Source organism: Occultella aeris, assembly GCF_902703175.1.
GTDB classification, from domain to species: domain Bacteria; phylum Actinomycetota; class Actinomycetes; order Actinomycetales; family Beutenbergiaceae; genus Occultella; species Occultella aeris.
Window position 1 is genome coordinate 170,993 of sequence record NZ_CACRYJ010000016.1, and the last position, 55,856, is coordinate 226,848.

54 protein-coding genes (2 of these 54 running past the window's edge) are annotated in these 55,856 nt (G+C 70.1%); 28 read left to right on the forward strand and 26 right to left on the reverse strand.

Annotation, left to right across the window (positions count from 1 at the left end; genetic code table 11):
* The 4 genes from HALOF300_RS05345 to HALOF300_RS05360 form a co-directional block, all read left to right on the forward strand.
* Positions 1-747 carry the 3' end of an ABC transporter substrate-binding protein gene (locus HALOF300_RS05345; protein WP_156739901.1) on the forward strand. It extends 915 nt beyond the left edge of the window, so the window shows 747 of its 1,662 coding nt (coding positions 916-1,662); the start codon falls outside the window, past its left edge; its stop codon occupies positions 745-747.
* Between the two features lie 75 nt (positions 748-822).
* Positions 823-1,809 carry an ABC transporter permease gene (locus HALOF300_RS05350; protein ID WP_331716208.1) on the forward strand — a complete coding sequence of 329 codons (987 nt, stop codon included), beginning with the start codon at positions 823-825 and terminating at the stop codon, positions 1,807-1,809.
* Positions 1,810-1,811: 2 nt separating this feature from the next.
* Complete coding sequence (locus HALOF300_RS05355) at positions 1,812-3,695, forward strand: dipeptide/oligopeptide/nickel ABC transporter permease/ATP-binding protein (RefSeq protein ID WP_156739903.1); 1,884 nt, start codon at positions 1,812-1,814, stop codon at positions 3,693-3,695.
* Positions 3,692-4,537, forward strand: a complete 846-nt coding sequence (locus HALOF300_RS05360) for an ABC transporter ATP-binding protein (RefSeq protein WP_156739904.1) — start codon at positions 3,692-3,694, stop codon at positions 4,535-4,537. The genes HALOF300_RS05355 and HALOF300_RS05360 overlap by 4 nt, the downstream gene beginning before the upstream one ends.
* 17 nt (positions 4,538-4,554) lie before the next feature.
* Here HALOF300_RS05360 and HALOF300_RS05365 read toward each other — a convergent pair whose 3' ends face one another.
* Positions 4,555-6,105 carry a glycoside hydrolase family 3 N-terminal domain-containing protein gene (locus HALOF300_RS05365; RefSeq protein ID WP_156739905.1) on the reverse strand — a complete coding sequence of 517 codons (1,551 nt, stop codon included), beginning with the start codon at positions 6,103-6,105 and terminating at the stop codon, positions 4,555-4,557.
* Between the two features lie 112 nt (positions 6,106-6,217).
* Between HALOF300_RS05365 and murQ the strand changes: the two genes are divergently transcribed.
* Positions 6,218-7,147, forward strand: coding sequence for an N-acetylmuramic acid 6-phosphate etherase (gene murQ / locus HALOF300_RS05370; RefSeq protein WP_156739906.1), 930 nt, complete (start codon positions 6,218-6,220; stop codon positions 7,145-7,147).
* On the opposite strand, the gene HALOF300_RS05375 is transcribed toward murQ, so the two are convergent.
* Entirely contained in the window at positions 7,138-8,277 is a 1,140-nt protein-coding gene (locus HALOF300_RS05375) for a serine hydrolase domain-containing protein (protein WP_156739907.1), read from the reverse strand. The genes murQ and HALOF300_RS05375 overlap by 10 nt on opposite strands.
* Positions 8,278-8,280: 3 nt before the next feature.
* Positions 8,281-9,144 (reverse strand): MurR/RpiR family transcriptional regulator, encoded by an 864-nt coding sequence (locus HALOF300_RS05380; protein WP_156739908.1) that lies wholly within the window; start codon positions 9,142-9,144, stop codon positions 8,281-8,283.
* A gap of 257 nt (positions 9,145-9,401) precedes the next feature.
* On the opposite strand from HALOF300_RS05380, the gene HALOF300_RS05385 reads away from it, so the two are divergent.
* Positions 9,402-10,670 carry an alpha-hydroxy acid oxidase gene (locus HALOF300_RS05385; RefSeq protein ID WP_156739909.1) on the forward strand — a complete coding sequence of 423 codons (1,269 nt, stop codon included), beginning with the start codon at positions 9,402-9,404 and terminating at the stop codon, positions 10,668-10,670.
* Positions 10,671-10,766: 96 nt separating this feature from the next.
* Here the strand turns inward: HALOF300_RS05385 and HALOF300_RS05390 are convergent, their stop codons facing one another.
* The 4 genes from HALOF300_RS05390 to HALOF300_RS05405 form a co-directional block, all read right to left on the reverse strand.
* Entirely contained in the window at positions 10,767-12,056 is a 1,290-nt protein-coding gene (locus HALOF300_RS05390) for a polysaccharide pyruvyl transferase family protein (RefSeq protein WP_156739910.1), read from the reverse strand.
* 43 nt (positions 12,057-12,099) lie between these two features.
* Positions 12,100-12,441, reverse strand: coding sequence for a hypothetical protein (locus HALOF300_RS05395; protein WP_156739911.1), 342 nt, complete (start codon positions 12,439-12,441; stop codon positions 12,100-12,102).
* 56 nt (positions 12,442-12,497) lie between these two features.
* Entirely contained in the window at positions 12,498-13,541 is a 1,044-nt protein-coding gene (locus HALOF300_RS05400) for a LacI family DNA-binding transcriptional regulator (RefSeq protein ID WP_156739912.1), read from the reverse strand.
* A 146-nt stretch (positions 13,542-13,687) separates the two neighbouring features.
* Positions 13,688-14,695 (reverse strand): zinc-dependent alcohol dehydrogenase, encoded by a 1,008-nt coding sequence (locus HALOF300_RS05405; RefSeq protein WP_156739913.1) that lies wholly within the window; start codon positions 14,693-14,695, stop codon positions 13,688-13,690.
* A 155-nt stretch (positions 14,696-14,850) separates the two neighbouring features.
* Between HALOF300_RS05405 and HALOF300_RS05410 the strand changes: the two genes are divergently transcribed.
* The 6 genes from HALOF300_RS05410 (at position 14,851) to HALOF300_RS05435 (ending at position 24,949) form a co-directional block, all read left to right on the forward strand.
* Positions 14,851-16,581, forward strand: a complete 1,731-nt coding sequence (locus HALOF300_RS05410; RefSeq protein WP_156739914.1) for an IlvD/Edd family dehydratase — start codon at positions 14,851-14,853, stop codon at positions 16,579-16,581.
* 154 nt (positions 16,582-16,735) lie between these two features.
* The gene (locus HALOF300_RS05415) at positions 16,736-19,318 is read left to right on the forward strand and encodes a hypothetical protein (protein ID WP_156739915.1); all 2,583 of its coding nucleotides are present in this window, start codon (positions 16,736-16,738) and stop codon (positions 19,316-19,318) included.
* A 145-nt stretch (positions 19,319-19,463) separates the two neighbouring features.
* Positions 19,464-20,642 carry an L-rhamnose isomerase gene (gene rhaI / locus HALOF300_RS05420; protein WP_156739916.1) on the forward strand — a complete coding sequence of 393 codons (1,179 nt, stop codon included), beginning with the start codon at positions 19,464-19,466 and terminating at the stop codon, positions 20,640-20,642.
* Positions 20,643-20,725: 83 nt separating this feature from the next.
* On the forward strand, positions 20,726-22,762 hold the full coding sequence (locus HALOF300_RS05425; RefSeq protein ID WP_156739917.1) for a bifunctional aldolase/short-chain dehydrogenase: 2,037 nt from the start codon (positions 20,726-20,728) through the stop codon (positions 22,760-22,762).
* 10 nt (positions 22,763-22,772) lie between these two features.
* Positions 22,773-24,299 carry a rhamnulokinase gene (locus tag HALOF300_RS05430; protein WP_156739918.1) on the forward strand — a complete coding sequence of 509 codons (1,527 nt, stop codon included), beginning with the start codon at positions 22,773-22,775 and terminating at the stop codon, positions 24,297-24,299.
* On the forward strand, positions 24,296-24,949 hold the full coding sequence (locus tag HALOF300_RS05435) for a DUF1961 family protein (RefSeq protein ID WP_197522325.1): 654 nt from the start codon (positions 24,296-24,298) through the stop codon (positions 24,947-24,949). Before HALOF300_RS05430 ends, HALOF300_RS05435 begins: the two co-directional genes overlap by 4 nt.
* 34 nt (positions 24,950-24,983) lie before the next feature.
* Here the strand turns inward: HALOF300_RS05435 and HALOF300_RS05440 are convergent, their stop codons facing one another.
* Positions 24,984-25,694, reverse strand: a complete 711-nt coding sequence (locus HALOF300_RS05440; protein ID WP_197522326.1) for a hemerythrin domain-containing protein — start codon at positions 25,692-25,694, stop codon at positions 24,984-24,986.
* A gap of 132 nt (positions 25,695-25,826) precedes the next feature.
* Between HALOF300_RS05440 and HALOF300_RS05445 the strand changes: the two genes are divergently transcribed.
* Complete coding sequence (locus HALOF300_RS05445; protein WP_197522327.1) at positions 25,827-26,699, forward strand: LysR family transcriptional regulator; 873 nt, start codon at positions 25,827-25,829, stop codon at positions 26,697-26,699.
* Positions 26,700-26,781: 82 nt separating this feature from the next.
* Here the strand turns inward: HALOF300_RS05445 and HALOF300_RS05450 are convergent, their stop codons facing one another.
* The 3 genes from HALOF300_RS05450 to HALOF300_RS05460 are packed head-to-tail and all read right to left on the reverse strand — an operon-like array spanning position 26,782 to position 28,163.
* Positions 26,782-27,210, reverse strand: coding sequence for a DUF4190 domain-containing protein (locus HALOF300_RS05450; protein WP_156739922.1), 429 nt, complete (start codon positions 27,208-27,210; stop codon positions 26,782-26,784).
* 3 nt (positions 27,211-27,213) lie between these two features.
* Entirely contained in the window at positions 27,214-27,819 is a 606-nt protein-coding gene (locus HALOF300_RS05455) for a LytR C-terminal domain-containing protein (protein WP_156739923.1), read from the reverse strand.
* A 50-nt stretch (positions 27,820-27,869) separates the two neighbouring features.
* Entirely contained in the window at positions 27,870-28,163 is a 294-nt protein-coding gene (locus HALOF300_RS05460) for a type II toxin-antitoxin system VapB family antitoxin (RefSeq protein ID WP_154795820.1), read from the reverse strand.
* A gap of 90 nt (positions 28,164-28,253) precedes the next feature.
* Here HALOF300_RS05460 and HALOF300_RS05465 point away from each other — a divergent pair, with 90 nt between their 5' ends.
* Positions 28,254-29,444, forward strand: a complete 1,191-nt coding sequence (locus tag HALOF300_RS05465; protein ID WP_197522328.1) for an alginate lyase family protein — start codon at positions 28,254-28,256, stop codon at positions 29,442-29,444.
* On the opposite strand, the gene HALOF300_RS05470 is transcribed toward HALOF300_RS05465, so the two are convergent.
* Both HALOF300_RS05470 and HALOF300_RS05475 read right to left on the reverse strand, forming a co-directional pair.
* Positions 29,441-30,034, reverse strand: coding sequence for a GNAT family N-acetyltransferase (locus HALOF300_RS05470; protein WP_231955045.1), 594 nt, complete (start codon positions 30,032-30,034; stop codon positions 29,441-29,443). The genes HALOF300_RS05465 and HALOF300_RS05470 overlap by 4 nt on opposite strands.
* A gap of 544 nt (positions 30,035-30,578) precedes the next feature.
* Positions 30,579-31,106 (reverse strand): GNAT family N-acetyltransferase, encoded by a 528-nt coding sequence (locus HALOF300_RS05475; protein WP_156739926.1) that lies wholly within the window; start codon positions 31,104-31,106, stop codon positions 30,579-30,581.
* Positions 31,107-31,782: 676 nt separating this feature from the next.
* Between HALOF300_RS05475 and HALOF300_RS05480 the strand changes: the two genes are divergently transcribed.
* The 5 genes from HALOF300_RS05480 (at position 31,783) to HALOF300_RS05500 (ending at position 34,453) form a co-directional block, all read left to right on the forward strand.
* Positions 31,783-32,556: a TetR/AcrR family transcriptional regulator C-terminal domain-containing protein gene (locus HALOF300_RS05480; protein ID WP_231955047.1), complete on the forward strand. Its 774-nt coding sequence runs from the start codon at positions 31,783-31,785 to the stop codon at positions 32,554-32,556.
* A 98-nt stretch (positions 32,557-32,654) separates the two neighbouring features.
* Positions 32,655-32,909, forward strand: a complete 255-nt coding sequence (locus HALOF300_RS05485) for a YtxH domain-containing protein (RefSeq protein WP_156739927.1) — start codon at positions 32,655-32,657, stop codon at positions 32,907-32,909.
* Positions 32,910-32,988: 79 nt separating this feature from the next.
* Positions 32,989-33,291, forward strand: a complete 303-nt coding sequence (locus HALOF300_RS05490; protein WP_156739928.1) for a DUF4235 domain-containing protein — start codon at positions 32,989-32,991, stop codon at positions 33,289-33,291.
* 66 nt (positions 33,292-33,357) lie between these two features.
* Positions 33,358-33,537, forward strand: coding sequence for a CsbD family protein (locus tag HALOF300_RS05495; RefSeq protein ID WP_156739929.1), 180 nt, complete (start codon positions 33,358-33,360; stop codon positions 33,535-33,537).
* A gap of 133 nt (positions 33,538-33,670) precedes the next feature.
* Complete coding sequence (locus HALOF300_RS05500) at positions 33,671-34,453, forward strand: SDR family oxidoreductase (RefSeq protein ID WP_231955049.1); 783 nt, start codon at positions 33,671-33,673, stop codon at positions 34,451-34,453.
* 65 nt (positions 34,454-34,518) lie between these two features.
* On the opposite strand, the gene HALOF300_RS05505 is transcribed toward HALOF300_RS05500, so the two are convergent.
* Positions 34,519-35,088 carry a dihydrofolate reductase family protein gene (locus HALOF300_RS05505; protein WP_156739930.1) on the reverse strand — a complete coding sequence of 190 codons (570 nt, stop codon included), beginning with the start codon at positions 35,086-35,088 and terminating at the stop codon, positions 34,519-34,521.
* Between the two features lie 234 nt (positions 35,089-35,322).
* Between HALOF300_RS05505 and HALOF300_RS05510 the strand changes: the two genes are divergently transcribed.
* The 4 genes from HALOF300_RS05510 to HALOF300_RS05525 all read left to right on the forward strand — a co-directional run bounded on the left by HALOF300_RS05510 (position 35,323) and on the right by HALOF300_RS05525 (position 39,049).
* Positions 35,323-35,922 (forward strand): PadR family transcriptional regulator, encoded by a 600-nt coding sequence (locus HALOF300_RS05510; protein WP_156739931.1) that lies wholly within the window; start codon positions 35,323-35,325, stop codon positions 35,920-35,922.
* Positions 35,919-36,647 (forward strand): ABC transporter ATP-binding protein, encoded by a 729-nt coding sequence (locus HALOF300_RS05515; RefSeq protein ID WP_156739932.1) that lies wholly within the window; start codon positions 35,919-35,921, stop codon positions 36,645-36,647. Before HALOF300_RS05510 ends, HALOF300_RS05515 begins: the two co-directional genes overlap by 4 nt.
* A gap of 248 nt (positions 36,648-36,895) precedes the next feature.
* Positions 36,896-38,560, forward strand: coding sequence for an FtsX-like permease family protein (locus HALOF300_RS05520; RefSeq protein WP_156739933.1), 1,665 nt, complete (start codon positions 36,896-36,898; stop codon positions 38,558-38,560).
* Positions 38,561-38,623: 63 nt separating this feature from the next.
* Complete coding sequence (locus tag HALOF300_RS05525) at positions 38,624-39,049, forward strand: hypothetical protein (RefSeq protein ID WP_156739934.1); 426 nt, start codon at positions 38,624-38,626, stop codon at positions 39,047-39,049.
* Between the two features lie 431 nt (positions 39,050-39,480).
* Here HALOF300_RS05525 and HALOF300_RS05530 read toward each other — a convergent pair whose 3' ends face one another.
* Positions 39,481-40,077, reverse strand: a complete 597-nt coding sequence (locus HALOF300_RS05530) for a CGNR zinc finger domain-containing protein (RefSeq protein WP_156739935.1) — start codon at positions 40,075-40,077, stop codon at positions 39,481-39,483.
* Positions 40,078-40,343: 266 nt separating this feature from the next.
* Here HALOF300_RS05530 and HALOF300_RS05535 point away from each other — a divergent pair, with 266 nt between their 5' ends.
* Positions 40,344-41,558, forward strand: a complete 1,215-nt coding sequence (locus HALOF300_RS05535) for an MFS transporter (RefSeq protein WP_197522329.1) — start codon at positions 40,344-40,346, stop codon at positions 41,556-41,558.
* On the opposite strand, the gene HALOF300_RS27675 is transcribed toward HALOF300_RS05535, so the two are convergent.
* Positions 41,470-42,255: a DUF1016 N-terminal domain-containing protein gene (locus HALOF300_RS27675; protein WP_156739937.1), complete on the reverse strand. Its 786-nt coding sequence runs from the start codon at positions 42,253-42,255 to the stop codon at positions 41,470-41,472. The genes HALOF300_RS05535 and HALOF300_RS27675 overlap by 89 nt on opposite strands.
* A gap of 333 nt (positions 42,256-42,588) precedes the next feature.
* Here HALOF300_RS27675 and HALOF300_RS05545 point away from each other — a divergent pair, with 333 nt between their 5' ends.
* Both HALOF300_RS05545 and HALOF300_RS05550 read left to right on the forward strand, forming a co-directional pair.
* On the forward strand, positions 42,589-43,119 hold the full coding sequence (locus HALOF300_RS05545) for a VOC family protein (RefSeq protein ID WP_156739938.1): 531 nt from the start codon (positions 42,589-42,591) through the stop codon (positions 43,117-43,119).
* A gap of 5 nt (positions 43,120-43,124) precedes the next feature.
* Entirely contained in the window at positions 43,125-43,928 is an 804-nt protein-coding gene (locus tag HALOF300_RS05550; protein WP_197522330.1) for a MerR family transcriptional regulator, read from the forward strand.
* Between the two features lie 137 nt (positions 43,929-44,065).
* On the opposite strand, the gene HALOF300_RS05555 is transcribed toward HALOF300_RS05550, so the two are convergent.
* The 8 genes from HALOF300_RS05555 to HALOF300_RS05590 all read right to left on the reverse strand — a co-directional run bounded on the left by HALOF300_RS05555 (position 44,066) and on the right by HALOF300_RS05590 (position 51,625).
* Positions 44,066-44,758 carry a hypothetical protein gene (locus HALOF300_RS05555; RefSeq protein ID WP_156739940.1) on the reverse strand — a complete coding sequence of 231 codons (693 nt, stop codon included), beginning with the start codon at positions 44,756-44,758 and terminating at the stop codon, positions 44,066-44,068.
* Positions 44,759-44,811: 53 nt separating this feature from the next.
* Positions 44,812-46,278, reverse strand: a complete 1,467-nt coding sequence (locus HALOF300_RS05560) for a hypothetical protein (RefSeq protein WP_231955053.1) — start codon at positions 46,276-46,278, stop codon at positions 44,812-44,814.
* A 20-nt stretch (positions 46,279-46,298) separates the two neighbouring features.
* Complete coding sequence (locus HALOF300_RS05565) at positions 46,299-46,448, reverse strand: hypothetical protein (RefSeq protein ID WP_156739942.1); 150 nt, start codon at positions 46,446-46,448, stop codon at positions 46,299-46,301.
* Complete coding sequence (locus HALOF300_RS05570; RefSeq protein WP_231955055.1) at positions 46,445-47,947, reverse strand: glycosyltransferase; 1,503 nt, start codon at positions 47,945-47,947, stop codon at positions 46,445-46,447. The genes HALOF300_RS05565 and HALOF300_RS05570 overlap by 4 nt, the downstream gene beginning before the upstream one ends.
* Positions 47,944-48,654: a PHP domain-containing protein gene (locus tag HALOF300_RS05575; protein ID WP_156739943.1), complete on the reverse strand. Its 711-nt coding sequence runs from the start codon at positions 48,652-48,654 to the stop codon at positions 47,944-47,946. Before HALOF300_RS05575 ends, HALOF300_RS05570 begins: the two co-directional genes overlap by 4 nt.
* Positions 48,651-49,664 carry an ATP-grasp domain-containing protein gene (locus tag HALOF300_RS05580; RefSeq protein WP_156739944.1) on the reverse strand — a complete coding sequence of 338 codons (1,014 nt, stop codon included), beginning with the start codon at positions 49,662-49,664 and terminating at the stop codon, positions 48,651-48,653. Before HALOF300_RS05580 ends, HALOF300_RS05575 begins: the two co-directional genes overlap by 4 nt.
* Positions 49,661-50,785: a PIG-L deacetylase family protein gene (locus HALOF300_RS05585; RefSeq protein WP_156739945.1), complete on the reverse strand. Its 1,125-nt coding sequence runs from the start codon at positions 50,783-50,785 to the stop codon at positions 49,661-49,663. The genes HALOF300_RS05580 and HALOF300_RS05585 overlap by 4 nt, the downstream gene beginning before the upstream one ends.
* 234 nt (positions 50,786-51,019) lie before the next feature.
* Positions 51,020-51,625 (reverse strand): TetR/AcrR family transcriptional regulator, encoded by a 606-nt coding sequence (locus HALOF300_RS05590; protein ID WP_156739946.1) that lies wholly within the window; start codon positions 51,623-51,625, stop codon positions 51,020-51,022.
* Positions 51,626-51,739: 114 nt separating this feature from the next.
* Here HALOF300_RS05590 and HALOF300_RS05595 point away from each other — a divergent pair, with 114 nt between their 5' ends.
* Positions 51,740-52,597 carry an SDR family NAD(P)-dependent oxidoreductase gene (locus HALOF300_RS05595; RefSeq protein ID WP_156739947.1) on the forward strand — a complete coding sequence of 286 codons (858 nt, stop codon included), beginning with the start codon at positions 51,740-51,742 and terminating at the stop codon, positions 52,595-52,597.
* 65 nt (positions 52,598-52,662) lie between these two features.
* Complete coding sequence (locus HALOF300_RS05600; protein WP_231955057.1) at positions 52,663-53,481, forward strand: alpha/beta fold hydrolase; 819 nt, start codon at positions 52,663-52,665, stop codon at positions 53,479-53,481.
* A 972-nt stretch (positions 53,482-54,453) separates the two neighbouring features.
* Here the strand turns inward: HALOF300_RS05600 and HALOF300_RS05605 are convergent.
* Together HALOF300_RS05605 and HALOF300_RS05610 are read right to left on the reverse strand one after the other, a co-directional pair.
* Positions 54,454-55,218, reverse strand: coding sequence for a glucose 1-dehydrogenase (locus HALOF300_RS05605; RefSeq protein WP_156739949.1), 765 nt, complete (start codon positions 55,216-55,218; stop codon positions 54,454-54,456).
* Positions 55,215-55,856 carry the 3' portion of a helix-turn-helix transcriptional regulator gene (locus HALOF300_RS05610; protein ID WP_156739950.1) on the reverse strand. The gene runs 273 nt beyond the window's last position, so 642 of the gene's 915 nt are visible here — the last part of the coding sequence; its start codon lies off the right edge, out of view; it ends in the stop codon at positions 55,215-55,217. Before HALOF300_RS05610 ends, HALOF300_RS05605 begins: the two co-directional genes overlap by 4 nt.

Sequence of the window (55,856 nt, forward strand, 5' to 3'; positions counted from 1 at the left end):
CGCGACCAGCTCTCCGAGGTCGCCATGCAGGGGTACACCCCGGCGGCGCACCCCACCGGGCTGCCGTTGCCGGCCTATGAGTCGGTCATGAGCGAGGAGTACGCCGACGCCGAGTTCAGTTACGACGTCGATGAGGCGAACGCCATCCTCGACGAGGCCGGCTATGTGCTGGGTAGCGACGGCGTGCGCACCACCCCGGCCGGCGAGCGGATGTCCTACGCGCTGCAGATCCCGTCGAGCTACGTGGACTGGGTGACGATGAGCGGCCTGCTCCAGGAGCAGCTCGCGAAGATCGGCGTGGTCGTGGAGCCTCAGGGCGTCTCGTTCGAGGCGTGGCTCGAGGCGCGTAACTCGGGTAACTACCAGATGACCATCGCGTCCGTGGCGATGGGTCTCACCCCGTACACGCTGTTCCGTTCGATGATGAGCTCCGAGTACGAGACCGGCCCGGGCGAGACCGTCGTCTCGAACTACAACCGCTACTACGACGACGAGGCCGACGCGCTCCTGGAGTCGTTCGCGGCCACCAGTGACCCCGAGGAGCAGCAGGCCGCGTTCGACGGGCTCGAGCAGATCATGGTCGAGCAGCTCCCGGTGATCGCGATGCTGCAGTCACCGAACTGGTTCCAGTACAACACCGCACGGTGGGAGGGGTTCCCGACCGAGGAGGACCCGTACGCCCTCGGCGCGCCGTTCCAGTTCCCGGACAACCTGCTGGTCGTCACGAACCTGACGCCCGCCGGCTGACCGCGGCCAGGCCGGGCGGGCGGCGTACGCGCCGCCCGCCCGCATCCGCCGCCCGGCCGAATCCGATCCGAGAGGGTGTCCCGCTTGAAGTACCTCCTGCGCAAGGTGATGTTGTACGTGTTCATCGCCTGGGCTGCGCTCACCATGAACTTCCTGATCCCCCGGCTGATGCCGGGCGATCCCGTAGCGCTGCTCGTGGAGCGGCTGTCGGGGCGGATCGACCCGGCGGCCATGGATGCGATCGCGGAGAGCTACGGGCTCACCGACGCGCCGCTGCACGTGCAGTACTGGGACTACCTCACCTCGCTCGCCGCCGGCGACCTCGGCCTCTCGATCGGCTTCTTCCCGGTCCCGGTCTCCGAGATCGTGCTGGGTGCGCTGCCGTGGACGATCGGGTTGGTCGGCATCACCACGGTGATCAGCTTTCTGATCGGCACCGGACTCGGCGTGGTGCTGGCCTGGCGGCGCGGTTCCCGGACCGACCACCTGCTGCCGGCCCTCACCTTCCTCAACGCCGTCCCTTACTTCTGGATGGCGCTGATCCTGGTCCTGATCCTCTCGGTGAACCTGGGCTGGTTCCCGGTCTCGCACGCCTACGAACCGGGGCTGGTACCGGGATGGGACTGGGAGTTCATCTCCTCCGTCCTCTATCACGGCATCCTGCCGGCGATCACGATCATCCTGGCCTCCTTCGCCGGATGGGTGCTCAGCATGCGGAACATGACGGTGACGGTCCTCGGCGAGGACTACGTGACCATGGCCGAGGCGAAGGGTCTGCCGAAGCGGATGGTGCTGGTCAACTACGCAGCCCGGAATGCGATCCTGCCCTCGGTGACCGGCTTCGCGCTCTCCCTCGGGGCCGTCGTGGGTGGGTCGATGCTCACCGAGGTGATCTTCAACTACCCGGGCGTCGGGTACACCCTGTTCGAGGCGGTCCAGAACCAGGACTTCCCGCTGATGCAGGGACTCTTCCTGATCATCTCGCTGGCGGTGATCGCCGCGAACCTCGTGGCCGACGTCGTCTACGTGTTCCTCGACCCCCGCACGCGTCAGGAAGGCTGACCATGAACCTCTCACGACTCGTGCCGGCCTCAGGGAAGGTGCGTGCGGGCCTGATCATCGCGATCTTCTTCGTGCTGCTGGCCGCGTTCGGCCCGTTGCTCACGAGCTACTCGCCGCAGGCCAGCGGCACCGAGCTGCTCCAGCCGCCGTCCGGCACGCACTGGCTCGGCACCACCCAGACCGGTCAGGACGTCTTCGCCCAGTTCGTCTACGGCGCCCGCGTCTCGCTCGGCGTCGGGCTGGTCGCGGGGATCATCTCGCAGATCGTCTCGGTCCTCGTCGGCGTCATCGGGGGCTACTTCCGGGGACTCTCCGATGATCTTCTGTACATCCTCACGGCCGTGTTCCTGGTCGTTCCGGGGATGCCGCTGCTGATCGTGCTGACCGGATATCTACCCTCGAGGGGGATGGTCTCGGTGGCGTTCGTCATCGCGATCACCTCCTGGGCCGGCTCGGCCCGCGTCCTGCGCGCCCAGACCATGTCGCTGCGGCGCCGCGAGTTCGTCGAGGCGGCCCGGGCCACCGGCGAGTCGCGCACGCGGATCGTCTTCTCCGAGATCATGCCGAACGCCCTGCCGCTGATCGCCTCAGGATTCTTGTTCTCCGTGATCGGTGCGGTCCTGGCCGAGGCCGGGCTGTCCTTCCTCGGCCTCGGCTCGCTGACGACCACGAGCTGGGGGTCGATGCTCTACTTCGCGCAGAGCGCGCAGGCGTTCCTGTACGGCGCCTGGTGGTGGTTCGTGCCGCCCGGGCTGGCCATCGCCGTCCTCGGGGCCGGCCTGGCGCTGATCAACTTCGGGATCGACGAGTACTCCAACCCACGGCTACGCACCGGCAAGAGCCGGGGCCGGGCGACGCGCACCAGCGGGCCGCACGCGGCCGCGCTCAGCACGGCGGGCGCCGCGGCGGCGGCCTCGGGCGTCGATGCGCCGGGCACGGCGCCGGTCCTGCACGAGGACGGCGTTGGCGAGGTGGCGGGCACCGAGCCTTCGGAGGGCGCCGCGGCGGCAGCGCAGCTCCGTCCTATCGACGTGGCCGGGGAACCGATCATCGAGGTCCGAAACCTCAAGGTCGACTACCCAGGCATCGACCGGGTGGTGCATGCCGTCGACGACGTCTCGATCACCCTGCACCGCGGTGAGATCCTCGGCCTCGCTGGGGAGTCCGGGAGCGGCAAGTCCACGCTCACCAACGCGATCACCCGGCTGCTCCGCAACCCGGCGCAGGTGACCGGGGGATCCATCACCTACCACCGGACCCGCGCCCGTCCAGGTGGGTCGAGAGGCACCGACCCGGGCTCGGCGGAGTCCATCGATCTGCTCGGGCTCTCCACGGAGGAGCTGCGAGGCTACCGCTGGGACGAGATCGCCATCGTGTTCCAGAGTGCGATGAACGCGCTGAACGCCGTGACCAGCGTCGGGGCACAGTTCGACGACGTGCTCCGCGTGCACCGGCCGACCATGCCGGCCCGGGAGCGGGAGGCGCTGGCACGGACGATGCTGGAGAAGGTCGGCATCGACTCCGACCGCGTGTCCTCCTACCCGCACGAGCTCTCGGGTGGGATGAAGCAGCGCGTCGCCATCGCCATCGCGCTCGTGCTCGAGCCGGACGTGATCATCATGGACGAGCCGACCACGGCGCTGGACCTGCTGATCCAACGTGAGGTGCTCGACCAGGTGATGGCGCTGCGGGACGAGTACGGCTTCGCGATCATCTTCACCACGCACGACCTGTCGTTGCTGCTCGAGGTCTCGGACAGCATCGCCGTGATGCAGCGTGGCCGGCTGGTCGAGTACGGCCCGGCGCTGGAGGTCTACGCCGAGCCTCGCCATCCGTACACGCAGGCCCTGCTGGCCTCGCTCGCTGACATGGGAGCCCTCGTATGAGTACCGACTTCGTGAAAGCGTCCGAGCAGGGCCGCGTCGTCCTCGAGGCACGGAACCTGGTGAGGGACTTCCGCACCAACAAACGGGCGGGGGCGTTCGGCCGGGAGCAATTCCGCGCCGTGGACGACGTCTCACTGGAGCTGCGCGCCGGTCAGGTGACTGCCCTCGTGGGCCAGAGCGGCTCCGGCAAGAGCACCGTGGGCAGGCTCCTCGCGCAGCTGATGCCACTGACCTCCGGCGAGCTCCTCCTGAACGGTGAGCGCGTCTCGGCCACCCGTGGCCGGGCCTTCATCCGCTACACCGGGACCGTGCAGATGACCCTGCAGGATCCCTTCTCCTCGCTGAACCCGCTGCACCGGGTCAGCTACACCCTGGGCCGGGCCCTGCGGATCCACGGCGGTCCGATGAGCGCGGACGAGGTGGAGGAACGGAGCCTCGCGCTGCTCCGGAAGGTGGAGCTGGCCCCGGCGGAGCACTACCTGCACCGGTTCCCGCACGAGCTCTCCGGTGGCGAGCGGCAACGGATCTCGTTCGCTCGCGCGCTCGCGGCCGAACCGAAGGTGCTGCTCGCGGACGAACCCGTCTCGATGCTGGACGTGACGATCCGCAAGGGGATGCTCGATCTCCTGGATCAGCTACGCCGGACCGAGGAGCTCGCGGTCCTGTACATCACCCATGACCTGGGCTCGGCCCGTGCGTACTCCGCTCAGACCCTCGTGATGTACCACGGCAAGGTCGTCGAGCGTGGGTCGAGCGAACAGGTGATCGACTCGCCCGCCCACGAGTACACGCAGCGCCTCCTGGCCGCCGCGCCGAACCCCCGACGGCGTCTGGCCGGGTGAGGCCACCGGTGGCGGGCTCACCCCATCAGGAGGTCGGCCACGGCGGACGCGCTCACGGCGCTCGAGCCGTGCGTGGTGACCAGCCGGGGCAGGTCCACCCCGAGGTCTCCGGGCCAGCCCAGGCGGACCACCACGGTGCCCGGGTGCCAGGCGAGCACGTCGGTGAGCGCGTGCCGCTCCGCGACGGCGATGTGCGGCTGGTCCACCACCAGCACGACCTCGCCCAGCGGGTCCGCGCGCATCAGCTCGGCGGTCCCTTCGGCATCGAACCGATGGTGGCTGATCGTCCGGCGCGCGGCCAGCGCCCGACCCACCAGGTCGGCCTCCCGCCCCGCGGCGCGGTTGCGCAGCACCCTGGCGTCGATCACGGTGACCGGCACGTCCGCGCGGAGCCGGACGTCGCCGCGGACGTCGCAGGCGTGCGCGGCCACCCGCGCCGCGGTGGCGTCCGGGGCGTCCGGCGCGGCGGTCGAGGTGCCGGGTGCCGGGGCGAGCGGTGCCCGCGAACTGTCCGGGCTACCACTCGTGCGGAGTGCGGTGACCCAGGTGCGGAGCGCGGCGATCCGCTCGGCCGCCTCCTCGAGGCGCTCCGCGCGCAGCGATCCCGAGCGGAGTGCGTCGACGACGGCGGTGTGCACCTGCCGGTAGGCGGACTCGTCCGGTTGCGGGTTCTCGGGCGTGCGCGGGTCCGCGCCCTGATTGCCGAGACAGACGAGGTCCACCCCGGCGGCGAGCGCTGCGACCGCACCCGGCCCGAGTCCGAGGGTGCTCGCGATGGCCTCCATCTCGACGGCATCGGAGATGATCAGCCCGTCGAAGCCCATCTCGCGCAGCATCGACAGCGCCCGCGGGTTCACGGTCGCAGGTTCCGGACCGAGGACCGGCACGATGATGTGCGCGGTCAGCACGGACCGGACACCGGCCTCGATCGCGGCTCGGAACGGGGCGAGGTGGATCTGCTCGAGTTCGTCGGCGCTCACCTCCATCCTGCTGACGGCGAGATGGGAGTCCGTGGTGGTGTCGCCGTGGCCGGGGAAGTGCTTCGCGCAGGCCGCGGTTCCCGCGCGCTGCAGTCCGCGCACGTAGGCGGCGGTGTGCCGCGCCACCAACTCGGGATCGGCGCCGAACGAGCGACTGCCGATGACGGGATTCGCGGGGTTGTTGTTCACGTCGGCGACGGGGGCCAGGTCGATGGTGATGCCGTGGCGCGCGAGCTCGGCACCGATCTGCTCGGCGACCGTCTCCGTGTCCGCAGCCACGTCGTGGCGGCCCAGTGCCGCATGGCCGGGGCTGGGCGAGCCGTGCCGGGCGTGCAGCCGCGTCACCAGGCCACCCTCCTCGTCGACGCCGACGAGGCTGCCACCCGTGCCGTCCAGCTCGCCGACGAGGCGGGACACCTGGCCGGCGTCGTCGGGGTCGATGTTGTGCGCGAACAGCAGGGCCCCTGGTGCTCCGGCGTCGCGCGCGCGCAGCAGCCAGTCGGGCGCTCGCGTGCCGGCGAAGCCGGGCCACAACACGGCATGGGCGAGGGATTCGAGCGAGCGGTCGGCGCCGCGGTCATGGACCATGTGCCCATCGTGGGTCAATCATTGGCGTACTTCAAGTAGAAGACGTCAATCATTTTCATCGAGCGATATTGCTGGTGTACTGGAACCGTTTGATTCTGGAAAGAAGAGGTACATGGTGGCTGACTCCCAACCGGTGGCGGGCGAGCGGACCGACCTGCTCGAGACCGAGCGGATCGACGAACGGTACCGGCGGCTTGACGCGATCCCGACGCTGGACGCGCTCCGGGCGATGAACGAGGCCGAGGCCGGGGTGCCGCTCGCGGTGCGGGCCGTGTTGCCGCAGGTAGCTGCCGTCGTGGAGGCCGTAGCGGCCCGGATGGAGTCGGGCGGGCGGCTGATCTACCTCGGGGCCGGCACCTCGGGGCGGTTGGGAGTGGTGGACGCCTCGGAGTGTCCGCCCACGTTCCACACCGATCCAGGGCAGGTCCTGGGCGTGATCGCGGGCGGGCGCGGTGCCATGTTCGAGTCCGTCGAGGGTGCGGAGGACTCTGCCGAGCTCGGCGCCGAGGAGATCGCCGGGCTCCGGGTGACCGCGGCCGACACGGTCGTCGGGATCGCCGCCAGCGGTCGCACCCCCTACGTGCTCGGCGGGGTCCGCGCGGCCCGCGCCGCCGGCGCCCTGACCGTCGGCCTGGCCTGCAACAGCGCCTCCGAGCTCGGGTCCGCCGTGGACCTGCCGATCGAGATCGAGGTGGGCCCGGAGGTACTCGCCGGATCCACCCGGCTGAAGGCGGGCTCCGCCACGAAGCAGGTTCTGAACATGATCTCCACCGGCGTGATGATCAGGCTCGGCAAGACCTACGGGAACCTGATGGTCGATCTGTCCGTGAGCAACGTGAAGCTCCGGGAGCGGGCCGAACGGCTGGTCGCGACCATCACGGGGGCGAACCCACGCGCCGCGGCGCAGGCTCTGACCGACTCCGGTCAACGGGTCCCGGTCGCCGCGATCATGGTGGCGCGTGGCCTGGACCGGGCCGCGGCCGAAGGGCTGCTCGCCGAGGCCGGCGGCCGGCTCGGTGGCGTCCTGGACGCTCAGGCCTGAGCCGCGTGCTCCCGGGCCAGTCCGGTGACGGCGCGCCGCAGCGGACCGGCGTCGAACGCGGTCCGCACCGGGTGCACGCGGTTGGTCAGCAGGACCACCGTCACGTCCGCCTCGGTGTCGATCACCAGCGACGTTCCGGTGAACCCGGTGTGCCCGATCACAGCCGGGTCACCGGTGCCCATGAACGTGGCATCGCCGAGGCGCATGCCGAGCGCCTGCCCGTATCCCACCCGGTCCCGTTCGGCCGTGGGGAGCACGTCCCTGCGCACGAGCGTCCGGGTGTCCTCGCCCAGCAGCCCCGGCCCGTCGGCGCGGAGCGCGGCGGCGAACCGGATCAGATCCGGCCCGGTGCTGAACACCCCGGCGTTCCCGGAGCCGCCCAGGCTCCAGGCGGCCTCGTCATGGACGGTGCCGCACACGAGGCCGCGATCTGGGACGGACTGGTACTCGGTCGGCACCACCCGGTCGCCCGCGCCGGTGGGGTCGTAGCCGGTACTCGTCATCGCCAGCGGCCCGGTGACGGCGTCCGTGAGGAGGGCGGGCAACCCTCGCCCGGTCAGGCGCTCGAGGAGGAGGCCGAGCACCATGAAGCCCACGCACGAGTAGGCGTGGGCCGAGCCCGGTTCGGAGCGCAGCTCGGTGCTCAGGACGTGCCGGGCGCGGTCATCGCGGCTGCCGGGCACCTCCCACAGGCGCAGCACCGGCGGGAGGCCGGACGTGTGGGTGAGCAGGTGCCGGGCACTGACCCGCTCGTGAGCCCGGTCGACGGCGAACTCAGGGAGGTGATCGGCCACCGGTCGGTCGAGGTCGAGGACTCCGGCGTCCACCTGGACCAGGGCGGTGACCGTGGTCAGGATCTTCGTCAGGGACGCGATGTCGAACACCGGGTCCGCGGGCAACGGGCGCCGCTGCGCCGTCGGGAGCAGTGCGCCGTCGGCGGCGAACAGCGTGGCGGACCCGGACCGGGCGTGGGCGATCACCCGCCCGCCGTGGGCGATCAACGCCTCTGCCCCGGCGGTGCCCGGAACGGGGTCGGCTGACCGGACCGGGGCTGAGCCGGCGGCGGCACTGCGGGTGGCCGAGTCCAGCAACTCCTGCAGGTTTCGGCCGATCACGGAGTCGGAGGACATGGCTCAGCTGTCACGGAACTGGGCGACGGCGTCGTGGGTGTCGCGCAGGGCGTCGACCGTCTCGGTCATCCGGCGCTGGGCGACCGCGACGAAGATGCAGTCCACGATCAGCAGCTGCGCGGTCCGGGAGGCCATCGCACCGGAGCGGAACGGTGACTCCCGGACCGCGGTGCGGAGCACGAGGTCGGCCGCTCCGGCAACGGGTGAGCCGGCGGCGTTGGTGATCGCCACCGCAGTCACCCCGCGTTCGCGCGCGGCCTCGAGGAACCGCACCACCTCCGCCGTCGTGCCGCGGTGGGAGAACCCGACCGCCACGTCGCCGGCGCCCATCAGGCCGAGCGAGGTGACGGCGTCGTGCCCGTCGGCGAACGAGTAGGCCACCCGGCCGATGCGGAACAGCTTGCGGTGCAGGTCGGCGGCGCTCCAGCCGCTCGCGCTGACGCCGTAGACCGAGATCCGGGCGGCGGCGTCGATGGCGTCGACCACCCTGCCGAGCTCGGCGATGTCCAGGCTGTTGATGGTCTCCTCGATGCCGAGGTTCTCGGTGAACCCGATGCTCGCCACGACCTCCTCCAGCGTGCTGCCGGCGGAGATGTCCGAACCGTAGGTCGCTGCCGCGGGGGACCGCCGGGCGCCCTCGCGGCCGACCTCGGTCGCCAGGGCGAGCCTCAACTGGACGTACCCGGCGAGGCCCAGCGACCGGCAGAAGCGCACGATCGTGGTCTCCGACGTGGCGCACTTGCGCGCCAGCTCCGAGATCGTTTCCTCCAGGACCAGGCTCGGGTCGGCCAGGATCGCATCCGCGACGCGGCGCATCGACGGGGCGAGGGTGTCGCGCTTCGCCTGGATCTGGGACTGGATGCTCACATGGGCCCTTCGTCGACGTTCCGGTGGACCGTGGCCGGGCGGCGATCCCACAGTGCCCGCTCCGAACGGAAACATTTTACCGAGACCGAACCGATCCGGGTGCTCGTTTGCCACGGGCAGGGCGGCGAGGGGGTGGTCGGGCCGCCTGATCGCGGGGGCAACCGCTCTGAAACGATACAATCGAGTGTCGTGTCCGCTACCATCGCGGGGGTGGCGGACGGCCGCCCCCGCGTGATGAGACTGGAGAGTTCCCCCCGATGGTTCAGCGTCGAATCCCGAAGGTGCGCGACCTCGCGCCGCTGATGCAGTTCAAGGCACCGGAGCTGAACGGTCGCAAACGCCGCCTCGACGCCGCCCTCAACGTCGAGGACCTGCGCACGATCGCCAAGCGGCGTACCCCGAAGGCCGCGTTCGACTACACCGAGGGCGCCGCCGAGAAGGAGCTGTCCCTGGCCCGTGCCCGCCAGGCGTTCGAGGACATCGAGTTCCACCCGGCGATCCTGCGGGACGTGTCCGCCGTGGACACCTCGGCGACCGTGCTCGGCGGCCCGGTGGCGCTGCCGTTCGGGATCGCGCCCACCGGGTTCACCCGGATGATGCAGACCGAGGGCGAGGTCGCCGGTGCCGGTGCGGCCGGCGCCGCCGGGATCCCGTTCTCGCTGTCGACCATGGGTACCGCGTCCATCGAGGACGTCGCCGCCGCGAACCCCGGTGGGCGGAACTGGTTCCAGCTGTACATGTGGAAGGACCGGGACCGGTCGATGGCCCTGGTGGACCGGGCCGCGAAGGCCGGGTTCGACACGCTCCTGGTCACCGTCGACGTGCCCGTCGCCGGTGCCCGGTTGCGGGACACCCGCAACGGCATGACGATCCCACCCTCCCTCACGCCGAAGACCGTGATCAACGCCATCCCGCGGCCGCAGTGGTGGATCGACTTCCTCACCACCGAGCCGCTCGCGTTCGCGTCCCTCGACCGCTGGTCCGGCACCGTCGCAGACCTGCTGAACACGATGTTCGACCCGACCGTGGACTTCGACGACCTGCGCTGGGTCTCCGAACAGTGGCCCGGAAAGGTCGTGGTCAAGGGGATCCAGACCCTCGAGGACGCCAGGCGCGTCGCGGACCTCGGCGTGGACGGGATCGTGCTGTCCAACCACGGCGGCCGCCAGCTCGACCGGGCCCCGATCCCGTTCCACCTGCTGCCGGAGGTGGCCCGCGAGCTCGGGAACGACCTCGAGATCGTGCTGGACACCGGCATCATGAGCGGGGCGGACGTCGTCGCCGCGATCGCCCTCGGCGCCGACTTCACGCTCGTCGGCCGCGCCTACCTGTACGGCCTGATGGCCGGCGGCCGCGAGGGCGTGGACCGGATGATCGCCATCCTCACGGCGGAGATCACCCGGACCATGCGCCTGCTCGGGGTCGCCTCGCTCGATGAGCTCGGGCCACAGCACGTGACCCAGCTGAGCCGGCTCGCACCGCTGCAGCGGTCGGCCCGCGCCGAGAGCGAGCGCCCGGTCGGCTGACCGCCGACGGCTCGCTCCGGGCCGCTGACGGGTCGGCCAGAGGGTCCGGGTGAGTCAGAGCAAGGCGATGCGCCGGCTCACCCGGAACCCTCTGTCTCAACGCACCCGGCTCGCGGCCACCGCCGCCCGTCCCATCCAGGACAGCTGGCGCAGCGCCTCGGCGTGCACGCGCTCGGCGGCGCCGCGCGCGGCGGCCGGGTCCGCCACCACCCGGGCGAGCCGCTCGATGACCTCGGCTGCGCCGTCGTCGATCTCGTTGACCATGTTCGACCCACCCAGGTCCGCGTACATGGCGCCCTTGACCGTGTCGGTCGGCTGGCGCAGGTAGGTGCCGGGCACGCCCACCGTGGTGGCCAGGATGGGGGAGTGGCACTCGATGCTGACGACGGCGGCGGCTCGCGCGTACGTGGCGGTCGCCGTGGGCAGGTCCCAGAACTCGTCCATGATCGCGACCTTCCCGCGCACGTCCTGCGGCAGGGTCGCGGGCCAGTGGTCGGCGATCAGGGCGACGGCGTAGCTCATCTCGGGTGCGATGAGCACCTGCCGGCCGGTGGTCCGCACCCACCAGGAGATGGTCTCGGTCAGGACGCCGAGGTCGCGCGGGGTGAACGCCTCGTTCACGGCGTCCTTGGTCAGGTCGGTGGCGGTGATCGGCAGGTTCCGGAAGTGCGCGTAGGGCGTGTAGCGCAGCCGGGGCACGGCGACGAGGTAGCCGGGTTCCAGGCCGTGGTCGGCGAGCACGGCATCGGCGCCGGCCTCGTCGCGGATGTCGAACGCGAACGTCGCGTCCGGACCCGGCTCGAGGATCTCGGCGCGCACGTCCTGCCCGCGCAGGTAGTCAAGCGAGATGGTGTCCCGGCAGAACACGAACGCGGCGCCGTCGAGGATCTCGCGAGCCTCGTCGTCGAGGTGGCCGGGGGCGATCCCGCCGACCACCCGGCGCGCATCGGGGAGCTGGAAGGGCATGAAGTTGCCGAGCGGGTCGAACGTGATGCCGAAGAATCCGTAAGGCTTGCCGGAGGGGCGCCACGCCCGCAGGCCGGGCCTTGAGCCCATGCCGGCGGCGCTGCCGTGGATGAACAGGTCCGCCTCCTCGAAGGCGCGTGCGAGTTCCGGGGTGTCCGGGCGGCCGTCCGCGCCGATGTCGCCGTAGGCGAACTCGAGATCGCCGAACCGGTCGGCGAGCATGGTCTGCTCCCGGTCGCCCAGGCTGCCGGGCCACAGGATGATCCGGCCCGCGCCGGCGCCGAGCAGCGCCGTGATCGCGCCCGGCGTGTGGGCCACGTCCCCGATGTTGATGGTCTGCCAGGAGGACCGGAGCAGGATCGTTCCGACCCCTTTCGTCTCGGTAGGAGGGTCTTGAAGCATCGTTGCATCACCAGTCATGCAGGCAGCATACCGGGTCCGGATAGCGGCCCGAAGAGGCGGGCTACTCGCCGATGGCGCGTACGGCGACCACCTCGCACTGCACCGGGTAGGACTCGGCGCACCCGCCCTCGACCCAGACCTCGACGTCCTCGGAGTCCACCAGGTCGGCGGCCTCGATCGGCTGGTCGCCGCGGAGGAAGTCCGGGTCGCCGCGCAGGAGGCTCATGCCCTCGTAGTAGGGATCGGAGGGACCGACGAGGACGAGGGTGGTTCCCTCGGTCCCGACCTTTCCGGTGACGTCCGGATCCCGGTCCGGTGGCCCCGCGGGACCGGCGCAGGCCGCGGTCGTCAAAGCGAGGATGGCGGCGGCGACGGCGACCGGGAGGCGGCGCAGGGCGTCCATCACCCGATGATGCCAGTCTCCTCGGCGGCCGTCACCGGCGTGAGTGCGCGGGTGGTTCAGGCGGGCCCGCTCGAGGCCCGCACCACGAGCTCCGGCTCGAACTCGACCTGCTCCGCCGTCAGGTCCTCCGAGCCGCGACGCAGCAGCATGTCCGCTGCGGTCCAGCCCATCTTGTACATCGGTTGACGCACCGAGGTGAGCGGGGTGGCGAGCATGTTCGCGAACATGACGTCGTCGTAGCCCACCACGGCCATCTCGCCCGGCACCGAGATGTCGAGGTCCCGCAGGGCCCGCAACGCCCCGAGCGCGGTCACGTCGTTGACGCAGAACGTGGCGGTCGGGGTGGGACCGTCGGCCGCGAGGAGCCGGCGCATGCCGTCGTCGCCACCGTCGGCGTTGAGAGCCTCGAGCGCGATCTCCACGAGCGAGGTGGCCGGGTCGAGGCCGTGAGCGGTGAGGGTCTGCATCACGCCGTCGCGGCGGTCCGCGCACTGGCGCAGCGTGAGCGGGCCGTTCAGGAACGCCAGCCGGGTGTGGCCCTGGGCGAGCAGGTGCTCGGTGGCCAGGGCGCCGCCGCCGACGTCGTCGACGGCCACCGACGGCAGATCGGGAAGGGGAGAGGTGTGGTCGAGCAGGACCACGTCGATGCCCCGCTCACGCATCGCCAGGAGCGTGTCCAGGCTGCCCTCGGAGGGCGTCGCGATCACTCCACGCACGCCGTGCTCCTCGAACAGGCGCAGGTAGCGGCCCTCGCGCTCGGGGTTCTCGTCCGAGCTGCACAGCATCAGCGTGTACTCGTCCTGGGCGAGCCGGTCCTCTATCCCACGGGCCATCTCGGTGAAGAACGGGTTCGCGATGTCCAGCACCACGGCGCCGACGGTGTTCAGCTCACCGCTGCGCAGCTGGCGGGCGGACGCGTTGCGCACGAACGAGAGTTCCTTGATCGCCGCCTCGACCTTGGCGCGGGTCGGCGGGGCCACGTTCTCCGGCCGGTTCAGTACGTTCGACACGGTGCCCACGGACACGCCGGCGAGTCGGGCCACGTCCGTGACGCTCGGGCGCTTGCCGTTCCGGCCGGTGCCAGGCTGGGTCGCCGCCATCGTTCTCCTCGTTGGTCTGAGTTCCGTCGGGTCGAGGCTCTGAGTTCCGTCGGGTCGAGGCTCAGGGGTCACCCGTGACCGCGGCAGCCCTGCCCAGGTTCGAGTGTAACGATTCATGGGTCGGCGGGTGCCTCACCCGGCGGAGTTCACCGTCGCGGATCGACGTGGACCTTCGGTCCCCGGCTGCCCGGCCGCTCGCCGGCGAGCACCGCCGCGGCCTGCGTGAGGGGGACGGTGGCAGCCACCAGCGGCCGCGGATCCACAGACCCGTTCGCATAGGCCTCGATCGCGCCCGCCAGGCCCGCGGACGCCCCGAGGATGCCCACCGCCGTGATGTCGCGGAACACGAGCGAGCGGCTGTCGAACAGGGTCGGGGTCGGCGCGATCCCGATGAAGACGACCCGGCCGGCGGGTTCGACGAGGTCGACGGCGCGGGCCGGCACGCTCGCACCGGTCGACGCGTCGACGACGGCGTCCCATGGCTCGTCCGGCAGCGTCGCCTCGGTCCAGGTGTGCGTCAGGCCGAGCGAGCGGGCGAACTCCAGGGACTGTTCATCCGGCCCGAGCAGATGTGCCCGTGCGCCGGCGGCCTCGACGAACAGCGCCGCGAGCAGACCGATGGTGCCAGGCCCGGCCACGAGCACCTGGTCGCCCTCGCCCACGTTCGCCGCCCGCACGGCGCGCACGGCGTTGCCGCCCGGTTCGACCATCGCCCCGGCGGTGTCGTCCAGGGCGTCCGGCAGGGCGTGCAGGGAGGAGGCGGGCACCAGCAGCTGCTCGGCGAGCGCGCCGTGCCAACCGCCGCGGATGCCGATCTCGTACCGGTCGGCGCACACGTGGTGCCGACCGGCCAGGCAGCGGCGGCAGTGACCGCAGCCGAGCATCGTGTCGCCCGTGGTGCGCCGGCCGACCCAGGCCTCCTCGACGCCGTCGCCCACGGCGCTCACCGTGCCGCACCACTCGTGGCCGGGCCGCAGTGGGTAGGCGGCCTGGCCGTCGTGGAGGTAGCTCATCTCGCCGGTGAACAGCTCCACGTCGGTGCCGCAGACCCCCACCCGGCTCACGTCGACGACCACCTGCCCGGGGCCGGGCCGGGGCGCCGGGACGTCCGCGACCTCCGCCGTGTGCGGCCCGGTCAGCACCACCGCCCTCATGCGGGGGCCTGCCGGTTCGCGCGTGCCACGGGGTGTCCCGGGCTGACTAGGCTGGCGGGCAACGGAGTCATCGTCGAATCGTTCCTCGCAGGTGGAGGGGCAGGTGCGCGTGCGAACCCACCCTAGGGGCGCAGCGCCGGAGCAGAGGAGTCAGTGTGGCCGAACAGAGCCGTGAGTTGCGCAGCCAGCAGTGGTACGCCGGGCAGGGGCGGGATGCCTACATCCACCGGGCCTGGATGCGTCGTGGCGTGCCCGCGGACGCGTTCGAGGGCCGCAAGCCGCACATCGCCATCGCGAACACCGCCTCGGACCTGGCGCCGTGCAACTCACATCTGAACGAGGTGGCCGCCAGCGTGCGGGACGGCGTGCTCGAGGCCGGCGGGGTCCCGCTGAACATGCCGGTGGTCTCCCTCGGCGAGACGCAGCTGCGGCCCACCGCGATGCTCTGGCGGAACATGGCCGCGATGAGCATCGAGGAGATGATCCGCGGCAACCCGATCGACGGCGTGGTGCTCCTCGGCGGCTGCGACAAGACCATCCCGGCGCTGCTCATGGGCGCGGCTTCGGTGGGCCTGCCCGCCGTGGTGGTGCCCGGTGGGCCGATGCTCACCGGCACGTTCGCGGGTCAGGCGCTCGGCTGCGGCACCGACGTGTGGCGGCTGTCCGAGGAGGTCCGGGCCGGTACGCTCCCGGCCGAGCAGTTCACGCGCTCCGAGTCCGCGATGATCCGCTCCCGCGGGCACTGCAACACGATGGGCACCGCGTCAACGATGGGGCTGCTCGCCGAGGCGCTCGGCATGGTGCTGCCCGGCCTGGCCGGCACCCCGGCCCCAGACAGTCGTCTGCTCGAGGGCTCCCACGCGACCGGCAAGCTCGTCGTCGAGATGGTCGCGGCCGACCGCGGGCCCGCCGACGTGCTGACGAAGGCGTCCTTCCACAACGCCATCGTCACGCTCGCCGCCATCGGTGGCTCGACCAACGCCGTCGTCCACCTGCTCGCGATCGCGGGCCGCCTCGGCATCGACCTGACCCTCGACGACTTCGACCGGATCGGATCCCGGGTGCCACTGCTCGTGGACCTGCAGCCGGCCGGGCGGTTCCTGATGGACGACCTCTACCGGGCCGGCGGGCTGCACGCAGTGCTCGCACAGGTGCGCGACCTGCTCGACCCGAGTGCGCTCACGGTCGACGGGACCCCACTCGTGGACCACCTCGGCGACGCCCCGATCTGGGACCCCGAGGTGATCCGCCTCCGCGACGCCCCGGTCCTGGGCGAGGCCGGAATCGCCGTGCTGCGAGGCAACCTCGCCCCGGCCGGCGCCATCATCAAGCCCGCAGCCGCCACCCCCCAGCTCCTGCAGCACCGCGGCAAGGCGGTCGTGTTCGACTCCATCGAGGACTTCCACGAGCGCATCGACGACCCCGGACTCGAGGTGGACGCCTCCAGCGTGCTGGTGCTGCGCGGCTGCGGACCGAAGGGTTACCCGGGCATGCCCGAGGTCGCGAACATGCCGATGCCGAAGCGGCTCGTGGAGCAGGGCGTGCGGGACATGGTGCGCATCTGCGACGGCCGGATGAGCGGGACGGCATACGGCACCGTGGTGCTGCACGTCTCGCCCGAGGCCGCGGCCGGCGGCCCGCTGGCACTGGTCCGCACCGGGGACACGATCGTGCTCGACGTCGCGGGCCGGCGCCTCGACCTGGACGTGCCGGCGGACGAGCTCGCCGCCCGCACCCCCAACGAGGCGACGCTTGCCGGGTTCGCTGCGCCCACCCGCGGCTGGGAGCGGCTGTACGTCGACCACGTGCTGCAGGCCGACTCGGGTGCGGACCTGGACATCCTGGTCGGCGCCAGCGGCAGCGAGGTGAGCCGCGAGTCGCACTGACGTGCCGCCGCTCGCTGGGATAGCACCTGTGTGCCTGAGTTCGCCCGTCAGCCAGTGCGAGGTCAGCTTCGCAGGTGCCATGTCACGAGAGCCGATGGGCTAGGCTCGTGTGGAACGATTCAATCGAAGGCTCGCAAGGGGGCGGCGCGGTCCAATGGGTGAGGGTGCAGAGGTTCGCGGACAGGTCGGATCTGGTTCGGCGCCGACCGGCCCGTACGCGTTCCTGTTCTGGAACGACCACCTGGACGCCGAGGCGATCCGGGCCGAGCTTGCCGATCTGGCCGCGGCCGGGTTCCGAGGCGTCACGATCAGCGCGCGGATCGGGCTGAGCCGCGAGATCGGCTACCTGACCCCGGCCTTCTTCGACCTGGTCCGCGCGGCCGTGGACGAGTGCGCCCGGCTGGGACTGGCTGTGATGCTCTACGACGAGGCCTCCTACCCGTCCGGCTCGGCGAACGGACTCGTCGTGCAGCGCGATCCGGCGTTCGCGGCCCGGTCCCTGCAACGGGTCACTCGCGACATGCACGCGTCCAGCCGCGAGTACTGGCGCCCGACCCTCGGACGCTCACCCGCGCAGCGGCTGCTGGCCGTGGTGGCGGCGCCGCTCGTCCGGTCGGACGGGTCCGGTTCCGGCGCCGACGGTGCTCTCGGCACCGGTTCCGACAGGTCGGACGACGCCGCTGCCGACGGCCTCGCGCCGGGCTCGGCCGACGGCCTCGTACCGGACGTCGCCGGCGCCCGGCTGCTCGTGCCGAACGAGCGGGGTCTGGTCGCCCTCGACCTGCCCGCCGGCCGGTGGCGGCTGTGCGCGATCTTCGACGCTCCGAGTGCGGGCACCATCCGCGGTGCCTACGCCGACACCGATGACGACTCCGCGCTCAGGCCCGCCGCGGCCGACCTGCTCAACCCGGACGCGGTCGCCGCCTTCATCGACCTCACCCACGAGGGCTACGCCCGCGCCCTCACCGACCACCTCGGCACCACCGTGGTGGCGATGTTCACCGACGAGCCCTCCATGCTCGGGCGCGGCCCCACGCAGGGCGCCGTCGCCTACACGCGCAGCTTCGAGACCGACGTGGCGGCCGAGCTCGGGGCGGACGTCGGCGAGGTGCTGCGGCGCCTGCCCGCGCTCTGGGACGACGGGCCCGCGGACCCGGCGCTGCGCCGCGCCTACCACGTCGCCCTGCGGAACCGCCTGAACAGCGTGTACTACGGCGCCCAGTCGCGCTGGTGTGCCGACCACGGCATCGCCCTCACCGGTCACCCCGCCAAGGGCGACGACCTGGCCTCCGCCGCCTGCTTCGACTGGCCCGGCCAGGACACCGTGTGGCGGTGGGTCCTGCCCGGCGACGGCTCTGCCCTGGCCGGCCCCGAGTCCACCGCCCCGAAGGGAGCCGCGAGCGCCGCCCACCTACGCGGGCACGGAACCGCCGTGGCGGAGGTGCTCGGCGCCTACGGCTGGCGGCTCAGTCTCGACGAGGCGAAGTGGCTGCTCGACTGGTACCTGTCCCGCGGGGTGACCACGCTCGTGCTGCACGCGTTCTTCGCGTCCGTGCGCGGCAACCGGGCCTACGAGAGCGAGCCCGACCTCGGCCGGCACAACTCCTGGTGGCCGCACTTCCCCCGCCTGGTCGCCTACCAGCGCCGGATCGCCGACCTGGTCGCCGCCGGCACCCACACCGCGAGCGTCGCCGTGCTCGCCGACCCCGACCACCTGCCCGACCGTCGCGCCGGCGAACTGTTGCGGGCCCAGCTCGACTTCTTCTACATCGACCCGGACGCGCTCACGGGTGCCACCCTCGACGGTGGCGCCCTGCTGATCGGAGACCAGCGCTACCTGGCCGTCGTCGACGACCTCGGGCCGGGCGCGGGTCCTGATGCCCGACGGCGGTTGGCCGCCTTCGCGGCTGACGGCGGCCTGGTCGAGGCGTACGAGGGCGTGCTCGATGCCGCGCGGCTCGAGCGGGTCCGCGCTCACGTGCGGACCGGCGGCGGGCTGGCGGTCACGGTCGAGCCGCCCGCCCCGGAGCTGCGGGTGGTCACCGTGCGCCGCGACGGTACGTCCGACTCGGTGTTCTTCAACGAGGGTGAGGACGCCATCGCGGCGTGGGTCACGCCGGACCGGGTGCCGGCCCGGCCGCAGTGGCTGGACCCGCTGACCGGTACCCGCCAGGACGCCCCGACGCGTTCCGACGGGGCCGTCCGGCTCGACCTGCCGCGCCGCGGCACCGCGGTCCTGACCGAGGCGACCGACCAACCGACCCAACTGCCGCCGTCGGGCGCCGCCGTCCGCACCGAGGCGACGAACCCACGGACTCAACGGCCGCCGTCGGGCACTGCGACCCGCACCATAGAGCTACGCGACCTGACCGGCACCCCCGCGGCCGCTCTGGCCGCCCCGTCCGTTGCCGAGCTCGGCCTCGGTGACTGGCGGGACCATCCGGACCTGCGGCTGTTCTCGGGCAGCTACCGGTACGTGACCTCGGTGGACCTGCCAGCCGATGTGGCAGCGGTGGTCCTCGACCTCGGCGAGGTCGGGCAGGCTGCCACGGTGGTCGTCAACGGTGCCACGGTCACGGACCTGATGTGGGCTCCGTACCGCGCCGTGATCGGCGCCGAGTACCTGCGTGCGGGCGCGAACCGGCTGGAGCTGCTCGTCAGCAACAGTGCGGCCGTGCACTACGAGGGCGCCGATCTGCCGTCCGGCCTGATCGGGCCGGTGACGCTCAGCTACTGACGCGCGAACCATGTTCGCACCCGGGGCGGCGTCCCGTGAACGCTTGACACCCGCCGTCGGCCGCTTCTAGTCTGAATCCAGATGGTGAATCGTTTCAGAGCCGAAGGCCGGTCGCCATCATCCCGAACCAGACATGGAGCACAACATGACCACGCCGGCAACCGCCGCCAACGGGGTGCGCGACGCGCTCGCCGCCCAGACCATCGAACTGCCCTCCTGGGCGTTCGGGAACTCGGGCACCCGGTTCAAGGTGTTCAACCAGGCCGGCGTGCCGCGCGACCCGTACGAGAAGATCGCCGACGTCGCACAGGTGCACGCCTACACCGGCGCCGCGCCGCGCGTCTCGCTGCACATCCCGTGGGACCTCGTCGACGACTACGACGCGCTCGCCACGCACGCCCGTGACCTCGGGGTGAGCATCGGGGCGATCAACTCGAACCTGTTCCAGGACGACGACTACATGCTCGGCTCGCTCACCCACCCGGACGCCAAGGTGCGGGCGAAGGCGGTCAAGCACCACCTCGACTGCATCGACGTGATGCGCGCAACCGGCTCCACGGACCTGAAGCTCTGGCTGCCGGACGGCACGAACTACCCCGGCCAGGACGACATCCGGGCCCGCCAGGACCGGCTCGCCGACGGGCTCGCCGAGATCTACGCAGCGCTCGACGACAACCACCGGCTGCTCCTGGAGTACAAGTTCTTCGAGCCGTACTTCTACACGATGGACATCCCGGACTGGGGTACCTCGCTGGTGCACTGCCTCGCGCTGGGGGAGCGGGCCACCGTGGTGCTGGACACCGGTCACCACGCTCCGAACACGAACATCGAGTTCATCGTCGCCCAGCTGATCCGTCTCGGGCGGCTCGGCGCGTTCGACTTCAACTCCCGCTTCTACGCCGACGACGACCTCATGGTCGGCGCCGCGGACCCTTTCCAGCTGTTCCGGATCATGAACGAGATCGTCGGCGCGGACGCGCTCCGGGCGGAGTCCGGCGTGAACTTCATGCTCGACCAGTGCCACAACATCGAGCCGAAGATCCAGGCCCAGATCCGGTCCGTCATGAACGTCCAGGAGGCCACCGCGAAGGCGCTGCTGGTGGACCGGGAGGCCCTCAAGGCGGCCCAGACCAACGGCGACGTGCTCGGCGCGAACGGCCTGCTCATGGACGCCTACAACACCGACGTCCGTCCGCTCCTCGCGCAGGTGCGCGAGGAGCAGGGCCTGGCCGCCGACCCGATCGCCGCCTACCGCGCGTCCGGGTACGGCGAGAAGATCATCGCCGAGCGCGTCGGCGGCACCCAGGCCGGCTGGGGCGCCTGACCCGCTCCCGCGCCGGCGCCGCTGCAAGCCCGCTCCGCACCCGGAACCGACTCCCACCACCCCCCGAGAGTGAAGGCTCTTCCATGACGAACCCGGCTGTCGCCGACCTCATCGCCCGGTCCAACCGCCTCGGCGCGGACCCGCGCAACACCAACTACGCCGGCGGGAACACCTCCGCCAAGGGCACCGAGATCGACCCGGTCACCGGGGAGTCCGTGGAACTGTGCTGGGTGAAGGGCTCCGGCGGGGACCTCGGTACCCTCAAGGAGTCCGGCCTGGCCGTGCTGCGCCTGGACCGGCTGCGCGCCCTGACCGGCGTGTACCCCGGCGTGGACCGCGAGGACGAGATGGTCGCCGCGTTCGACTACTGCCTGCACGGCAAGGGCGGGGCCGCGCCGAGCATCGACACCGCGATGCACGGTCTCGTCGACTCCGCGCACGTGGACCACCTGCACCCGGACTCCGGCATCGCGATCGCCACCGCAGCCGACGGCGAGCAGCTCACCGCCACGATCTTCGGCGAGCGTGTGGTCTGGGTCCCGTGGCGCCGGCCCGGCTTCCAGCTCGGGCTGGACATCGCCGCCATCAAGGAGGCCAACCCCCAGGCGATCGGCTGCATCCTCGGCGGCCACGGCATCACGGCCTGGGGTGAGACCTCCGAGCAGGCCGAGGCGAACTCGCTGGAGATCATCGCCACCGCCGAGACCTACATCACCGAGCACGGCAAGGGGGACCCGTTCGGCGCCGTCGTGCCCGGCTACGAGGCGCTGCCCGAGGCGGAGCGGCGCGCGAAGGCCGCCGCGCTCGCCCCCGCGATCCGTGGCATCGCCTCCGCGGACGCCCCGCAGGTGGGCCACTTCACCGACTCACCCGAGGTCCTGGACTTCCTTGCCAGCGAGAAGCTCGGCCCGCTCGCGGCGCTGGGCACGTCCTGCCCGGACCACTTCCTGCGCACCAAGGTCAAGCCGCTCGTGGTGGACCTGCCCGCCGCCGCCCCGGTGCAGGACGTGCTCGCCCGCCTCGCCGAGCTGCACGAGGCCTACCGCGCCGACTACGCCGCCTACTACGACCGGCACGCCACGCCCGACAGCCCTGCCATGCGCGGCGCCGACCCCGCGATCGTGCTGGTGCCGGGCGTGGGCATGTTCTCCTTCGGCAAGAACAAGCAGACCGCGCGCGTGGCCGGCGAGTTCTACGTCAACGCGATCAACGTGATGCGCGGCGCCGAATCGCTGTCCACCTACGCCCCGATCGAGGAGTCCGAGAAGTTCCGGATCGAGTACTGGGCCCTCGAGGAGGCCAAGCTCGCCCGGCTGCCCAAGCCGAAGGCGCTCGCCACCCGGGTGGCCCTGGTCACCGGCGCCGGCTCCGGCATCGGCAGGGCGATCGCCGAGCGGCTCGCCGCCGAGGGTGCGTGCGTCGTCATCGCCGACCTGAACCTCGAGGGCGCGCAGGCCGTCGCCGCCGAGCTCGGCGGGCCGGACGTGGCCGTGGCCGTGCAGTGCGACGTCACCAGCGAGGAGCAGGTCGCCGCCCTCATCGACGCCGCCGCGCTCGCGTTCGGCGGGGTGGACCTGGTGGTCAACAACGCCGGCCTGTCCATCTCCAAGCCGCTGCTGGAGACCACGGTCAAGGACTGGGACCTGCAGCACGACGTGATGGCCCGCGGCTCGTTCCTGGTGGCCCGCGAGGCCGCCCGCGCGCTGATCGCCCAGAAGCTCGGCGGCGACATCGTCTACATCGCGAGCAAGAACTCGCTGTTCGCCGGCCCGAACAACATCGCCTACTCGGCCACCAAGGCCGACCAGGCCCACCAGGTGCGCCTGCTCGCGGCCGAGCTCGGCGAGCACGGCGTCCGGGTGAACGGCATCAACCCCGACGGCGTGGTGCGCGGTTCCGGCATCTTCGCCGGCGGGTGGGGGGCCAAGCGGGCCGCCGTGTACGGGGTGGAGGAGTCCGAGCTCGGCGCCTACTACGCCCAGCGCACCCTGCTCAAGCGTGAGGTCCTGCCCGAGCACGTGGCCGCCGCGGTGTTCGCGCTCGCCGGCGGTGACCTGAGCCAGACCACGGGTCTGCACATCCCGGTCGACTCCGGCGTCGCGGCCGCATTCCTGCGTTGATGGTGGGCTGATGACCGCGTTCGCCGCCGTCGACCTGGGTGCCTCCTCGGGGCGGGTGATTCGCGCCGAGGTGGCCCGGGTCGGCGGCGAGCGGCGCCTCGTCCTCGAGGAGGTGGCCCGGTTCGCGAACGGAGCAGTGCCCGACGGCGCAGGCACCTTGCGCTGGGACCTCACCGGGCTCTTCGGTGAGGTCGTGCAGGGGCTGCGCGCCGCGGGGCGGCGCGGCCCGCTCGCTGGGATCGGCATAGACAGCTGGGCCGTGGACTACGGTCTGATCGGTGCCGACGGGGCGCTGGTCGCCGAGCCCGTCGCCTACCGCGACGAGCGGACGGCGCCGGTCATCGCCGGCGTACATTCCGCCGTCGACCCGGAAGAGCTGTACCGGATCGCGGGGATGCAGCACCTGCCGTTCAACACGATCTACCAACTCGCGGCCGAGCGGGCCGCCGGCGGGCTCGAGGGCGTCGAGCGGGCCCTGCTGATCCCGGACCTGCTCGCCTACCTGCTCACCGGGGTGGCCGTCAGCGAACTCACGAACGCCTCCACCACGGCGCTGCTCGACCAGCGGACGCGGACCTGGTCGACCGACCTGCTGGGGCGGATCGGGGTGCGCGCCGGCCTGCTGCCCGACGTCGTCGAGCCCGGGCACGTGATCGGCACCCTGAGCGAGTCCGTGCGGGAGGCGACCGGACTCGGCGAGGTGCCCGTGATCGCCGTCGGGTCCCATGACACCGCCTCGGCGGTGGCGGGCATCCCCGCCAGGGGCGCCGACTTCGCCTACGTCTCCTGCGGCACCTGGTCGCTGGTGGGGGTCGAGCTGACCGAACCGGTGCTGACCGAGGCGTCCCGCGCCGCGAACTTCACGAACGAGCTCGGCGTCGACGGCACCGTGCGGTACCTGCGCAACGTGATGGGGTTGTGGCTGCTCCAGGAATCGCAGCGCGCCTGGCGTGAGGCCGGGGACCCGGGCACGGACATCAGTACGGACATCACGGCGCTGCTCGACGCCGCGGCGCGGGTCCCCGCGCGGCGCACGCTCGTGGACGTCGATCACCCCGACTTCCTGCCGCCGGGGGACATGCCGGCGCGGATCGCGGCGCACGCCCGCGCGAGCGGTCAGCCGGTGCCGGCCACCGCGGCCGAGGTGACCCGGTGCATCCTGGACTCCCTCACCGTCGCCTACCGGCGGGCCGTCCGGGAGGCCACCGAGCTGTCCGGGCACCCCGTGCGGGTGCTGCACATCGTCGGCGGCGGGTCCCGGAACGCGCTCCTGTGCCAGGCCGCCGCGGACGCCACCGGGCTGCCCGTGATCGCAGGACCGGACGAGAGCACGGCGATCGGCAACGTGCTCGTCCAGGCCCGCGCCGTCGGCGCCCTGACCGGTGATCTCGTGGCCCTGCGCGCGGTGGCTGCCCGCGGGCTGACACTGGCCCGCTACGAACCCGACCCGACCGAGCGGGCGGCCTGGGCGGCCGCCGAGGAACGCGTGCACGGCGCCGAGGAACGCGTGCACGTCGCCGCGGCGGACCGGGCGTGAGTGGCTACCACAACCCGCTCGCCGGGTCGGACGACGTGGCCGACTGGGTCCTCGAGGGCGACGGTGCGGTGACGTTTCCGCTGGGCCGGATGCGCCTGGAGTCCACCCGGGACCCGGCGCAGGGGCAGGCCGCCAACGTCGTGTACTGGTGCCCGGTCGAGGCGCCCGACGGGGTGGCGATCAGCTGGGACTTCTGGCCGGTGCACGAGCCCGGCCTGTGCATCCTGTTCTTCGCCGCCACCGGGCACGACGGGCGCGACCTGTTCGACCCCAGGTTGCCGGCCCGGACCGGCGAGTACGAGCAGTACCACCACGGCAGCCTGGACGCCTACCACGTGTCCTACTTCCGGCGCCGGTGGGAGGACGAGCGGGCCCTGCACACGTGCAACCTGCGCAAGTCCCACGGGTTCCACCTGGTGGCCTCCGGCGCCGACCCGCTGCCCGACGTGGCCGACGCCCGCGGGCCGTACCGGATCCGGCTCACCATCGCCGCCGGCGCGGTGACGTTCTCGATCAACGACGTCGAGTCCTTCCGGTGGGTCGACGACGGGTCGGTCGGCGGGCCGCCGCTGGGGCCGGGCCGGATCGGGTTCAGGCAGATGGCCCCGATGGTGGCCGAGTACGCGAACCTGAGCATCGAGCCGCTCTGACCCCACCCGAGCGCTGTCATCGGGGCGGGCCGGGTCACCGCGATGACGTCGATCCTGCCGCGCTCGGGACGCGGGCTGCCGGCGTGCCGGACCAGACCGTCAGCGCGGGCCAGCGGGCACTGCGGGACAGCGGCTTCAGGACCGGCCAGTGGAGGGCGGCGGGTACGCCGAACCGGCGGACGAGGTCCGGGCGCCACCGGACGCCGTCGGCGATCCAACGCAGGAACCGGAGCGTGTCGGCCGCCGTGTACCCGTCGATCCAGGCGCGCTTCTCGAACGCCTGCCACTCGCGGTGGCTGAGTGCCCGGCGCACGATCTCCAGGCCCTCCTGCTCCTCGTGCGTCAAGTGCGCGAGCAACGGACCCTCCAGCTCGTCGAGGGCCGCGAGGGCATCCGCGGCAGTGGCCCGGTCCGCGACCAGGCCACGAGCGGCCGCCTCGAGCGCGAGCAGCGGCCCGTCGAGGGACTCGTGCTCGGCCTCCATGGCGTCGAGGACCACACGACTGGCCGGGTCGCGATCCAGCAGCACCGGCCACAGGCTGTGATCCTCACCCTCGTGGTGCCACCTGAGCTGGGCCATCACCCACTGCAGGTGGCGCCCGAGACGACGGCGCCGTCGCACCGACAGTCCCGGATCGCCCAGCAGCAGCCGGACTCGGGTCACGTCCCGGCGAAGGGCCGAATGGAACAGCGTCATCGTGAACGGGTCGGCGCGATCCTCGGCGGCGGCGGGCTCGGTGGGCATCGGTCGGACGTTCGTCACTTCTTCCTCCACTGGTCGTGCCGTGCGGCGAGGGCCGCAGTTGGTGCGAACCAGCATGCGACGCGACCTAGGCATCAGACAAACCGATGGATTCGATCGCTAGGATCGGAACTGATGATGGATGAGGTGAAGCTCGAGGCGTTCGTCGCCGTCGCGGAGGAGGAGTCCTTCAGCGCGGCAGCCGACCGTATCCGCGTCGCGCAGTCGACGATCAGCGCGCGGATCAAGGAGCTCGAGGCGGAGCTCGGACAGCCCGTTTTCATCCGGACCAGCCGCCGGGTCCGGTTGGCGCCGGCCGGCACGGTGGCGCTCCCTGCTGCCCGCACCGCCCTCGCGGCACTCTCCGCGCTGCGTCAGGTCGTCGACGACGTCGCGGGAGTGCACCGGGGCCGGATCCGGCTGGGACTGTTGACCGGCGCCGACCTCCCCGACCTCGCGCAGCTCCTCGCGGACTTCGCGGGAGAGTTCCCGGGCATCGAGCTCGTCGTGTCCTCGGCGTCGGCGCAGGACCTGTATCGCGCGGTGTCCGACTCCGCCCTGGATCTGGCCCTCGTGGTGCGGGCGGGCGCGGTCGAGCCGGGTGGGACGGCGTGGGCGGAACTGCTGAGCGATCCGATGACCGTGGTCGGCCTGGACCGGGTGGTCGGACCGGTGCCGGTCACGGAGCTGGAGGGGGTGCCGCTGATCCTGCTCGACGCGGCCGTGGGTGCGCGCGGAGTCCTTGAGGCGGCTGCTCGCAGCGTGGGAGCACGGCTCGATATCGCCGTCGAGGTCTCCACCCCGACCCTCGCCACGGAGCTGTTCGCCCGGGGCATGGGCGCTCTCGTCATCCCGGCCAGCCTCGCACCGCGACACGGGTCCGTGCTCATCGGTGCCGACGGTGCCCAGCTGAGCGTGTCGGTCGGCCTGATCAGCCACCCGACCCTGCGTACCCCCGCCGCCGACCTCCTGCTCGGCCGGCTCCGGGGGCTGGCCGCGACCGGCTGAGGTCGGAGCCGGCCTCAACCCTGGCGGTGCGACGCCGTGGGTCGGCGGGCCTTCCTCAGCCATGCGGGGCCCCGGCCTTTTCTCAGCCGGACAGCCAGAACGCGGTCAGCAGCAGTGCCCAGAATCCGACCACGACGTACCCGAGCACGAGCGCGGCCATGGCCAGGCCACGACCCCGCATGAGGTTGTTCCTGGTCTGCACCACGCCGATGTGCCCGAAGACGATCGCGAGCAGCGCGGGCACCGACAACACCACGCCGAGCAGGGCGAACACCAGGGCGAGCGTGGCCCACACCGAGGACTTCGGCGGCGGTGTGTAGTAGCCGGGCCCGGAGAACGTCTCGGCGTAGGAGGGCAGCGGGCGGGTGTAACTGTTCACGAACGGGGAGACGCCGTACTGGGCGGTTGCCTGCCAGGGGCGCCGGGACGCGTCGGCGTGCGCGGGCGCCGGCACCTCGGGTGCGGGCGCGCGCACCGGCGCGAGGGAGGTGAAACCGCCGCCGACGGACATGACTCAGCCGGTCGCCGTCGGGAGTGGCTCGCAGCCCTGCGGAGCAGGGATCACGACGGCCGGGTCGAGGAGCACCTCTTCGGCCGGCAGCAGCATCTCGAACTGGGCGCCGAGGATCACGTCGACGGTGGCGTCCGCACGCTCGTCGAGCACGATGGTCGATTCAGGGAACAGCAGCGCCACGCTGTAGGCCTGACCGAGCCCGGTGGGGCCGGCGACGATCCGGGCGACGCCGGCGTAGCTGGACTCGGCATTGGCCTGGGCGGCGATGATGATGCCGCGGGCCTGGAGCTCGGCGCTGGTAGTGCCGGCGAGGCCGCTCGTGGTGGTGCCGTTCAGAACGGTTGCCGTGATCTCTGCGAAGTTGATGTACGTCTGCCCCTCCGGCGGGCACGGGCCGGGTGCGGCCGTCGCCTCGGTGGGCTCGGGGGAGTTGATCGGGATGTTCACCGGCGTGGGGAGGATCCCCACCCACATGGCGCCGGCGGTCAACGCGATCACCAGCATCACCGCGATCAGGCCGCCGAAGATGACGGTCTGTCGCTGCTGCAGGTGCCGACGCCGGGCTGCCCTGGCCTCGGCGGCGTCCCGCACGCCATTGGTGCTCACGGAAGGAACCTAGCGGATACGCGGCCGCGGACCACGGAACTGTCCATGGCTCAGATCTCCAGGACCCGGGCGTGGAGTACGTTGCGCTGCTGCAGCGCGGTCCGCAGGGCGCGGTGCAGTCCGTCCTCGAGGTACAGCACGCCGCGCCAGGACACCACGTGCGCGAACAGGTCGCCGTAGAACGTGGAGTCCTCGGACAGCAGGCTGTGCAGATCGAGGGTGGCCTTGGTGGTGACCAGTTCGTCGAGATGCACCTGCCGCGGCGGAATCTGCGCCCAGTCCTTGGGCGTACTCAGCCCATGGTCCGGGTAGGGGCGCGCATCGCCGACGGCCTTGAAGATCACCAGGTGATCCTAAATGAGGTGGCGGCCTGCGCCCTACCGGCACGCGCAGGCGGACCAAGAATCCATGTTATGGGCGTAGCATCCATTTGGATGCCTTCCAATCTGCCGCCGCCCAGCCTGACCACGATGTCGTGGACCGTCCTCAGTGGTGCCCGTGAGGCCCTGCGGGACGGGTCTGCGGGAGAACCGCTGCGGAACGCGCGGGATGCGCTCCTCGCGCAAGGACGGGCGGTCGCAGCGCTCGCCCCGGTGGCCGTGACCGACAAGCCGGACCCTGGCCCCTCGGGCGAGATCCGCGACTTCTACGCGATCGGCAAGTACGCCTGGCCCGACCCGGAGCACGCGGACGGGCTGCCGTACCTGCGCCGGGACTGCCTGATCAACCCCGAGTCGAACTCGGGCCGGTATGACAAGGCCCGCTACGACGAGATGGTCGAGAGGGTCCGGGTGCTCGCGCTCGGTGCGTTCATCGGTGACGACGCAGAGCTGGGCGGGGGCGCCGCCGCGTTGCTGCGGACCTGGTTCGTGGACCCCGGCACGTCGATGACGCCGCACCTGCGTCACGCGGCCGTGCTGCCGGGCGTCAACGACGGCGCGGCGATCGGCATCATCGAGGGCGCGGTGCTCGTCGAGGTCCTCGACCACGTGCGTCTCCTTGAGGCGGACGGCCACTGGCGTGGCGCGGACCGCGACGGCCTTCGGGCTTGGATGGCGGACTACGCACACTGGTTGCGCACGAGCGACTTCGGGACGGCGGAGGGCCGGATGGTCAACAACCACGGCTCGTTCTGGCTCGCGCAGGTGGCCGCGGCCGCCGGCTACGCCGGCACCGCGACGCCCGAGCTCGTCGCCGACCTGGCCGCGCTCGGCCGTACGCACCTGGAGCACCAGCTCGGCCCGGACGGCTCGCTGCCGGAGGAGATGGCTCGCCTCGACGCGTGGCAGTACGCCACCTACGGGTTGCGCGCGCTCGCCACCGAGGCCCAGGTCCTCGCCGGGCTCGGTGTGGACCAGTGGTCCTACGCTACGAGCGACGGGCGCAGCCTGCGCCTCGCCTACGAGTTCCTCCTGCCCTACCTCGGCGGCGCCGAGTGGCCCTACGCGCGGGTGGACCAGGACGAGGACAACCACGCAGGAGACCACGCGATCGCTGCGGCCCGGATCGGGGCGATCGGCCTCGCCGACCCCCGCGTTGCCGACGCGCACCGACGCCTCGCCGCCACCGGTGAGCCGAGGCACGTGGTGCTCGCCGGCGACGTTCGCCAGGGTGTGGACGCCTAGGAGTAGGCCAGGTAGCGGCCGGGCTTGCCCGGATTCTCGACCGTGAACCGCAGTTGCAGGTCGGTCCGCCCGATCAGGTCCACCTGTTGGGTGAATTGCTCGTTGGTGACGAAGAGGTGCCCGCGCAGGGTCCAGTCCTGGGCGAGCCAGGCCCGAAGTGCCCCGAGCAGCGTCCGGTCCGTCTCCGTCGCCAGTCGGGACCGGCGCACCCAGAAGTACACGGCGGCCTCGTACTCGTCCCAGCGCTGGTCTCCGACCGCGGTGATGCGCGCGCCGGTGAACGAGCGCCCATCGGTCGCCATCAGGTAGACGCAGCCGAGGCACTCCGTGCCGGCCGGGTCCATCACCGTGTAGGTGAAGGCCCTGCCGTCGGCGTGCCGTTCCTCCAGCCCGACCAGGTCCTCCCGGTTGGCCTCGACGGTGAAGTCGTCCGCCGGCCACGTCGACTGCTCCCAGGCGCGCAGGTAGTCCCGGCTCTCCATCACGGCCGCGTAGTCCAGCTCGGCGTCGGCGGCCACGATCGGCCGGAGGACGAACTCGTCCGTGGTCAGCCCTTCGGGGATGTCGGACTTCTGGATCTCGAAGGGCACGGCCACGCTCCTCTGGGTCGGGTCGGTCTCCCGGTCACGCTAGTGATTCCTCCGTGGGGCTCAAGCGAATAACCCGCACCCGCCGGTCCGGGTAGCGCGGTCTCGACGGGCGTGCGTCCGGCACGCCCGGAGGTGAGGAACTCGCGGATGTGAGGGACCTATCGTTGATGCTGCGGCAGAGGTTGATGTCCGACTGGTCAGCGAGCGTGACTGGCCCGCGCTCGAAGAGCTCCTCGGGCCGCGGTGGCGCTTCGAACGGGTGCTGGTGCCAGTACTGGATGGCAAGCCGACTATCACCGTCGCGACCGGCAACTGAACAGGGTCGTCGGCGATCATGCCCGGCGTCGTCCACAGGTCGGCGGCAGCCTCGGCGTCGAGGTCGGTCAAGGTGGCGTAGCGGGTGAGGTAGTCGTCAATCTGTTCGTGGCTGATGCGCATACTTCGAGGATCTGACGCAAGAGCGAACACAGTCATGGCGGGTCTCCGGCCTGTAAGAGGGCCGGCGTCGGCCCCTCTTGGTGGTGCTCGGTGGCCCGGAACATGATCAGGGTCGAGATCGACTTGCCCGACGCTCGGCGCTGGGTTGCTGACCGGGGAGTATGAAGCGGTACATCTGCACCGTCCAGGTCGGTTCCTCGGTCGGCTTCGAGGCATACCACTCGGCGCCCATGGCCGCGTAGAAGGGCGCGGCGTTGGGATCGGCGCCGATGATGAACTGGGAGGCCCCGAGATCGCGCGCCGTCTGGACGGCGTGCCGCCAAAGCACCCGGCCGAGGCCCTCTCCGATGTGGTCGATGGCGACGAACATCTTGTCCAGGAGCAGTCCGTCGTCGTCCTCGGTGAAGCCGTAGAAGCCCAATTTGCGACCCTCGCGGTCGATGATGACGAGGACCGGGTTGTCGCGGACGTAGGATTCCGAGATTCGCCGAGCGTCGCCGGCCCAGTCGAAGTAGCCCTCGGGGTAGCCCCAGTGGGATGCGGACCGGTTCTGGAGCTCCTCCAGCTCCTTGGCCTCGTAGGGCTCGGCACGACGGAACTGAAGACGGGCCCCGTAGCCGACCGCGCTACCCATCGTCACGACCGGGCATGCGTTCGGCGACGCCCCGTTCTTCGCCCGGGCTCGTCGCCTCCAGCGCTTCGCGCACCTGGCCGGTCACGGCGGTCATGACGCGAGTCTCGCAGGTGGACCGCGCTCGCCGGGGCGACTTGCGGGCGTGCCGTGCGAGACAGGCTGCGGCCGTCGCCGCAGTGCTCCCGACCGTCGCGGACTGTCTCTGTGGATCTCCAGCCGACGTCCGACCGGCACCCGGCTACCGCAAGATCGCGTGCTGAGCTGAGACTTGGTCCGGCGCGCATGGAGGGCGAGCCGATGACTCGTCCGAGGCGGCCGGTGCGGAGTGCATAGCCATCGAGCGAGAGCTTCGTCGCCGGATCGAGAACTGCCTGGGAGTCATCCGGCGCGAGGGAGCGCTGGCGCCGGGAGGTGACTCCCGGCAGGCGAAGGTGTTCCTCACCCTCGTGAACGCGGTAGCAGTCGCACGCGCGCTGCCGTCGGAGGACTCGGCGCTCGCAACCGAACTGGAAGTGCTGTACGCGGCGGTCGACGATGTACTGACCGACGCGCCGACCCGGGGAACAGACCCGTCGAGTTAAGCGGCCCGGTCGCCGCGCCTGCGGTTCAGCGCGGCCGCATCCCCCGCCCGCACCCACCGCAGACTCACCGGCTCCGGGCTGATCGGACCGAAGACGTGGCAGGGCCGCTGCGATGGTGCGAGATTGGCTCTATGGAGGAGCAACTGGACGCGGATGCCGAGGTGGTCGCCGGACCGGATCTGCCCTCGGCTCGGGTGCCGCTGAGCGAGGAACGGATCGTTGAGGCCGCGTTGAGCTTCATCGATGGGCACGGGCTGGCGGGACTGACGATGCGGCGGTTGGGTCAGCGACTCGGCGTAGAGGCAATGTCGCTGTATCGGTATGTCCCTGGCCGGGAGGCGATGCTGGACCTGGTCGTGCAGTCGATGATCGACCAGTTGCAGGAGGACGCCGAGGTACTTCGGCGCCCGGAGAACGGGTGGCAGGACTTCGTGCAGCGTCTGGCTCACGGGGTACGGCGTGTCGCTCTGATGCACCCGCGGGCCTTCCCGTTGGTCGCCTCGCGCCCGCCGGAGGCGCCCTGGTTGCGGCCGCCGCTTCGGAACCTGGATTGGGTGGAGACCTTCCTGGCCGGACTGCATCAGGAGGGTTTCGATGACGTGACCTGTGCCGGTGCCTACCGTGCGTTCACCAGCTTTCTGCTTGGGCACTTGCTGCTGGAGGTCGCCAACCATGGCGCCGATGTCGGTCCGTTGGACGTGCTGGAGGACGACGGCGATCCCAGTCGGGACGGACTTGAGCGGTACCCCACGGTGCTGCGCTTGCGAGAACCTCTCTCCCAGGACCATGCCGCGGTGGAGTTCGAGGAGAGCCTGGAAGAACTGCTGGAACGGATGGCCCTGATGCTCAGCGAAACCTCTAGCGGATGACCGGATAGGTCAGCGACGCCGCCTACCGGTTGCGCCGCAACCCACGAGGGGTACGTTTACAACGTAAGTTCGTTCGGGTTGGGTGTGAGGAGCGCGACGTGAAGGGCAAGTTCGGACTGATCGTGGGATTGGGTGTCGGCTACGTGCTGGGCGCTCGTGACGGACGCCAGCGTTACGACAAGATCAAGGCCCAGGCACAGCAGTTGTGGCGGCGCCCCGAGGTGCAGGACGCGGTCGAGGCAGCCGGCGATCTGGCCTCCCAGGCGGTCGACCAGGCCACGGCCGCGGGTGAGAAGCTCGCACGCGGGAAGCGCCCGGACCAGCCGGTGCCTCCAGACCGGCCGGTGCGCTAATGACCGCATCCACCGACAGCCCCAGCGCTGGCCAGCGATCAAAGTTGACGATTGGTCACCCAACCAGGAGCGAACACTCATGAGCGGCAAGAACCAGCAAGACGGCAACAAGGCAGCCAAGATCCTCTACCAACCGTTCGGATTGGTCAGCAGCGTGGTCGCGGGCCTGATCGCCGGCCAAGTCTTCAGGATGGTCTGGCAGAAGGCTTTGCCGGGCGACCGTGGCGACGCGCCAAAGCCGCTGGAGTCCGAGTACTCCTTCAAGGAGGTCCTGGTCGGCGCACTGATCCAGGGTGCGATCTTCGCCGCTGTGAAGGCCACCGTCAGCCGCGGCGGCGCCCGGGTATTCGAGCGCTGGACCGGGGAGTGGCCAGGCAACTGATCTCCCGGTATCTGACCGGGCAACCACGACCGGCCGACCAGCGGCCGGCTCACCCAAGGAGAGCAGATGGGCACCGACGACAAGATCGAGAACAAGGCGCAGGAGGCCGGCGGCAAGATCAAGGAGGGCGTCGGAGACGCCACCAACGACGACAGCCTCAAGGCCGAGGGCAAGAGCGACCAGACCGCAGCCAACCTCAAGCAGGCCGGCGAGAAGGTCAAGGACGCCCTCGGGCGCAACGACTGACGGCCGCCACGAGACCGCGGCCCCGCGAGTGAGAACCTCATCGGGCAGCGGTCTTCGTGCGCGTGTGGCGGTCGGGGCGCGAGCTTCCGGTCTCGTCGTTAACATCGAGGACGTCGAACATAGAGGGGGAACGGTGAAGGGTCTGGAAGGCAAGGTCGCGCTGGTCACAGGTGCCGGGTCCGGCATCGGACGGGCCACGGCGGTGCTCCTCGCGCGCGAGGGGGCCACCGTGGTCGCGCTCGGGCACCGGCAGGAGAGCGCGGACGATGTCGCCGACGAGATCCGCCGCGGTGGCGGCTCCGTACTCCCAGTATCGGCCGATGTCGCTGACGCCGCCGCCGTGCGCGACGTGCTCGCTCGGGTCGAACAGGATCTCGGTCGGCTCGACGTCGTCGTCGCGAACGCCGGTGTCAACGGCGTCTGGGCTCCGCTCGAAGAGCTCTCTCCGGAGGAGTGGGCCAGCACTATCGGCACGAACCTCTCCGGCACGTTCCACACCGTGCGGTTCGCGGTGCCCCTGCTCGTGCGGCAGGGCGGCTCGGTCGTCGTCGTTTCGTCGATCAACGGAACCCGCACCTTCAGTAACTCCGGCGCCTCGGCCTACGCCACCAGCAAGGCAGGCCAGGTGGCGTTCGCGCGCATGGCCGCCGTCGAGCTAGGCCCTCGCGGGGTGCGCGTCAACTCCGTGTGCCCAGGAGCGATCGACACCGAGATCGGCGACAACACCGAGCAGCGCAACACCGAGGACCTCGGCGTGCCGGCCGACTTCCCGGAGGGGCAGATCCCGCTCACGGGCGAGGAGCCGGGCGTAGCCGCGCAGGTGGCGGAGACCATCGTCTACCTTGTCTCCGACGCGGCGAGCCATGTGACCGGCACCGAGGTCTTCGTCGACGGAGGCCAGTCGCTCATCGCATAGTTACCCCGCGGGAAACGGTCGGGCTGGCTTGTCTGAGGCCCACTCCAACCCCGAGGAGAACCACGTCAAGCCGTTGCTTGCGTGGGCCGGTATCGCAGGGCGACGGCCCCTGACCCAAACTCATGGCGATCCACGAGCTCCAGCTGGATGCGCTCGCGCAGACCGGTGAGCAACGTCGGCCCGTGTCCGGCAAGGACCGGCTGCACCACGAACACGTACTCGTCGATCAGTCCCAGATCTGCCAACGCCAGAGGGAGTGTCACGCCACCCACGTACAGGCCCTCGCCTGGCTCCTGCTTGAGCCGCCGAACCGCTTGCCCCAGGTCGCCTCGCACCAGCTCGGCGTTCCAATCGACCTCGCTCAGCGTGCTGGACACGACGTACTTCTTCGCCCGGTCGATGGTCTCGGCGAACGGGATCTCCCACTCATCCATCCAGTCGGGCCACGTGCCCGTGGCCGGCCGCCGCCACGCCGACTCCATCATCTCGTAGGTCACGCGGCCGAACAGCAGGGCATCGACTCGTCCCATCTCCGCGGTCCAGTAGCGCATCGACTCCTCGTCGGGTGGGAGTCCTGCCTCGTGATGGCAGCAGCCATCGAGCGTGACGTTGATCGAGTATCGGAGTGGTCTCATCTCGTTGCTCTCCCTTGATGTGCGCAGCGCGTTTCCACCGGACCGTATTGAGACTGCAGTCGGCGTCATTTCTCATCGGCGCCCGATCCCGCCTACTCAACACCGTCATGGTGCGAATCAGACGCAGACCGAGCGTGCGAACGGCTCACGACGTGTCGACGGCGTGTCGCCCAATCCGCCCGAAACTAATGGTTACAGTGCAACCATTAGTTTCGGTGTAACCATGGAGGTGCGATGTCCGTTCGCGATGGCCTGCTGGCGATCCTGACTGATCGACCGATGCACGCCTATGAGTTGCGGGGGGAGTTCGAGCGTCGCACCACGTCGGCGTGGCCGCTCAACATGGGCCAGGTCACGGTCACCCTGGGCAGTCTGGTGAAAGCGGGCCTTGCTGAGCCCGATCCCGACGGCGATACCCCGGTGCGCTATCGCGTCACCGACACCGGACGTGCGCAGGTGCGGGCTTGGTGGTTGGAAGCCGCCGACCGTGCCACGCCCGCGCGAGAGGAGGTGAGTATCAAACTGGCGCTGGCGATCGGTGACCCGAGCGTCGACGTGGCGACCGTGATCGCGAGCCAGCGCGCAGCCACCGTCAGTGCGATGCACGACCTCACGCGGCTCAAGCGCGACGCGAAGGTGCCCGATGACCTGGGATGGCGCCTGACCCTCGACCGCATGATCTTCGCGGCCGACGCCGAGGTCCGCTGGCTCGACCACGTCCGCGAGCAGGTCGCGCGCGGACGGACCCGCAGCGGTCCGGCGCGAGGGACTGCGGCCGACGGGCCGGCCGCAGTCGCCGACCCACACCCCGAAGCCGAGCGGACATCCCGATGACAGTGGGAGGTGCCGTCGTCGTCGACGCGCGCGACGTGGTGCGGCGGTACCCAGGTCTCGGGGGAGTGGCTGTCACAGCGCTCGACGGCGTCTCGCTCACCGTTCGCCTGGGCGAACTGGTCGCCGTGATGGGGCCGTCGGGCTCAGGTAAGTCGACGCTGCTGCACATGTTGGGTGGGCTGGACCTCCCCACCGCGGGCACCGTGACCGTGACCGGGACCGAGCTGAGTGGTGCGAGTCGGGCACAGCGCTCCCGAGCTCGGCGACGCCGCATCGGGTACGTGTTCCAGGATCTCAACCTGATCCCGTCGCTGCGGGCAATCGAGAACGTCTCACTACCCCTGGACCTGGATGGGGTTGCTCCCCGTGAGGCGCAGTCGGCAGCCCGCGACGCGCTACGGGCGGTGGGAGTCGACCATCTCGCCGAACGTTTCCCGGACGCCCTTTCCGGGGGACAACAGCAGCGTGTTGCGATCGCACGCGCGCTCGTTGGACCGCGACGGTTGCTACTTGCCGACGAGCCGACCGGTGCGCTGGACTCGGTCACCGGCGAAGACGTCATGACTCTCTTGCGCGACCGCGTCGACGCCGGTGCGGCGGGTGTGATCGTCACGCACGATGCGCGGCTCGCGGCATGGGCAGACCGCACTCTCTACCTCGAGGACGGCCGGGTCGTGACGACGAGCGCACCCGACGAGCCCGAGTCGCTGCTGGAAGGCGTGTGATGTGGCGCCGCGCCCGGCCGGTGCTGCTCATGACCATCCGCGACCTGCGTCGCCGTCCACCGCGGACGGTCCTCGTCGCCGTCCTGCTTGCACTGGTGACGGCGGTCGGATCGGCCGCTGTCGCGATGGCGGTAGCCAGTCGACAAATGAGCTCCGGAGTGTCGACGGATGCATGGGTCTCGGCGACGACGGTGCTGGTGTGCGTGCTCGCACTAGGCATCATCTGCCTCGTCACAGCACCTCTACACATGGCTGCCGCACACCGCAATCTGCGGCAGATCGGTCTGGTGGAGGCGGCCGGCGGTCGTGTCGGCGATACGACGTTCGCACTCGTCGCTCCGGCGGGTCTGACCGCCGCAGCCGGCGCGGTGGTCGGCGCTCCGCTCGGCCTCGCGCTGGCGAGCGGTGCCCTGTCGACCGGTGGCGGGGCAGCCAGTGTGCCCGAGACGGTGACCGTGGTTGTCGCAGCGATTGCTATCGCGGTGGTCGTCGTCGCCGTCAACGTTGTCGCCGCGCTGATGACAGCGTGGCGCGTCCGCGGCGCGTCCGTCGTCGACACGCTCCACGGGCGCGTATCCGAGTCGGGGCGCACGAGTAGCGCGCGCCGCATCGGCCTGGCGGTCACCTGCCTGGCCCTCGGGGGCATGGTGTTGGCACTCGGGCTCCGACGCATCGACCTGCTGCTCGTGGCCGTCGGAACCGTGGTGACGTGGGCCGGCCTGGCTGCGCTGCTGGCGATCGGCCTCACGTCGCTCCTCGGCAGGGCACGCCGCGGACCGTACTCACTGCGCTTCGCTCTGCGTGAGGGTGCGAGGTATCCGATGCGAGTGGTTCCGACGACCATCGCCAGCGCCACTATGGTCGCCTTGCTGGTCGCAGCGATGACCTACGTCGGCAGTACGCACCAGGCTGAGTTCGACAGGTACACCCCGATGGGTCCCCCGGGATCAGGAATCTTTATGCGCTGGGACCCAGATGGGTTGGCTCTCGAGGTGACTGCTGCCGAGACGGAGGCGGTGTCTGCGATGGTCACCGAGGTGGGCGCCGACGGCCGTGCGCTACCGCTCCTCACTCCCGACGACCCGCTCTGGCTCTCGGACGGCCGGGACACTGTCGTATTTGAACCCGCCGATGAGTCCAGCCTGCTCGGTGGCAGCGGCGTACCCGCGGCCCTGCTGGCGAGCGATGACCTGATCGAGGCTTGGGGCTACGACGCCTCCGTCCGGGACGCGCTCTCCGCTGAGCGACTCGTGGTCGCTCCCGGAACGCTGCCGGGAGGCAGCGAAACTGCGGTGCTCACTGGACCGGGCGGCGAGCGCACTGTCCAAGTTGAGGAGATCCTGCCGCGCGGTCCTGCTACGGCACTGCTGCCGCGCACTGTGGAGACCGAGCTCGACGTGCACGTGGTCGCCGTGCTCGTGGTTGGGCTCGACCCCGTCGCACTCGAGGGACTCGGCCAGGCCGCACAGGCAGACGGCTGGACGCTGGCGATCGAGCATGGCGCGCCCGAACTGGAGCACGCGCCTACGGAGTACGCCCTCCTGGCCGCCGCCGCGATCGTGGTCGCGCTCCTGCTGTGGCTGATGGGTGCGCTTGCCCGAGAAGAGGCACGACCGGACGTCGCCACGCTCGAGGCCGTCGGTGCGCGCCCGAGGTTCACGCGCTGGGTCGCGGCGTGGCAGGCCGGCGGGGCCGCCGCGATCGCGGTGATCGCAGGAATCCCAATCGGGCTGCTCGGCACCCGGTTGCTCATGACGGTCCGTGACACGAGCCTTGCCTGGGAGCCGACCTCGCTCGTGATCCCATGGCTGCCAACGCTCGCGATGCTCGTGGTGGTGCCACTGGTCGCAGGGCTCGGGGTAGCAGCGCTACAGCCCCGCCGTCCGCCCTTGGTACGCCGAGTGGCGGAGTGACTCGTGCGGGCGGACTGGGCCAGGGAGATCGAAGTTCGACCTTCGCTGGGTAACACTGGCGCCGTGGGTGATCCCGTGGGTCCGTGCGCTGAGCGTCCGACCAAGCGAGTCGTCAAGCAGCGCATCCGCAACCGCATCATCGAGTACCTCGAGCTCGTTGCCTCATTCGCCGCGCAGCTGACGTACGAGGCAGTGGCACCGATCGTGCATGTTCCCTACGAGATCATCAACCAATGGGAGGACTGGACGCTCGGCTCGGATCCCTGGCTCGATGAGTCGCAGGTCTACACGGTCGAAGAGAAGGAAGCCTTGAGACGCTTCCAGGTCGTCTGGGACAGAGCCGCTGAGGATCTGGCTGACGACTACCCGGCCCTCCGACAAGTTCAGGCTATGCCGGTTTGGGACGAGTTGCGGCGGGAGGCCGAGTTCGCGCTCGCCGTCTTCGCCCGTCGCGGCCGGCTGCCGGAGGACCAGGAAGCGTGGCCCTGATCGTCGACCCAGGGGCCGTAGGCTATTGCGACATTCTTGAACTGGCCGGACATCGTCAGCTCGAAGAGCCCCGCAAGGGACCGTGGCCGTGGATCCTTGTGCTTGGCGTAATGGTCCTTCTGCTCGGGTTCGTCCGGTTTGTCCTCATCTGAGCAGTTGCCTCTACGCGCTGCCTTGGGCAGGGCGATCGGCAAGGACCAGGCCGGGACCGGCGTCCTGTGCATCTTCAACACCGCCTCACCTGACTGTGCTCGACGTGAAATCACCATGCGGAGGCGGCGGCGGGGTGACCCTCGCGATGCTGCCGCGGCCCGGGAACGCGGGATCGAGCAGCGACCGACCACATCGAGGTCATCAAGTCCGCCCTGGCCCAACTGCCCGGCCTGACCCTGCGACGGTGGGCGCACGAGGGCGTCGAAGAAGAGGCTGCGCTACCGCGCACGTGACGCGCCCTCCGTGCGGTCCGCACCCGTGCGGGACGTCGCGCGACGACGCATCTTGACGTAGTTGCCGCACCCGGCCATCGAGCACCACCGCCGGGCATGGTTGCGGGAGGAGTCGTAGAACGCCCAGTGGCACGTGCGGCGCGCGCAGGCCTTGAGGCGCGTCCAGTCGCGGGCGACCTCGCAGCGCCGGATGGCGTCGACTAGGCCAGCCATGGCGCGGACGTAGTCGCTGCCAGTTCCCGTGAGGACTAGACCGCCGTCGTCGTCGAGCACGGCCCGCAACGGCAGTCGGGCCAGCTCGGCAGCCAGGAGGCGCCGGGCGTCGGGAGCGGCTTCGTGCCCGGCGTGCGCAAGGAGCACCGCGCGCAGCCCCTCGCGGATCCGGAGGGCGGAGCGCAGGTCCGTCGGCGTCATCGAGGCACCTGGGGCCACCAGGCCGTGCGCCGACAGCCAGTCGGTGAGTGCAGCCACGCTGGTCAGAGACTCGGCATCCTCCTGCGGCTCGTAGCTGTTCACGAAGTCCCGCACCAGCGCCGCGGCAGGGGGCGCCCACGTATCGAAGCCGTTCTCAGCAACGTGCATCACACCAGCGTACCCGGTTGACCAGTGTCCGGTCGTGGGTCAGGATGACACCGGCAAACGACGAACGCTGGTGTTGAGGACAGACGAACTTGGAGTCTTCGGACGACGGGCACGGCGCTCACGACAGGACGTGTCACGACCCTCGAGCTCCTCACGACCCTCGGACCGGTACGTCGACCTCTACCTGCCCGCCTTCCCGCAGCTGCGACAGCAACTCGGGTCGAGCACGTCCGCCTGCCCGTGACGCACCAGCTGGAGACACCTTCGTGTTTGAACTGCCCGGGCTTCGCCGCCACCTCCCTCTCGCGATCGCCCTCGGGGTCGACTCGATCGGCACCGGGATCAGCGCCCCCCTGCTCCTGCTCTTCCTGACCAAGGTGGCGAACATCCCGCTGGCCCAAGCCGGCGTCACCTTGTCCGCCACCTTTGCCGTCGCGCTGTTCGTCCCTGCCGTGGCCGGCCAGGTCGTGCCACGACTCGGCGGGCGAACGGTGCTGATCGCCGCCCAGGTCCTACAAGCACTGGGGCTCGCTGGCTTCCTGGTGGTGCGCGAACTCCCCGCGATCGTTGCCTGTGCGCTCGTCCTGGCGATCGGTCAACGCACCTTCTGGTCGTCGGTCTTCGCCGTCATCGCAGACGCCTCCGACTCCGGCCCTCCCGCCGACAAGGACCGATGGTTCGCGTTCACCAACATGATCCAGAACACCGGCTACGCTCTCGGCGCTCTGACCGCCGGAGCGCTCCTGCTCATTCCCGGGGACCTGCCCTATCTCCTCGCCATCGGCGCGAACGCCACCTTCCTCGCCCTCTCGGGGATCCTGATGCTGGCAGAGCGAGCAGGCCAGCCAACGCGGACCGCGCCAGAGGTCGCACCGCCCCGCATCCATCGGGCTCCGTCACGGCCTTACCTCGCCTACATCGGCGTCAGTGCCCTCTTCGCCTTCTGTAGCACCCTGCTCGGCTCAGGTCTGGCGATCTACGTCGTCGACGGCCTGTCGGCCTCCGCAGCGGTCGTCGGACCGCTATTGGCGGTCAACACGCTGCTCAGCGCGATCGGGCAGGCTCCAGCGGTACGACTGACACGCCGATTCTCACGCGTGCGAGTGATGATCCTCGCCGGACTGATCTGGTGCGTCTGGGGCCTCTTCACCGCGAGCCTTGGCCACACCCCGGCGTCGCTGATCGTGCCCGCCCTAGCGCTGTCGGTGGTGATCTACTCGATCGCAGAACTCCTTCACGGCCCGCGGTCGATGGCCTTCGCCGCGGACGCCGCGCCGCCCGACCAGCGCAGCACCTATCTCTCCTGGTTCCAGTACAGCTTCGCGCTGGCCAACATCGCCGCCCCCGGCGTCTTCGCCGCCACCTTCGGCATCGCCCCAGCCCTTCCCTGGCTCATTGCATCCCTGGTCGCCATACTCGCGTGCCTCGGTCTCGCTGCGGTGGCACGGGTTCTTCATCCGCAACCACCCGTCCAGAACTGACCGTTTCCGCGGTTTCGCGCGTTCGGCCGCAGGGCCGGTGAGGTCGAGGAATGCCAGCACGTAGGGATCGCGGGTGAGTTGCTGGGCGAGTTCGGAGTCTGCAGCTGGCAGGTGAGCGGCAAAGTTCGAGGGGGCGGCGCCGACGCAGCCGTGCAGGCTGTTCATGATCTGGCTCAGCAATACGTTGCGGGACCAGCCGCACTCGGCCGCTGCTTGCGCGTACCAGTCGCGCTCGGACTCGGTCTCGAGTTTGTCCAACAGCACCATGATGTGGCCCGAGGGAAAGTTTGGCGGCAGGCTGCTGCCAAACCTCGTCGGACCACGCCTGGGCGGACGTGCGCATGTACCGCAGGTTGCGATGGCTGAAGCCACGAGAGCCAGGGAACGCGACCTGGAGATCCTCGGAAAGCCGGTTGATCACCGATGTGCCGCAAGCCTCGGTCCCCAGACGATCCAGGATCGTGCGGCCGCTGCGCCAGTACGTGCCGACGAGTTCAGTGTTGACGACACGCTGCGCACGCCACCGGGCGTCGGCCACGGTACGTTTGCGCTCCTCGAGGAGGTCGAGGGCTATCAGATCGTGCACGCCATCGCCTGCAGCGAGGTCACGCCAACGCGGATCATGCACCGCGACACCACGAACTACATGGGTATTCTGCTCGACGACAACAACCGCAAGCCGATCACCCGCCTGCACTCAACACCGGCCAGAAGTACCTCGGCCTGTTCGACGAGGACAAGGCCGAGACACGACACCCGATCACCTCCCTCAAGGAGATCTACGACCACGCCGAGTACATCCGCAAGGCCGTGCACATCTACCTCTGAGGCCGTCGCTGGTTGGCGCCGGATCAGTTGCGGAAACCCGACACCGGACACCCACCCGATAGCGGCGCACAACCTCGGGCTGCGCAGACTGCTCGCGGGGTGGGTAGGCCCGTGGGGTGCTCGGGCGCCGAGCGGCGCTCAGGACCGGCGTGGGGTGGGCAGTCTTGACCCTCACGCAACGTGAGGATCCAGGGTGTCTCACATGACCGATTACTTCAACGCATTCGAGATTAGCCCCGTTCCTGACGGCCCGGACGCGGTCGCGCCAGATCCGTTCCTCGGCATCTACGCGATGCCGATGTTCGTGAAGATCCCGACGAGGGACCTTCGCGCATCGACAGACTTCTGGGTCCGCGGACTCGGCTTTGTCGACTTGTTCAGCGTTCCCGGGCAGATCGTGCATCTGCGACGGTGGGCGTTTCAGGACGTCCTGCTCGTTCCAGCGGACGACGATGCGGCCGGGTCAGCGGCGTCCACAACTCAGGTGTTCATCTCTTGCGTCCTCGGCCAGCTCCAATCCGTAGCCGACGCGTGTCGAGAACTGTCCCCGGATTCGGTGACAGGGCCGTACGACACGGCGTGGAGAACGCGCGACATCTCTGTCATCACTCCCGAAGGGGCACACGTCACGTTCACGGCGGCCACGCCGTTCACTCCTGACAGCGACGTGGGGCGCGATTTCGCGTCTGTAGGGATCTTCGCGCCGGGTGACTCCGAAGGAGGCCCACAATGACATCCATGGTTGACAGTGAGATCGATGGGGATGCAACGGTCGGTGTCGCCGCCGAGGTCCTCGGGCTGACCGTGCGCACTCTGCACCATTGGGACGAGATCGGTCTCGCATCGCCGTCCCGCCGCACGCCCGCCGGCTACCGCCTCTACACCTGGGATGACCTCGAGCGCCTTGGCCGGGTCGTGGCCTACCGTGAGGCCGGACTCACGCTCGACGCGATTCGCGATGTGCTCGATGATGCGACCACTGAGATCGGAAGCACGCTGCGCGAGCAGCGGGCTCGGCTGGCCGAGCGGATTCACGATCTCCAGCAACTCGACGAACGGCTCGAGCGCATGACTGACGCGCACGAGCGAGGCATCCTGATGAGTGACGACGAGCAGCGTGAGGCCTTCGGTGAAGATTGGGATCCGCAGCAATCGCGAGCGGCCCGCTTCGTGTGGGGAGGGTCGAAGCAGTGGGCGCAGTTCGCGGAACACTCGGCGTCCCGTTCACAATCCCAGTGGCGCGCGCTCTCCGAGGCGATGTCCACTCTCCAGCGCGACCTCGCCGATGCGGTGAGACGTAGCGTCAAGCCAGGGAGCCAGGAGGCGGACGACCTTGCCGAACGCCACCGCGAACTGTTCTCGAACTTCTTCCCACTGACGCGACAGATGCAGGTGTGCCTGGCTCGGATGTTCGAGGCCGACCCAGGGTTCGCGTCGTACTACAACGGGATCGGTGACGGCCTCTCTACGTGGTTCCGTCAGAGCATCGACGAGTCCGCGCGCCACCACGGGATCGATCCGGATACCGCGACCTGGGAGTAGCCCAAGCCTCACCCGTACAAAGGAGCGCGTCGTGCTGGCCGGTAGCGCAGGGCGGTGGCCCCGACCGGAACTCATGGCCTCAGCAACCCGCGGCTACGTCCCGGGCGTTGGTCCGCCGGTTCGGGCCGTAGTGAGTGTTACTGCGTCAGGGGTGCCACGAGTTGCGCGCGTAGGTCGTCCGGTGCGCTCGCGCCCTGCCGAAGCGCCACCTCGGCGACGACCTCCGAGACCGTCACCTTGCTGTAGGAGCTCAGCTCGTCGTCTCGGTCACCGGCGCCGATCGCTTCGATCAGGTCCAGCGCCAGGTGCAGATCAGGGGCGAGGATGGACGGGGGCGAGAACGAGCGGTAGCGCTGCAGGACGCGCGTCCAGACCTCGGCTCGCTCGGCGGCCTCCGGATCGTCGGCGACGTCGGCGGCCGTGGGGACCGGATAGCTCGCGACATCCCGGAGACCGGCGAACATGGTCTCCATGCTGGAGCGCTCGGTGCTGAGTAGCACATAGATCCAGCGGCTGTCTGGATCGTCGGGGTCGTCCATGAATCGGGCTGTGCAGCGCAGGTCGAGCGTACTCGGCAGCGGCACAGCCGAAGCACGGTGGAGGAAGACGTGGGCGATGTCGATGAACTCGGCTGCCCGCAACAGGATCCCGCCGTGCTGAGCGCGACTCACTACCAGATCGTCGAGTCCGAGCTGCCCGTGCGAGAGATGCCGCAGGACGGCATCCTGGTCGTGGCGACCTTGATGGAGGGCGTCTGCGACCGCCGCGAGGGTGCGCACGGCCTCGATCCGCCAGGTGGGCCAGGCGTAGCGTTCCAGGGCCCGACTCATGACCGGCAGGCTGACCGTTCCCGGTATGCGGTATCCGTGCGGTTGGCTCCAGGTCATGCGCCTGCCTCCTCCTGGGTTTCATCCCATATCGATGGATGCCCCGCGAGGGCCTGCTGGACCAGCAAGACCCAGGTCGCCCCGCCGACGGCGGGCGCAGAGGTCATCGACAGCCACTCGTCGCCTCGCGTGGCGCCCGGGTAGATCCCGTCGGTCGCGGCGGGCGCGAGCGCGGCGAGGGTGGGCGCCGCGTCCTGGCCGAGGCGCAACTGCGCGAGTGCGACGCCAGCGGTGCCCTCGACCCAGACGATGGGCTCCGCCGGGAACGGCACTGGAGCGAACCCGCTGGCGCCGGCGTGAGTGGAGGCGTACCAACCGATGTTGGCCATCGCCTGGGCCGCCTGCGCCTGGTGCCCCGCGGCCCGCAGGAAGAGGGCACCCCAGGAACTGACGTCCAGCGCGTGACCAGGATCGGGTCCGTCGGGGGAACGGCCCTGCCAGAACCGGCCCTCCTCGCTGCTCCACAGGCGCTCGAGAATGGCGTCGTGCAGCACCGCGGCGGCATCGGCGGCGCCGACGTGCCCGAGCACCTCGTCGGCGAGACGGAAGGTGTGCCACGCGTCCACGTTGTGCTCGGTGGAGGCCCAGGGCAGCTCATAGCTCGGGTCGAACCCACCGGTGGCGTACCAGCCGTATCCGCCACGTACCAGACCAGCGAGGGGACCGTCCACGGCCTGCCGGGCGAGGAGCCATTCCAGGGCGCGCTCAGCCCCCTCGAGCGCTTGCGCCCGCGCTGCGGGATCGGGAGATCCGTCGCGCAGGTACCGCAGCAGGGCGTAGGTCGCGAGGGCGTGGTTGCCGGTTCGGTACTCGGCCACCGCGCCGGCGGGGTGGAGGGCGGCGGCTGAGGTGACGAACCCGCCGTCCTGCGGTCCGCCGTCGGTCTGCAGGCTGAGCAGACCGTCAGCGAGCCGGTCGGCGACGGCGAGCTCGCCAAGGGAGAGGGCCGTCACCAGCGTGAGCGCTTGGTCGTAGGAGAAGGAGCGACCGTGCAGATGGTGCCCGTCCGGCACGTCGTAGGAGCGAACCAGGCCGTGGTCCGGAGCCTGCTCGGCGAGCACCTCGCCGGTGGCTGGGTCGACGAGCCGGTACACCTTGCTACCGGGGTGGCTCCAAGGGAAGGTGAAGGTGCCGTCGGCCTCGACCGGTGTGAAGGCGATGGAGTAGGCGCGGTCGGTGACGACCAACGCCTCGACCTGCAGTTCCTGCAGGTCCGGCGGCGTGGGGAGGCCGGCGAGCGTTACCGAGCCGCTCACTGGACCGGTCCACTCGGGTGGGTAGGCCTGGTCGGGCTCGACCGTCGAGGTGCTCGTCACGGGGGTGCCGGTCTCGAGCTGGCCCAGCACCCAGTCCCACGTCTCGGATGCGACCGGTGTACTCGACCGCGAGGCGCCCGGATCCGCCGCTGCTGGTCGCACCATCGCGGCGACCAAGGTCCCGGCCACGACCATGGTCAGCATCATCGATGAGGCTCGCCCGACCATCACACCCACCACCACTGTCGTGCGATCCCGATCGCGGTGGTCACGACGCCGGCCAGCACGAGGCGCCACAGCACGGACCGCTCTCGACGCTGGTCGTGCGTGAGGAGGTCGAGGTGCTTGTGACCTTGGTCGGCAGGCGTACCGCTCATGAGGTGCGCACCTTTCCGGTCTTCTCCGTCTTGTCCCAGGTGGAGGCGGCGCCGCGCGCTTCTGCCACGTAGGCGGCGATGCTGACCGCGCACAAGACGGGTCCGAATCCGACGACCAGGACCAGCGCGGGTACGACCGGACGCAACCACGCGACCCTATCGGCTCGGTACACGAGCCAACCGGCGAGCATTGCTGCACCGGTCCATGCGTATGCCAGCAGCACGGCTATAGCGCGGGCTCGGTCGTCCCAGGTGACTCCAAACGTCGGCATCACCTGGCCGGCGAGGGCGTCCATGGGCCGCGGTGCCAGCATGACCGCCAGGATGAGGAGGTTCACCAGGCCGGGGAAGGTCAGGGCTGCCAGCCAGCTCTGATAGGCGACCCGTCGGTCGAGCAGCAGCACGAACGTGGTCCCGAAAATGAACAGCAGCGTGCTCAGGCCCCAGTAGAGCTGGAACGCGATGTGCGCCGGGCCCTGGTCGACGAACCACAGAACCACCAGTGCAACCGACGCCGCGATCATGAAGGCGGGCAGGTACAGCGTGCTGAACCACATCGTTCCGAACCACCAGTTGCCCAGGTGGTGCTCGTTCGAGCGGCGGAAGAACACCGAACGGAAGCGCCGGGTCACCTGGAGGTTCCCGCGTGCCCATCGCAGCCGTTGCTTCCAGAGCGCCACGAGGCTCGCGGGCTCTTCGGCCCAGCACTCGGCGTTGGGGTCGAACACGACCCGGCGGCCGCCCAACTGGGTCTGCATCGTCGTCACCGTGTCCTCGGCGAGGGTCGTGGTGTCGATGCGTCCACCGATCGCTTCGAGGTTCGCGCGGCTGAGCATCTGGGCGCCGCCGGCAAGGCACCCCTGCACGCCGACGACGTTCTGCGCCCGCCGCATCGCCAGCTGCGCCGTCGCATACTCGAATCCGACATAGCGACCGACCCAGTGCGCGGGCTCGCTCGCCTCCCGGATGAACCCCATCACCGCTCCCACGCTCGGGTCCGCCAGGTGACGGCCCATGCGGCCGATCGCCGTCGGGGTGAAGACGACGTCGGCGTCGGTGATGAGCACGGCCTCGGCCCAGTCGTCCGCCAGCACGTGCGCCAGACCGTGGTTGAGGGTGTGCGCCTTTCCTTGGCCACCTCGCTCGCGTCGGAGGTGTACCACGCGCCCGGGGTAGCGTCGTACGGCCTCGCGCGCGATCTGAGGGGTGTCGTCGGTGCTGGCGTCGTCGACGACGACGAGGCGCAACTTGTCGCTGGGGTAGTCCAGCGCCATCATCCGCTCGATCGAGTGCTCGAGGACGGACGCCTCGTTCCAGGCGGGGACGATGACAGCGACCCGCGGCTGATATGCGCCGTCGGCCTGCCGGTAGTGGTCGCGGACGCGGTGGAGCCCGGCCAGGACGTGCCCGGTGGCGGAGACGAACATGGGGATGGCGCCGAGCAGGACGATGATGCTGAGCAACCAGCCGAGCGGTTCGGTCGGCAGCGCTGCGCTCACAGCAGGATCCTCGGTTCCAGCTCGTCGAGGTAGACCCAGCGGCCGACGTCGCCGGCTCGGTGAGCGTCACTGCCCGCCACGATGCGGGCGCCCAGCGCGGCCAGACCCCGCACGACCGTCACACTCGGGCAGCGCCATTTCTCGTTGATCTCAACGGCCGCACCGGCGTTCACGCAGGCGGCGGCCAGTGCCCGCAGGTGCTCGTCGCTGACGGCGTCCTCACCGATGCCCACCTTCGGCAAGATGCTGAACAGGTGGGCGACGACAGCCGGTGCCGGGGACAGGGCGACCGCCTTGCAGGTCGCTGTGACCAACGTGTCGACGACGTCGCCCGCCGCAGCCGGGTCAGCCTCGATCCGCGCTCGCACGGAGTCGGGGCTGTGCGGTCCGTCGGCTGCGGGGAACTGGTGGTCGGCCACCAGCACGTAGTCGAGGGGCGGAGCCGCCACAGGAATGTCGAGGCGACCGGAGGCGTCCAGGATCTTGGCCTCGACGCCGCACATCACCCGAAGGTTGCCGTGTCCGTCCAAGGCGCGGATCCGGGCGACGTACTCAGGCAGCCAGCTGGTCTCACGCCGGACGTGATCGGAGGCACCGAGGGTGCTCAGGCCGGCCACGGAGGCCGCTGCTGCCATGTCCTCCCATGTGTCGGCCCCGTCGGTGAGGCTGGAGTGGGTGTGCCAGTCGGTGGTCCGGTCCAGGATCATGCGTCGAGCCCGGAGTGCGTGCGTCCGTCACGCATCGTCGTGTACTCGACGAGGGGAACCGTGACGTCAGCGAGGTACCGCACGACAGCCACCTCGTCGAAGTCCAGGTGGTCCGGGAGATCGTGCCCCAAGGCTGCGCGCGCGGCAAGGACCGGCATATCGACGCCTGCGGCCTGCGTCAGTGCCATCGTGCCCGGGAAGCGAGCGTTGACCTCAAGCAGCGCCGGTGTGCCGTCGACCGCGCGCCGGGCCTGGACGTTGACCACGCCGGTCGCACCGATGAGACGAGCGACCGTCCGCCCGAACTGCTCCAGCTCCGAGTCGCGCACCGTGCGACCGGCGACGGCGATCCCGGAGTCGACCTTGTCTCGTCGTCGGGGCACCGCGGCCACGACGTGCCCGTCAGGCCGCGCGAGCACGTCGATGGAGAACTCCTCCCCAGGAAGGTGCTCCTGCGCCAACATGGTGCCGTCCCTGGGGACGCCGCGCAGGTCCTCGCTCGAGGAGATGACGGCGAAGCCTCGTCCGCCGGCTCCGTGCCGCGGCTTGACGATGTGCGGCAGGCCAAGGCTGTCGAGCTCGTCGGCAGTGGTGGTCTGCTCCAGCAGGACGGTGCGCGGAACGCGTACCGACCCCTGGCAGAGGCCGACGAGGGTCAGCTTGTCCTGACAGCGTTCGAGCGTCTGCGAGGACTCCACGAGGACGGCCACGCCCGCCCTCCCGAAGTCGCCGACCCTCCCAGCCACCACCGGCAGCTCGACGTCCACGGTGGGTATCACCAGGTCGGCGTGGCACCGACGGGCGACCTCCAGCAGGACGTCGGCGAACGAGGGGTCGTCGCCGCGGGGGAGCAGGACACGCTGGGCTGCTGGCACGAGGTAGAGACCGGCCGCAAACGGGTCGATGTCACCGGCGACCACTCGGTACCTGGCTGCCAACGACCTGATGAGCGTGACCGCTGCGGCACCTCCGGCGCCGGTGACGAGCACGCAGGGCTGTGAGCGGCTCATACCGACGCTCCGGTACGGACCTCGGGCGAGTTCATTGCCATGGGCACCACCGGGGCGGGCGAGTTCAGCACGGTCTGGGCGGCGGCACTCAGGGCGGAACGGCCCGGGATGAAGCTGCGAATCACCTCGAACGGCTCGGCGTATCGGGCGAGCGGAGCGAGGTGCCGCGCCCAGTACCGGGCGCCTGCCACGATCAACTCGGGTTCGAGGTAGGGGCGCGCGCTCTGGCTGGCGAAGCTCGATAAGACGTCCACCTTGCGTGCGATCACCGCATCCACGGGCACGAACCGGGTGGGGGCGAAGTCGTTCGTCGCCGAGGGCGATTGGTAGGCGAAGACCTGCGATACCGCTCGCGCGGCGCTCATGGTCGCGGTGTTGACGGCACGATGGTCCTGGTGGCTGTCGTGCCGGGAGTGCACATACACCACGGTCGGCCTCAGCGCGGCGACCACGTCTTCGATGAGCCTGATGGTGTCGATGCCCTGGTCGATCTGGGTGTCGGGCAGATCGGCCAGCAGCAGGCGCGCCCCGATCTGGGTCGCGGCAGTGACCGACTCGCTGACCCGAGCGTTGCGGTCACCTCCGACGTCCCCGCGACTCAAGGTCAGCACGGCGACGTGGTCGCCCCTGCGACGGTGCTCGAGCAGGGCGCCAGCGCAACCGATCTCGACGTCGTCTGGATGGGCGCCGATCGCCAGCACTCGTTCCGCCCCTTGCTCCGAGCGCAGCAGGCACGTCTGCAGGGCGCCGCTCAGACTGTCGTCGTCGGTGGGGTCGATGACATCGTGCAGACCGCCGCGGATCGCTTGGACCAACAGTTCGGCGGGCAGGTGTTGAAGAGCTCCGGTGAGCAGCACCCGCATCTGCGGGTACAGCGCGCGCAGATCGGCGATCGCGTGCGTGGTGCGGTCTGCCGCCAACAGCGCCGGGTCGATCAGCGCGGCATTGACGGCGCCCATGGCGACCGCGGTCTCGACGACCGTCTCCGGCGCGGTCTGGACGTGGTCGCAGTCGAGCTCGTCGAGGATGGGAGGGACGGCCGAAGGGATGTCGCCCACCAGCAGGGCTCGTCGACGGGGCGGCTCGAGGAGTTGCTGGACTACGGATTCGTCGACTCGCACGTCGCGCTCATCACCGAGCCACACTGCTTGATGCTCACTACTCACGTAGATTCCCCCGACGGCACGATCCGGACCGGCCTTCTGCAGACCCTAACCCCTGGCCAGGGGATGGCGCCTGCTCACCCGGCAGCATGAAGACCCCCGGGAGCGGCCGCAGCCCTGAACGCATCGGCACCATGCCGGCGTGCCAAACGCTCAGGCCACGCGAAGAGGCGGTGTGCCTGGGCGCCGTCCTCAGAGTTCGTGCCTCCGGGGCTGCATACCCTTGAGGGCCGTGTCCAGGAGTGCCTCGAGGTAAGCCTCGTCCAGGGGACCGCCGCGCTGCAGCCAACGGTTGAGTACGGGTCCCCAGATGATGTCGACGGCCACGTCGAGATCGAGGTCGGCCGCCAGCTCGCCGGTCGCCTGCGCGCTGCGCAAGCGCCGGCGCTTGGCCTCTCGGAGCGGGGCGTCGAGACGTTCGTGGTACGACCGGGCCAGCCCGGCATCGTGCGCGACCTCCGTGGCCAGGGCGCGCATCGGCTCCGCGAGCTGGGGGCTGTCCAGCTCGGCCGCCGTCGCCCGCAACACCAGCATCAGGTCGGCCCGGAGGTCACCGGTGTCGGGCAGTTCGGGGGGCTCCCCCGCGTCCGCCTCGCTGAGGATGAGGAACGCATCGAAGAGGACCGCTGCCTTGGAGGGCCACCACCGGTAGATGGTCTGCTTGCCTACGCCGGCCCGCGTGGCAATGCCCTCGATGCTCAGCCGTGTGTAGGGCACCTCCTGAAGGAGGTCGAGCGTGGCGGTCAGAACGGCGCGACGCGAGCTCTCGTTGCGCCGGGTGGGATCAGGGTTCGACATACAGCAAAGGTACCTCAGGCGAGACGAGACGTTGCGTATTGCAAAGTCCCGGCAACTGCTCTAGTCTCAGGTGCAACACGAGACGGACCGTCTCGTCTTATCTAAGGAGCAACATTGCGCCAACCCTCCCCTTCCCCTCGCACGTGGTTCATCACGGGTGCCAGCCGTGGTCTCGGCCGCGCGCTGGCCCTCGCTGCGCTCGAGCGCGGCGATAGCGTGGCCGTCGCAGCACGGTCGGCGACCGCCGACACGTTCGCCGCAGAGCACCGTGACCGAGTTCTTGCACGGAGCCTGGACGTCACCGACAAGAGCGCGGTCGATGCCGCGATGGCTGCCGCGGTCGCCCACTTCGGTCGACTGGATGTCGTGGTGAACAACGCAGGCAACATGTCCATGGGCATGATCGAAGAGTTCACCGAGGAACAGGCGAGGGCCCAGCTCGAGGTCAACTTCTTCGGTGCATTGTGGGTCAGCCAGGCCGCGATGTCGCACCTGCGGCGTCAAGGGTCGGGCCACATCCTGCAGATCTCGAGCATCGCCGCTCTCGGCGCGTTCCCCAGCACCGGGATGTACAGCGCGAGCAAGTTCGCGCTGGAGGGCATGAGTGAGGCACTCGCGATGGAGGCCGCGTCCTTCGGCGTGAAGGTCACCATCGTCCAACCCGGTGGCTTCTGGACCGACCTCTACACGAACATGGTCTCGACCAGCCCGGCCGAACCGTACGCACCGCTGCGAGCCGAACTCGAGCGGCAGTGGGCCGAAGGGTCGGTGGACAGCGACCCCCGTCTCGCTGCCGAGGCGATGCTCACCCTCGTCGACAACGAGGCGCCGCCCTTGCGGCTAGCTCTGGGGAGCATGGCATACGACCTCGCGCATGCCGTCTCACGTCAGCGCATCGATACCTGGGCGGCATGGGAGCAGGTCAGCCGCGCCGCCGAGCACGCCGTGCCGCAGCCGGAAGCCGTCCGATGACCCACCCACACCCCTTCGGCACCCCGCCGACCGCCCGCTTCCTTGCCCACTCTGAAGGAGAAACCTTGTCACCTGCGACGTTCCCTGCGCCCAACTTCGCCTCGCCCTGGACCGGTATGGCCCCCGTCGACGACACCGCCCTCGCAGTCAGCGACAGCGGCGGCGTTGGCATCCCGGTGCTCTACTGCAACGGCCAGTTCGCCACCCAGCGGTACTGGCGGCGGGTCATCACCGAACTTGGCCCCCGCTACCGGCACATCACCTTCGATGAACGAGCGCGCGGAGCGTCCCGGACGTCGTGTGACTACAGCTTCGAGGCCGCCGTCCGCGACGTGACCGTCGTCCTCGAGGCCCGCGGAGTCGAGCGCGCGCTGCTGATGGGCTGGTCGTACGGCGCCGTCGTCGCGGCACACTGGGCCGAACGCCACCCCGAACGCACGATCGGGGCAGTCCTGGTCGACGGGGCGTTTCCGCACGACTGGCTCGACGACGCCATGGAGGAGCGGATCCGCATGCTGTTCAAGCGGCTCGCGTTCCTGCGCCCTGCGCTAAGACCGTTAGGTCTGCTCCCGAGAATGACGGCGGCCCAACAGGCCCAGAGCAACATCGAGCTCGGGAAGATCTCACGAGAACGCGAGCTCGGCCCCGTCCTGGATCGCATCACCGTGCCCACCCGATACGTGATCGCCTCAGGAACGTCGTTCGGCAGCCGAGGCCAAGAGCAGGAAGTCATCCGCGCCAGCCTCGACCAGGTGACCGCCCGCAACCCCAACATCGCTCTCGCGGCAAAGGTGGCGAGCAACCACGGCGCCATCCTGACGAAGGATGCACCAGCCGTCGCCGCAGCCGCCGCGACGGTCCACGCCCTGGCAGGATCTGACTGATTTCGGTGGTTCGCGTGGCGGTCCACCTCGGTATTTCATGACCCGACCCGACCCGACCCGACCCGAGTCGAGTCGACGTCGTCGGTTCGCATGAGGCCCCTGCCGGGAGCCATGGCGGTTTCGAAGCCTCGAGAACCCGATTCTGGGCCGCCTCAGTATCGGTCGTACTCGGACGAGATTTGACGATGCTTGCGACAACGCTGTGTATGGCCGCTCGAAACCCCGGTCAGACCCCGACGAACATGCAACGCACTAGAGACATTCTCACCCATGTCTCCCATCGCTGACGCGGCGGTCGAGACCGAACGCCGACATAGCAACCTTCCAGGCCGCATAGATCATCAGCGCTTGCCAGTGCTGCTCATCGTGCGGGTCGAGTTTGACCGCCGCGCCGGGGTCGGCGCCACGGGCCACGTGCCAGCGTCCGCCTGAACGCTTGGTGGCCCCGACGTCGCGGGTTACACGTACTAGTTGGTGGCAGTTTCGGTTCAGCGTGGATGAACGCGTCCACCACCACGCGGCCAAGGTGAGGACGCAGTAGCTCAAGGATCGTGCCGAAGACCTCGGCTGCGACCTCACGGTCGCTCGACGCTTCGTCGACGAGATGCGTCACTAGCGACGGATCCCACGATGCGCGCACTGACACATCGTGCTGCCCGATGCGTCCGGGCGGGTCGACCCGCGTCGGGTCAGTGGTGTCGAGGCCGGATCCGGTCCATCCGTGTCAGAACCCAAGGTCTGAGACGTTGCTGGGACACGGGACACAACCTGGCGATTTCATTCATGCGGTGGGTCGAGCTGTCGCCAATGACAACGTCGTTCGTGATGGGGTTCGTTCGTTGACGTGGCGACTGGCTCGTCACACGTGGCACTTCCGTCATCGAGATTCTCGCGGCGGCTCTTACGGGGGCGATCCTGTGTGCAGACGCTGAGAGACCGCCGCAGAGATCTACTCAGCGTTGGACCTAAGGGTCAGGTGGTTTGACCACCATCTACGACCATGGCATGGCCAATCGTGAAGGCTGCCTCCTCCGAGGACAGCCACAGCACTGCGGCGGCGATCTCCTCGGGGCGACCCCTGCGGCCGATGGGTTCCTGGCGCAGGACAGCCTGTCGGCCCTCGTCGGTGTCGCCGAAGACTCGCTCGATCATGTGTGTGTCGATGATGCCGGGGCAGATCGCGTTGATGCGGATCCCGGCGGGCGCGTAGTCGAGCGCGGCGCTCTTGGTGGCGCCGATGACACCGAACTTGGAGGCTCCGTAGGCGGCGCCACCGGCGAAGCCTTTCACGCCGGCGCCGGAGGATGTGTTGACGATCGCGCCACCACCGCGCTGCAGCAGCAGCGGGATCTCATGCTTCATCGACAGGAACACCCCTCGCAGGTTGACCTCGATGACGCGGTCCCAGAGGTCGTCGTCGATCTCGGCGGCCGGTGTGGTGGGCTGCTCGATGCCTGCGTTGTTGAATGCGATGTCGAGACCTCCGAACTCTTCAACCGCGGTTTCCAACGCGGACCGGATGTCGGCCGCCCGGGTGACGTCGCAGGCAACAGCGACAGCATGGCCACCGCCGGCCTCGATCAGGCGAACAGTCTCGGCGTTGCCGGGTTCGTCGATGTCGGCGACGACGAGCCGGGCACCTTCGCGCGCGAATGCCTGTGCGGTGGCGCGGCCGATGCCGGAGCCGGCGCCGGTGACGAACGCGACCTTGCCGTCGAAGCGGGGCCGCATGCTCATCGGTGCTCCCTGCTTGCTCGGGGATCGTTGCTCTCGGCCCCGCGGGGCGCAGCCGCTTGTTCGCTGGCTGCCCAGGAGGCCAGCAGCGCCAGTGCCTGTTCGGTGGGGGAGCCTGGTTGGGCTGAGTAGATGGTCAGCGTGAGGCCGGGCTCGGCGCGTAGATCGAGGCTCTCGTAGGCCAGGTGCAGATCGCCGACGATGTGGTGGTGGAAGTGCTTGGTGCCACTGCCGTGGGTGCGGACGTCGTGGGTGCTCCAGCGGCGAGCGAACTCCGGACTTCGGCTCGAGAGTTCCTCGACCAGGTCGCGCAGCGCGCTGTCCTGGGGGCTCTTGCCGAGTCCGGTGCGCAGGTTGGCCACCGTGATGTCCGCCGCCCAGTCCCAGTCGGGGTAGAAGTGGCGCGCGCCGCTGTCCAGGAAGGTGTGACGGGCGAAGTTCGGCGGCCGGGCCGGGTCGAGAAACAGGTCGGCGTACATCGCACGGCCGAGCAGATTGGTGGCGAGCAGGTCGGACCGGTCGTTGCCCACGATCGCCGGAACATCGGTGATCGCGTCCAGCGCCCGTTGCAGACTCGGCCGGGGGCGCCACAGCGATGGGCTGCTGCCCGTGCGGCGTAGGACCCGGTTGGAGCCATCGGC

Bases quoted from the DNA above. Each gene is read 5' to 3' on its own strand.
- HALOF300_RS05355 (WP_156739903.1), top strand. From the start codon at position 1,812: ATGAACCTCTCACGACTCGTGCCGGCCTCAGGGAAGGTGCGTGCGGGC.
- HALOF300_RS05360 (WP_156739904.1), top strand. From the start codon at position 3,692: ATGAGTACCGACTTCGTGAAAGCGTCCGAGCAGGGCCGCGTCGTCCTC.
- HALOF300_RS05365 (WP_156739905.1), bottom strand. From the start codon at position 6,105: ATGGTCCATGACCGCGGCGCCGACCGCTCGCTCGAATCCCTCGCCCAT.
- murQ (WP_156739906.1), top strand. From the start codon at position 6,218: ATGGTGGCTGACTCCCAACCGGTGGCGGGCGAGCGGACCGACCTGCTC.
- HALOF300_RS05375 (WP_156739907.1), bottom strand. From the start codon at position 8,277: ATGTCCTCCGACTCCGTGATCGGCCGAAACCTGCAGGAGTTGCTGGAC.
- HALOF300_RS05385 (WP_156739909.1), top strand. From the start codon at position 9,402: ATGGTTCAGCGTCGAATCCCGAAGGTGCGCGACCTCGCGCCGCTGATG.
- HALOF300_RS05390 (WP_156739910.1), bottom strand. From the start codon at position 12,056: ATGACTGGTGATGCAACGATGCTTCAAGACCCTCCTACCGAGACGAAA.
- HALOF300_RS05395 (WP_156739911.1), bottom strand. From the start codon at position 12,441: ATGGACGCCCTGCGCCGCCTCCCGGTCGCCGTCGCCGCCGCCATCCTC.
- HALOF300_RS05400 (WP_156739912.1), bottom strand. From the start codon at position 13,541: ATGGCGGCGACCCAGCCTGGCACCGGCCGGAACGGCAAGCGCCCGAGC.
- HALOF300_RS05405 (WP_156739913.1), bottom strand. From the start codon at position 14,695: ATGAGGGCGGTGGTGCTGACCGGGCCGCACACGGCGGAGGTCGCGGAC.
- HALOF300_RS05415 (WP_156739915.1), top strand. From the start codon at position 16,736: ATGGGTGAGGGTGCAGAGGTTCGCGGACAGGTCGGATCTGGTTCGGCG.
- rhaI (WP_156739916.1), top strand. From the start codon at position 19,464: ATGACCACGCCGGCAACCGCCGCCAACGGGGTGCGCGACGCGCTCGCC.
- HALOF300_RS05425 (WP_156739917.1), top strand. From the start codon at position 20,726: ATGACGAACCCGGCTGTCGCCGACCTCATCGCCCGGTCCAACCGCCTC.
- HALOF300_RS05430 (WP_156739918.1), top strand. From the start codon at position 22,773: ATGACCGCGTTCGCCGCCGTCGACCTGGGTGCCTCCTCGGGGCGGGTG.
- HALOF300_RS05440 (WP_197522326.1), bottom strand. From the start codon at position 25,694: ATGCCCACCGAGCCCGCCGCCGCCGAGGATCGCGCCGACCCGTTCACG.
- HALOF300_RS05445 (WP_197522327.1), top strand. From the start codon at position 25,827: ATGATGGATGAGGTGAAGCTCGAGGCGTTCGTCGCCGTCGCGGAGGAG.
- HALOF300_RS05450 (WP_156739922.1), bottom strand. From the start codon at position 27,210: ATGTCCGTCGGCGGCGGTTTCACCTCCCTCGCGCCGGTGCGCGCGCCC.
- HALOF300_RS05465 (WP_197522328.1), top strand. From the start codon at position 28,254: ATGCCTTCCAATCTGCCGCCGCCCAGCCTGACCACGATGTCGTGGACC.
- HALOF300_RS05475 (WP_156739926.1), bottom strand. From the start codon at position 31,106: ATGGGTAGCGCGGTCGGCTACGGGGCCCGTCTTCAGTTCCGTCGTGCC.
- HALOF300_RS05490 (WP_156739928.1), top strand. From the start codon at position 32,989: ATGAGCGGCAAGAACCAGCAAGACGGCAACAAGGCAGCCAAGATCCTC.
- HALOF300_RS05495 (WP_156739929.1), top strand. From the start codon at position 33,358: ATGGGCACCGACGACAAGATCGAGAACAAGGCGCAGGAGGCCGGCGGC.
- HALOF300_RS05505 (WP_156739930.1), bottom strand. From the start codon at position 35,088: ATGAGACCACTCCGATACTCGATCAACGTCACGCTCGATGGCTGCTGC.
- HALOF300_RS05510 (WP_156739931.1), top strand. From the start codon at position 35,323: ATGTCCGTTCGCGATGGCCTGCTGGCGATCCTGACTGATCGACCGATG.
- HALOF300_RS05515 (WP_156739932.1), top strand. From the start codon at position 35,919: ATGACAGTGGGAGGTGCCGTCGTCGTCGACGCGCGCGACGTGGTGCGG.
- HALOF300_RS05520 (WP_156739933.1), top strand. From the start codon at position 36,896: ATGGCTGCCGCACACCGCAATCTGCGGCAGATCGGTCTGGTGGAGGCG.
- HALOF300_RS05530 (WP_156739935.1), bottom strand. From the start codon at position 40,077: ATGCACGTTGCTGAGAACGGCTTCGATACGTGGGCGCCCCCTGCCGCG.
- HALOF300_RS05545 (WP_156739938.1), top strand. From the start codon at position 42,589: ATGACCGATTACTTCAACGCATTCGAGATTAGCCCCGTTCCTGACGGC.
- HALOF300_RS05550 (WP_197522330.1), top strand. From the start codon at position 43,125: ATGGTTGACAGTGAGATCGATGGGGATGCAACGGTCGGTGTCGCCGCC.
- HALOF300_RS05555 (WP_156739940.1), bottom strand. From the start codon at position 44,758: ATGAGTCGGGCCCTGGAACGCTACGCCTGGCCCACCTGGCGGATCGAG.
- HALOF300_RS05560 (WP_231955053.1), bottom strand. From the start codon at position 46,278: ATGATGCTGACCATGGTCGTGGCCGGGACCTTGGTCGCCGCGATGGTG.
- HALOF300_RS05565 (WP_156739942.1), bottom strand. From the start codon at position 46,448: ATGAGCGGTACGCCTGCCGACCAAGGTCACAAGCACCTCGACCTCCTC.
- HALOF300_RS05575 (WP_156739943.1), bottom strand. From the start codon at position 48,654: ATGATCCTGGACCGGACCACCGACTGGCACACCCACTCCAGCCTCACC.
- HALOF300_RS05580 (WP_156739944.1), bottom strand. From the start codon at position 49,664: ATGAGCCGCTCACAGCCCTGCGTGCTCGTCACCGGCGCCGGAGGTGCC.
- HALOF300_RS05590 (WP_156739946.1), bottom strand. From the start codon at position 51,625: ATGTCGAACCCTGATCCCACCCGGCGCAACGAGAGCTCGCGTCGCGCC.
- HALOF300_RS05605 (WP_156739949.1), bottom strand. From the start codon at position 55,218: ATGAGCATGCGGCCCCGCTTCGACGGCAAGGTCGCGTTCGTCACCGGC.